The 57,671-nt window shown below is 36.7% G+C and carries 48 protein-coding genes (1 of these 48 running past the window's edge); 36 read left to right on the forward strand and 12 right to left on the reverse strand.

The features are described from left to right. The first annotated feature begins 375 nt into the window (after positions 1-375). The 6 genes from HOO91_10900 (at position 376) to HOO91_10925 (ending at position 8,197) form a co-directional block, all read left to right on the forward strand. Positions 376-1,272, forward strand: coding sequence for an alpha/beta hydrolase (locus HOO91_10900; protein NOU18050.1), 897 nt, complete (start codon positions 376-378; stop codon positions 1,270-1,272). Between the two features lie 154 nt (positions 1,273-1,426). Then, a complete protein-coding gene (locus tag HOO91_10905; GenBank protein NOU18051.1) occupies positions 1,427-1,834 on the forward strand; it encodes a RidA family protein in 408 nt (135 codons plus the stop codon). A 37-nt stretch (positions 1,835-1,871) separates the two neighbouring features. Continuing rightward, the gene (locus tag HOO91_10910; GenBank protein ID NOU18052.1) at positions 1,872-2,291 is read left to right on the forward strand and encodes an SRPBCC domain-containing protein; all 420 of its coding nucleotides are present in this window, start codon (positions 1,872-1,874) and stop codon (positions 2,289-2,291) included. 65 nt (positions 2,292-2,356) lie between these two features. Beyond that, positions 2,357-2,731, forward strand: a complete 375-nt coding sequence (locus tag HOO91_10915; protein ID NOU18053.1) for a hypothetical protein — start codon at positions 2,357-2,359, stop codon at positions 2,729-2,731. A 335-nt stretch (positions 2,732-3,066) separates the two neighbouring features. Continuing rightward, on the forward strand, positions 3,067-6,990 hold the full coding sequence (locus HOO91_10920) for a hypothetical protein (GenBank protein ID NOU18054.1): 3,924 nt from the start codon (positions 3,067-3,069) through the stop codon (positions 6,988-6,990). A gap of 49 nt (positions 6,991-7,039) precedes the next feature. Next, a complete protein-coding gene (locus HOO91_10925) occupies positions 7,040-8,197 on the forward strand; it encodes a hypothetical protein (GenBank protein ID NOU18055.1) in 1,158 nt (385 codons plus the stop codon). Positions 8,198-8,469: 272 nt separating this feature from the next. On the opposite strand, the gene HOO91_10930 is transcribed toward HOO91_10925, so the two are convergent. Further along, positions 8,470-9,336: a sulfotransferase domain-containing protein gene (locus tag HOO91_10930; GenBank protein NOU18056.1), complete on the reverse strand. Its 867-nt coding sequence runs from the start codon at positions 9,334-9,336 to the stop codon at positions 8,470-8,472. A gap of 310 nt (positions 9,337-9,646) precedes the next feature. Continuing rightward, positions 9,647-10,546 (reverse strand): hypothetical protein, encoded by a 900-nt coding sequence (locus HOO91_10935; protein NOU18057.1) that lies wholly within the window; start codon positions 10,544-10,546, stop codon positions 9,647-9,649. 382 nt (positions 10,547-10,928) lie between these two features. Here HOO91_10935 and HOO91_10940 point away from each other — a divergent pair, with 382 nt between their 5' ends. From HOO91_10940 to HOO91_10955, 4 genes are all read left to right on the forward strand, one after another. After that, a complete protein-coding gene (locus HOO91_10940) occupies positions 10,929-12,128 on the forward strand; it encodes a nucleotidyltransferase family protein (GenBank protein ID NOU18058.1) in 1,200 nt (399 codons plus the stop codon). Between the two features lie 175 nt (positions 12,129-12,303). Further along, positions 12,304-13,200 (forward strand): hypothetical protein, encoded by an 897-nt coding sequence (locus HOO91_10945; protein ID NOU18059.1) that lies wholly within the window; start codon positions 12,304-12,306, stop codon positions 13,198-13,200. Positions 13,201-13,203: 3 nt separating this feature from the next. After that, on the forward strand, positions 13,204-13,446 hold the full coding sequence (locus HOO91_10950; GenBank protein NOU18060.1) for a hypothetical protein: 243 nt from the start codon (positions 13,204-13,206) through the stop codon (positions 13,444-13,446). Further along, complete coding sequence (locus HOO91_10955) at positions 13,437-15,173, forward strand: DUF2326 domain-containing protein (protein NOU18061.1); 1,737 nt, start codon at positions 13,437-13,439, stop codon at positions 15,171-15,173. Before HOO91_10950 ends, HOO91_10955 begins: the two co-directional genes overlap by 10 nt. Before the next feature lie 61 nt (positions 15,174-15,234). On the opposite strand, the gene HOO91_10960 is transcribed toward HOO91_10955, so the two are convergent. Then, positions 15,235-15,870 (reverse strand): polysaccharide deacetylase family protein, encoded by a 636-nt coding sequence (locus HOO91_10960; GenBank protein ID NOU18062.1) that lies wholly within the window; start codon positions 15,868-15,870, stop codon positions 15,235-15,237. 1 nt (position 15,871) lies between these two features. Next, on the reverse strand, positions 15,872-18,937 hold the full coding sequence (locus tag HOO91_10965) for a DUF2723 domain-containing protein (GenBank protein NOU18063.1): 3,066 nt from the start codon (positions 18,935-18,937) through the stop codon (positions 15,872-15,874). Positions 18,938-19,069: 132 nt separating this feature from the next. On the opposite strand from HOO91_10965, the gene HOO91_10970 reads away from it, so the two are divergent. Continuing rightward, positions 19,070-20,176, forward strand: a complete 1,107-nt coding sequence (locus HOO91_10970) for a hypothetical protein (protein ID NOU18064.1) — start codon at positions 19,070-19,072, stop codon at positions 20,174-20,176. A 213-nt stretch (positions 20,177-20,389) separates the two neighbouring features. Here HOO91_10970 and HOO91_10975 read toward each other — a convergent pair whose 3' ends face one another. After that, entirely contained in the window at positions 20,390-21,637 is a 1,248-nt protein-coding gene (locus HOO91_10975; protein ID NOU18065.1) for a tetratricopeptide repeat protein, read from the reverse strand. A 310-nt stretch (positions 21,638-21,947) separates the two neighbouring features. Between HOO91_10975 and HOO91_10980 the strand changes: the two genes are divergently transcribed. The 25 genes from HOO91_10980 to HOO91_11100 all read left to right on the forward strand — a co-directional run bounded on the left by HOO91_10980 (position 21,948) and on the right by HOO91_11100 (position 47,902). Next, positions 21,948-23,471 (forward strand): amino acid permease, encoded by a 1,524-nt coding sequence (locus HOO91_10980; GenBank protein ID NOU18066.1) that lies wholly within the window; start codon positions 21,948-21,950, stop codon positions 23,469-23,471. A gap of 168 nt (positions 23,472-23,639) precedes the next feature. After that, the gene (locus tag HOO91_10985) at positions 23,640-24,215 is read left to right on the forward strand and encodes a heterodisulfide reductase subunit C (GenBank protein NOU18067.1); all 576 of its coding nucleotides are present in this window, start codon (positions 23,640-23,642) and stop codon (positions 24,213-24,215) included. Next, complete coding sequence (locus HOO91_10990) at positions 24,212-25,117, forward strand: CoB--CoM heterodisulfide reductase iron-sulfur subunit B family protein (protein NOU18068.1); 906 nt, start codon at positions 24,212-24,214, stop codon at positions 25,115-25,117. Before HOO91_10985 ends, HOO91_10990 begins: the two co-directional genes overlap by 4 nt. A gap of 104 nt (positions 25,118-25,221) precedes the next feature. Next, entirely contained in the window at positions 25,222-25,587 is a 366-nt protein-coding gene (locus tag HOO91_10995) for a four helix bundle protein (GenBank protein ID NOU18069.1), read from the forward strand. 117 nt (positions 25,588-25,704) lie between these two features. Then, entirely contained in the window at positions 25,705-27,708 is a 2,004-nt protein-coding gene (locus tag HOO91_11000) for a CoB--CoM heterodisulfide reductase iron-sulfur subunit A family protein (protein ID NOU18070.1), read from the forward strand. 28 nt (positions 27,709-27,736) lie between these two features. Then, positions 27,737-28,180: a hydrogenase iron-sulfur subunit gene (locus HOO91_11005; protein ID NOU18071.1), complete on the forward strand. Its 444-nt coding sequence runs from the start codon at positions 27,737-27,739 to the stop codon at positions 28,178-28,180. Continuing rightward, on the forward strand, positions 28,180-28,983 hold the full coding sequence (locus HOO91_11010; GenBank protein ID NOU18072.1) for a hypothetical protein: 804 nt from the start codon (positions 28,180-28,182) through the stop codon (positions 28,981-28,983). The genes HOO91_11005 and HOO91_11010 overlap by 1 nt, the downstream gene beginning before the upstream one ends. Positions 28,984-28,986: 3 nt before the next feature. After that, positions 28,987-30,003: a 4Fe-4S dicluster domain-containing protein gene (locus tag HOO91_11015; GenBank protein NOU18073.1), complete on the forward strand. Its 1,017-nt coding sequence runs from the start codon at positions 28,987-28,989 to the stop codon at positions 30,001-30,003. A gap of 85 nt (positions 30,004-30,088) precedes the next feature. Next, positions 30,089-30,925 (forward strand): FAD/NAD(P)-binding protein, encoded by an 837-nt coding sequence (locus HOO91_11020; GenBank protein NOU18074.1) that lies wholly within the window; start codon positions 30,089-30,091, stop codon positions 30,923-30,925. A 174-nt stretch (positions 30,926-31,099) separates the two neighbouring features. Next, entirely contained in the window at positions 31,100-31,450 is a 351-nt protein-coding gene (locus HOO91_11025) for an NADH-quinone oxidoreductase subunit A (GenBank protein ID NOU18075.1), read from the forward strand. Next, positions 31,441-31,983 carry an NADH-quinone oxidoreductase subunit B gene (locus tag HOO91_11030; protein ID NOU18076.1) on the forward strand — a complete coding sequence of 181 codons (543 nt, stop codon included), beginning with the start codon at positions 31,441-31,443 and terminating at the stop codon, positions 31,981-31,983. The genes HOO91_11025 and HOO91_11030 overlap by 10 nt, the downstream gene beginning before the upstream one ends. An 18-nt stretch (positions 31,984-32,001) precedes the next feature. After that, complete coding sequence (locus HOO91_11035; protein NOU18077.1) at positions 32,002-32,451, forward strand: NADH-quinone oxidoreductase subunit C; 450 nt, start codon at positions 32,002-32,004, stop codon at positions 32,449-32,451. A 64-nt stretch (positions 32,452-32,515) separates the two neighbouring features. Beyond that, positions 32,516-33,583, forward strand: a complete 1,068-nt coding sequence (locus tag HOO91_11040) for an NADH-quinone oxidoreductase subunit D (GenBank protein NOU18078.1) — start codon at positions 32,516-32,518, stop codon at positions 33,581-33,583. Between the two features lie 24 nt (positions 33,584-33,607). Then, positions 33,608-34,708, forward strand: a complete 1,101-nt coding sequence (gene nuoH / locus HOO91_11045) for an NADH-quinone oxidoreductase subunit NuoH (GenBank protein NOU18079.1) — start codon at positions 33,608-33,610, stop codon at positions 34,706-34,708. Continuing rightward, positions 34,705-35,184, forward strand: coding sequence for a 4Fe-4S binding protein (locus tag HOO91_11050; protein ID NOU18080.1), 480 nt, complete (start codon positions 34,705-34,707; stop codon positions 35,182-35,184). Before nuoH ends, HOO91_11050 begins: the two co-directional genes overlap by 4 nt. Then, the gene (locus HOO91_11055) at positions 35,184-35,705 is read left to right on the forward strand and encodes an NADH-quinone oxidoreductase subunit J (protein ID NOU18081.1); all 522 of its coding nucleotides are present in this window, start codon (positions 35,184-35,186) and stop codon (positions 35,703-35,705) included. Before HOO91_11050 ends, HOO91_11055 begins: the two co-directional genes overlap by 1 nt. Positions 35,706-35,729: 24 nt before the next feature. Further along, positions 35,730-36,029, forward strand: a complete 300-nt coding sequence (gene nuoK / locus HOO91_11060) for an NADH-quinone oxidoreductase subunit NuoK (GenBank protein NOU18082.1) — start codon at positions 35,730-35,732, stop codon at positions 36,027-36,029. Positions 36,030-36,056: 27 nt separating this feature from the next. Continuing rightward, the gene (nuoL, locus tag HOO91_11065; GenBank protein NOU18083.1) at positions 36,057-37,979 is read left to right on the forward strand and encodes an NADH-quinone oxidoreductase subunit L; all 1,923 of its coding nucleotides are present in this window, start codon (positions 36,057-36,059) and stop codon (positions 37,977-37,979) included. A 55-nt stretch (positions 37,980-38,034) separates the two neighbouring features. Then, on the forward strand, positions 38,035-39,540 hold the full coding sequence (locus HOO91_11070; GenBank protein ID NOU18084.1) for an NADH-quinone oxidoreductase subunit M: 1,506 nt from the start codon (positions 38,035-38,037) through the stop codon (positions 39,538-39,540). A 20-nt stretch (positions 39,541-39,560) separates the two neighbouring features. Next, positions 39,561-40,982 carry an NADH-quinone oxidoreductase subunit N gene (locus tag HOO91_11075; GenBank protein NOU18085.1) on the forward strand — a complete coding sequence of 474 codons (1,422 nt, stop codon included), beginning with the start codon at positions 39,561-39,563 and terminating at the stop codon, positions 40,980-40,982. Positions 40,983-41,279: 297 nt separating this feature from the next. After that, the gene (locus HOO91_11080) at positions 41,280-42,173 is read left to right on the forward strand and encodes a hypothetical protein (protein ID NOU18086.1); all 894 of its coding nucleotides are present in this window, start codon (positions 41,280-41,282) and stop codon (positions 42,171-42,173) included. Positions 42,174-42,387: 214 nt separating this feature from the next. Next, the gene (locus tag HOO91_11085; GenBank protein ID NOU18087.1) at positions 42,388-44,823 is read left to right on the forward strand and encodes a bifunctional SulP family inorganic anion transporter/carbonic anhydrase; all 2,436 of its coding nucleotides are present in this window, start codon (positions 42,388-42,390) and stop codon (positions 44,821-44,823) included. Between the two features lie 638 nt (positions 44,824-45,461). Continuing rightward, positions 45,462-46,961: a S8 family serine peptidase gene (locus tag HOO91_11090; protein NOU18088.1), complete on the forward strand. Its 1,500-nt coding sequence runs from the start codon at positions 45,462-45,464 to the stop codon at positions 46,959-46,961. Between the two features lie 317 nt (positions 46,962-47,278). Next, the gene (locus HOO91_11095) at positions 47,279-47,653 is read left to right on the forward strand and encodes a hypothetical protein (protein NOU18089.1); all 375 of its coding nucleotides are present in this window, start codon (positions 47,279-47,281) and stop codon (positions 47,651-47,653) included. 27 nt (positions 47,654-47,680) lie between these two features. Beyond that, on the forward strand, positions 47,681-47,902 hold the full coding sequence (locus HOO91_11100) for a YdeI/OmpD-associated family protein (protein ID NOU18090.1): 222 nt from the start codon (positions 47,681-47,683) through the stop codon (positions 47,900-47,902). Between the two features lie 190 nt (positions 47,903-48,092). Here HOO91_11100 and HOO91_11105 read toward each other — a convergent pair whose 3' ends face one another. The 7 genes from HOO91_11105 to kbl (HOO91_11135) all read right to left on the reverse strand — a co-directional run. After that, entirely contained in the window at positions 48,093-48,584 is a 492-nt protein-coding gene (locus tag HOO91_11105) for a thioredoxin family protein (GenBank protein ID NOU18091.1), read from the reverse strand. Positions 48,585-48,738: 154 nt separating this feature from the next. Continuing rightward, a complete protein-coding gene (locus tag HOO91_11110; GenBank protein ID NOU18092.1) occupies positions 48,739-49,296 on the reverse strand; it encodes an acetate uptake transporter in 558 nt (185 codons plus the stop codon). A gap of 106 nt (positions 49,297-49,402) precedes the next feature. Next, positions 49,403-50,650: a glycine C-acetyltransferase gene (gene kbl, locus HOO91_11115; GenBank protein NOU18093.1), complete on the reverse strand. Its 1,248-nt coding sequence runs from the start codon at positions 50,648-50,650 to the stop codon at positions 49,403-49,405. Positions 50,651-50,659: 9 nt separating this feature from the next. Beyond that, positions 50,660-50,893: an acyl carrier protein gene (locus HOO91_11120; GenBank protein ID NOU18094.1), complete on the reverse strand. Its 234-nt coding sequence runs from the start codon at positions 50,891-50,893 to the stop codon at positions 50,660-50,662. 193 nt (positions 50,894-51,086) lie between these two features. Beyond that, complete coding sequence (acsA, locus tag HOO91_11125; protein ID NOU18095.1) at positions 51,087-52,790, reverse strand: acetate--CoA ligase; 1,704 nt, start codon at positions 52,788-52,790, stop codon at positions 51,087-51,089. A gap of 255 nt (positions 52,791-53,045) precedes the next feature. Next, positions 53,046-56,522: a M6 family metalloprotease domain-containing protein gene (locus HOO91_11130; GenBank protein NOU18096.1), complete on the reverse strand. Its 3,477-nt coding sequence runs from the start codon at positions 56,520-56,522 to the stop codon at positions 53,046-53,048. Positions 56,523-56,924: 402 nt separating this feature from the next. After that, on the reverse strand, positions 56,925-57,671 hold the 3' portion of the coding sequence (kbl, locus tag HOO91_11135; GenBank protein NOU18097.1) for a glycine C-acetyltransferase. It continues 450 nt past the right edge of the window; the window shows 747 of its 1,197 coding nt (coding positions 451-1,197); the start codon falls outside the window, past its right edge; it ends in the stop codon at positions 56,925-56,927.

The following is a 57,671-nucleotide window of genomic DNA, read 5'->3' on the forward strand; positions in this document are numbered from 1 at the left end:
ATTAACGCCATCCGCTGCAAGCTGGTCAACAGGGTATTTGCTGCGGTCAAGAGGCAGACACCCTTTGTAAAACTTTATGAACATAATTTTGATTAAAAATTTGTTTGTATCTTAGAATTCGATATAAGAAATATGGTAATGTATTCATTTACAGAGACATGTGATTATTTAGTGCTATAATGGAAGGTTGGAACCGAGTTTACGAGTTCGGCGAAGCCAATGATGGAACTGGAGCGAAGCGGAACTCGACGAAGTCAATAATGGATAACACAAGGTTTGATTCTTGCTTATATCTTCCAGTATTCCATTATTCCTATTTTCCATTGTTTCTTATATCGAACTGATGTTAAATCACAACCAATTAAACCAACTACCATGCAAAAACAAATATTAATGGTATTTATGTTTTCTTCTTATTTTTGCTTTGCTCAAGAAAAACCAGTAATTGATAGTATGCAAGTTGAAACCAATAAATTAACTGAAAGAAAAATGAAAGTGTTTAGGGTTGAAAACCTACAATCATACGTAAGATACTTTGATACCGGTTCGGGAACTAAGAATATTGTATTTCTTCATGGACTAGGCTCTTCCTCAATTGTCGATTTTTCAGGCTTATTAACCGATAACCGTTTTAGTAAATATCGATTAATACTTATTGACTTATTAGGTTTTGGGATTAGCGACAAACCCTCAAATTATTCATACGACTTATATCAACAAGCCGATATTGTCTCTAACCTGTTAGATGAACTAAAAATAGAAAAATACTCACTCGTTGGGCATAGTATGGGAGGTGTTATTTCTATAGCGTTAGCCCAGAAAGACAGCAAAAGAATTGAAGACTTAATACTCATGGAGCCCAATTTGGATCCTGGGATTGGTTCTGGTAGCAAGATTATTGCATCTCAAGCTGAAGATACTTATGTAAATAGAGGGCATTATATTTATGCACAGAGTCTTAAATCATTTTGTGATCCCAAATCGAGTTTAGCAATATATTATGGTACTTTTTTACTAAGCACACCTATTGCTATTCATAGAAGCGCTACAAAACTATTAGAAGGTACTAAACCAATCCAAAGAGAAGTGATTAAGGCGTTTACAAAAAACAAATACATTATTGTTGGGGAATTAAGTTTGGGTGAATATCCAAAACAGGAGCTTGAAAAATTAGGGCTTAAAATATCGATTATTTCTAAAGCTGGCCATGCGATGATGCATGATAATCCATTAGATTTTAAGAATAAATTGTATGAAATACTATCAAAGTAAAAAATCAAAATACAATACTTAGTAATGCTAACAACAAGTTACAAAATATGCATTTATGGTATTACGTTTTTCTGATCAATTACTAAACATGAATTTCGATTCGGCATACTAAAACACACACAAGCATTAAGAATACATCTTACAAACTTAAAAAATGACTCAGAAAATTAAGCATATCAATCCCGATGGGCTTATGAAAAACCCTGCATTCTCACAAGTTATTACAACACAGGGAAATGGTAAAACAATTTATATTGGTGGGCAAAATTCTGTTAATGCAAACCGTGAGATTGTTGGTAAAGGCGATATTCAAGCACAAACAGCACAAATAATGCAAAATATTCAGATTGCACTTTCCGATTGCAATGCTTCATTTGATAATATTATAAAACTCAACATCTATATTGTACAAGGACAAAATGCTTACATGGCATTTCAAACATCTCAGGCATTTATGAAAAGTACTTCAAACCCACCTGTGATTACGGTGCTTTTTGTAGCGGGGCTAATGAATCCCGATTTTTTGATAGAAATTGATGCAACCGCATTTATTTCCGAGTAATTTTGAACACTTGGGAACAGCAAAAACAAATCAGAACATGATAAAAAGTATCTCAACAATTAGTCTAAATGCCCCTGTAAATAAAATTTGGGATGCATTAACAAAGCCTGAACTAGTAAAACAATGGCAATATGGTAGCGACTTAATTACCGACTGGAAAGTGGGCAGTGGAATCAGATTCAGATCTGAATGGGAAGGTCAAATATTTGAGCAATGGGGTAAAATATTGGAGGTTACACCTTATAAATTAATTAGATATAGCCTTTTTGCTCCCCGTCCAGACCTTGAAGATATACCTGCAAATAATTTCGTAATGAATTACATTTTGACCGAAGAAAAAAATTCTATCCGCCTCGATATTGTACAAGAAGACAGTAGACCAGGAGCAGTTCAGGAAGCCCCTCAAGGAGAAGAAAATCCAGTAATGGGTGCTTTAAAGGCTTTAATTGAATCCTGATGCTGAAATAAATAATTTTATAGAACCAAGTCGCTATATCAGCTATCTTTGGAAAAACATTCGTTATGGTTCACAACATATCAGGGAAATGGATTTTTAGCGAGGAGTTTGAATGTGGCTTGGATAATGGTTTTGCGTTCTTTATCCAGAATGAGAATAGCATAACTGGTTATCTTGAGTACGAGGAAAAGATTGAGGATGATGAGCCTTTTTTTGTCCATCAGGAGATTTCGGGAACGATACATGGAAACAAGATAAGTTTAAAGGGGCAAAAAGCCTTATCGCCTGATGGTTCTGTAATTATTGATTATAACCTAGACACATTAGAGGGTACGCTAACCCACGAGGGCAAAATTGTAGGGCATAGCTTCGACAGCGAGGATATCTGCGGAGTTTTTGTTCTTGCCAGAGAAACAACGGGATCAGATAGCAAATCATAATTCATACTTAATTATTTTGCAGGGCAAAGGCATAATTCGAAAGGGTTATGCCTTTTATATTTTAATTCATTGTGTATCTAAATAATTCATTATGCCCTTAAATAAAATAATTTGTAATGGTTTGATGTTTAATGCTAAATACGATAATTTTATTCTTATAAACATTTGTATCTTAGGGTAATAATTAACACCCCATTTTGAAGATTTAAACCCCTAAAAAAGAATAATCGCAAAATGCGATAATCTGAAATCTGGGTGTTATTTTGGCATCAGTTATAATTCTAAATATCAATATTATAGCTGATTTCTAGTTATCAACTTAAATAATTTAGGGTATGAAGTTTACAAACCCTTTCCGTGGAGTATCTGGAATTGCGCTGGGCGTATTCTTGCTAATAATCCTATCGTTGAGCATCTATTTTTTTATCAGCATTTATAAAAATGAGCGTGCTCTCCAGCAACGAGGGTTTAATGTGCTTAACGAGTTAAGCAGGGCAATTAAGGAGCAGGATTTAACCCTACAAAGACTAGGGAAGAATTTAATCAGTAAGGAATCTGGGAAGAGAATTATCAAAAAAAACGTTGATAAAATTAGAATCGACAAAATAATTAACTCTTATAAGGATAGTCTTGCCCTACGAAGCAATTTTTTCAGTCGTACCACTATTAGTTCCAATATCTCCGACAATTTATTATCATTTCCTATTACGAATTTACCCGATGTTGGGGGGAAAAAATATTTACAAATCTCATACTCCGCTTTTCTTAATTCCCTGCTGAGAAAAGATCTTTTCTCCCAATATATCCTGATAAAACGGCAATCGGTAAAAAATGAAACACTGGTATTTAACACATTCCCATTTAATATTGAACTAACAGAATGCAGCGTTTACGAATCAATAAACAAATCTGCACCCAAACAATCGCTTGGAAGTATTCAAAGTAACGCCGATTCAATTAATAGCAAATTTCCCGTTCTACAAGCGGGTACAGTTAGGCAAATAAGCATTCAAGGCGAAGAATATGAGATGTTTATTGTACCACTAACGTTCAATAATAAAGAGTACTACCTTGGTGGCTTTATCGAAATTAAAACCTACCTCGGAATGAAGCGTGGGCTAGATTCAACAACAGTTTTTATCTTTATTCTTACGCTGGGTATTATACTCTTTAATTTTCCTCTGATAAAGATATTGTTGATGGGTCCTTTTGAAAGGCTTTCCCGATTCGGCTTATCTCTGGGAGGTATATCGTTTGTAGCAGGTGTAATAATTGCTGTTATTTTAACTACGGATGCCTATATAATTTTCCAATCTAAAAATAATATACATAATAACCTAAAATCCTTAAGCAACTCTATTTCTGATTCTTTTTATAAAGAATCAGAGTCTCTGCTTGAGCAGATGAGTGCTTACGACAGCCTAATTACGCCAACTCAAGGGAGAACAGAAAAAGCTATTCTTTCAAATAGTAAATCAAAATTCTTTCCCCAAAAAACACAAAATTTTAAAACATTTTTTTGGGTCGACTCAACCGATAATCAAATAATGCAGCTCTCCACGCGGGCTAGCGAGGGTTCACTATCGCTCCTATCGGATCGCGAATACGTTAAAAATTACAGCAAATGGTCGTGGGAGCATACCCATAAACATAACACATTGTGCTTGTACAATGTGGAGCCTATATATTCCAATACAACAGGGGAATGGCTGCTGGCTTTTTCAACTGAATCAAAAAATTGGAATAAGAAAGCAAAACTTATGGCCATTACATCGGAAATGTACTCTTTAAAAGATCCCATTATCCCCGATGGATATGAATATTGCTTAGTTGATGGCTCGGGAAAAGTCTGGTTTCATTCTAAAAATACACTTTATATAAAAGAAGATTTTATTGATGCATGTAATCAGAATCAACGATTAGCAACGGCTATTCGTTCAGGTGTTGGCGATTTATTTAAGGCTAAAGTACATGGAAAAACCTATTTCCTAAACGTTTCGGCACTTAAGAATACCCAACTTTACCTAGTAACAATGTGCGACCCCTTTGGAATTAAACTTATTACAGTACAGGCTTGCGGTTTCGCCTTTATTGCCTTGATATCGGTTTTTATTTTTTTAGTACTGCTCTACATCTCTATTAAGGTTGTTGATTATAAAAGTAGTAAACTAGCAGGTAAGAGTTACTTTCTTAGCTGGATAATACTAAATAAGCACAACGAAAGGAAATACAAGGGTCTTATAATCAGTAACATTTTCATAACCCTATGTTTAATAATATTTTCCTTGGGGAACATTTATCAAAATTTTACACCTATACATTCAGTTCTTATTTCTGCAATAATAATTGTATCCAGTTTCTTTTTTGCTTTTTATAATCTAAGGCAGAATAATGATACTGTTAAAAGAAATCTAAATAGGAAAATAATCTATTATTCATTGTTGATATTTACTTTGATGATTATAGATATTCTTGGGTATTTTTTAAATGGAGTGGATATAAACTTCAGTATTATAATTTTAAGTCAACTGTTTTTAATTACAGTCTACCTAATGGTGTTCAACCACCTCGATTTTCTTTTAAAGTTTAACCCATTTAAAAAAATTCATCCCTACACTCCTTTTCTTTTTAGCTGGCTAGTTTTAGCCGCAATAATACCATCATTCCTTATTGTTAAAAAAACATTTAAACATGAATACAGCAACTATGTTACAAACCAACAAATATCCATTGCGCAACAAATAAACGCACGAACCGAAAAAACATATAAATTCTACAACAAATCCTTGCTAGTTACCGACACATCAATTATTAATAAACGATTGCAACAAGGAAGGTACATTTCATTTTTCGAAAACACGTGCTGCAAAACTGATTCAAGGATAATTAAACCAGCTGAAAACTCTGATAAATCGCTAGAGTTGAACATAATTTTTCATTTATACTTCAACAAATTTTTAGGCGAACAAGATAATTTAGTTGTAAACCCACAAGTTATTCCAAGAGTGGAGAAAGGCACGTCCTCATTGAGTTTTAATGCTTTTAACAGTAACGATTCAAGAAAAAAGGAGGAGGCACGATTTATCATCACCTCAACGGCGAATTTTGCCAATTTTCATCCTCTAAAAAAGGAAGGATTTTCTTTAATCTCTTGGTTTTTAGCATTAGTTCTTATTATCACTATTTATTTCTTGCTTAGATACCTTTCCCGAAAACTTTTCCATTTCGATATTCAGGATTATAAGCCCTATAATTTCGATGATTGTCTTAAACTGCTCGATGAAAGCAAATTAAGTGCAACTATCGTAAATATTCACTTCGATGAGAGAGCGTATGCAAAATCTACAGCGGATAAATTTATCAATATTTCAAGTAGCCATATTAAGATTCCAGAATTAAAGGCCAATGAACCGCTCTTCGTTATTGGGTTCGACAGCAATCTAGTGTATTCAAATCTGTTTAAAGCAAAAATTAGCAGGTTAGAAATGCTGTTGGACATTAACCCTCCAATACGAGTTATTGTAATGCTTCACACCGATCCGCAATCGTTAATCGACGAATATGTTGGCTTTTGGAAAATTTCTGACGATGAAAATTATCACCAAATATTAATTCACAGTTTCGAAAAAGTATTTTCTCGTTTACCAGTTTTCCATTGTATGGTGTTTACAGAGCCTAGACCAATGCCCCATTTTGGTGTTTATGAATCAACTGTTCAACAGGAATTGGGTTTTGAGTCGCATCTGATGAACCTTGAGTCAATTGTTTACGAATATTATGATAAGGAACGTCAGAATTGTGGGGATTCCCTGATACTCAAAATTCAAGAATTGGCACAACCCTATTACACACTTCTTTGGAATAGGCTAAGTTTCAGTGAGCGGTTTGTTTTATTCGATTTAGCGCAAGATGGAGTTGTTAATGTGCAGAATGAAAAGATTCTTAAATCATTAATTGGAAAAGGGCTTATAATTTGTGATAATGGGGTTACAATTACCAGCGAAGGGTTTAAGAATTTTATTCTAACAACCGCCGATAAAAAAGACCTGGAAGAGAGAATGAAAAAAATTATTGTTCTGGGTAATTGGCATCGTTTCAAAGGGCCCTTAATCTTTGTTGCTGCAAGTATTTTTGTTTTTCTAATTGCTACACAGCTAAGCTTCCTATCGAATCTTACTACAATTTTAATTTCAGTAGGATCGCTTCTGGGCGTGTTCCTAAAATTCAGCGGTTTATTTGATACAACGGGAGGAAAATAAAAAGCAAGCATTGTTTGAATGTATTATAAAAAATTGTAACACATTGATTATGAAAATAATAAAATTAAACATACTAATTGCCTGCATGGCCATTAGTAGCAATCTCTTCTCACAAATTTCAGGCTTTAGAAAGGACAACCTTCTTCTACCAGAAAAACTAATAATATCGGAACAGGTTGGGTTTGATTCTCTATATCTAGATTCAAAAGATAGCGTTCAAAGGAATTTTCCTTCTATGCCGATATTTGACTTTAAGGCACTTATCGAAATACAAAAGGTAATCGTTGATAAGGTTTTATCTGGCAATTTTAAAGTATTTGATCCTTCTCAATCAGATGAGTTTTTCCCATTTAGCGCATTAGATCAAAATGAACCCTTAGCATTAACCGAAATCCAAAGTAACCTAGGGCAAAGAACCGATACGGTGAGGAAAATTAACGATGATAGTACTATTGATGTGATGGTATCTTACCATGAAATTGAGCCCAAAGAACTATCATCAATTAATTTTATTGAGGGATGGAGTTTAACTGCCAACCCTTTAAGTTTTCACAAGGAAGTTTATGCTTATGAACCTGTTAGAAGATATTTAGACGACTTTTCCGATTTCGATAAATTCCGTTACAGGAAAGTATTTAGGCTATACAACAATCCGAATTATAAGATTGATAAATCAAAACTTAAACTTGCCGCACAAGTTAAGTACGAGCATCTATTTAATTTTGATGGGGCATATCGGAATGATATTTTTAGCGACTTGGTTGCAAAACGATTAAGTCAAAACGACCTAGATTTTCAACTTAGCCAGATATATAGCAATACAATATCACCCTTTTTTAATGGCTTTAACCAGTTCATTTTTATTAAAACCCTACTAGATAATGTATATTCAGGGAATGCAATTGCTTACGATTATTATACTTCCGCTAAGTTAACATCCCAGGAGGCAAAAGGGAGAGTTATTGAACCAAAAATCCTAATAGCTACAAATCCTTTGAGTGGAGAGAATGAAGAGAGAGCTGTTGAGGTAGATTTAACTTCCGAGATAATTTCTGTAGTTTTTATTGAGGAGTGGTATTTTGATGTGGAAACCTTACAACTAGAAAAAAAGGTAGTTGGAATTGCACCAGTGCGATATTTTTACGATTGGGCAAACGGACAAGAGGTTCTTAAACGGCAGGTTCTTTTCACGATTAATTTGCCGTAAAGATCAATATAAGAAATTAATGACTACCTGCCTGATTGTCAAATAATTTCAAAAGATTACGGTACTCTGTACCTATTGTATTCTTATGGTCATGAAATGTCTACAAATATTAAGGTGCTACGCACCCAAGGCTTGAATACATTTCTCATAGCAGCAGAGCCGCATAATATTTGTAGTCCAATTATACAATTCAAGAAAATAAGGTGCATCGCACCGCAATATTAAAATCTACATCAGCAAACAAATATCCTTTTTATTACATTGAGTTCAATTTAAACAGGAAACCCCTTATCATCCAAATACCCAAAACGAATCATCATTTCACGATGATCTTTACAAATACTATCAACTAGTTCAGGGGCTAGTTCTGATCTCCACGAACCGATTTCGCCCTTTCTAAAAAATGAATCTGCCTTGGTGGGTTTTTCACTAAATCCGCTTTGGCTTTCCTGCTTTTGCATCTCCTTAATATCGCTAAAGCGAATAGCTTTTAGAATATCCTCATCGGATGCAACCAAACCTAGAAAATTTACAGCCTTTTTAAATGTTTCAAATGTATTACCCTTCATATCCTCGTACCGAACAACAAGAATGGGAAGTCCAGATTCATCCACCCAACTATGAATATGATCGCTCCACGAGAGTAGGCATTGCCTAAACTGAAGGTGAAATCGATTTGGGTTACTGCTAAATGCAAAGGATTTATCGGATAGAATCTTAGCAATATCCTCGTGCGGTTTGCTAAGATGATTAGAAAAAGAGACAGCAACATCTAACGGGTTTCTAATAAAATAGATAACACATCTTGTAATAGTATCCGAAAACATTGGTTCTCCAGACTTAGTGATTTGCCAAGCATCATGAACCTTTTGGTATTGTAATTCGTTTGATGTTCGGGATATAAATTCATAAACTTGGGGGCGAAGTAAATCGATCTCCTCGGATGTTAATTCGGACGATGAAAGACCTGTTGCCTCATCGAAAAGTTCACGACTACTAGCAATGGGTGTTGTATATAAATTATTAATATCAGCAGGTTGATCGGTTTTATTCAATAGGTTAGTGAGGAAAACCCGAAACCACGTATTCCCTGATTTTGGGTAAGAAGCCAGCCACACTATTTTTTTTAAATCATCCATGCAAGAGATTATTGTAACTACTCCAGTTTATATTTGAGAAACTATTCTCTTTGAAAGTAAAAATTACAAGTTATAGCAATCATTAAAACTTAATCTCGTTAAGCCCTGCTGGGTTCACGCAAAGTCGCAAAGCACGCCAAGGGAGCAAAAACTAAAGGTTTTTTCTCTTTGCATACAAACCGTAGGTTCAATTTGGTATACTCTAATCATAGTATTTCAATTGATTTTAACTGTGTTTCTCTTCCATCTTATCTTCTTTGCGTCTTAGCGACTTGGCGTGATATCTTTTTTATTACCAAATAGTTACAGATTATTTAATATTCTCAAGAATCAGATTTATCATCTCATCAAACATAAATTTTTTTGAAGGACGAATTAGTCGCAAAACATTAACATGCTTTGAAATTGTGGTTAAATATTTAAAATGATTCGCCTGCATCTCCTGTCCTGCTATAAAATTAAATCGATATGTATGATATTTTAGCAGGTTGAACTTCTCAACACCTTTCAAAGATTCAACCTTGAGCTCCCCAAGATTACTAGGAACTATAATAAAGATATTTTTTAGAGGAAGCGGTTCTTCATGAAAGCACTTATCAATTGGAATATTATACTTCTCCACCTGCTTTCGAATTATGACATATTGCGATGATTCATCCCCAAGCTTGGATATTGAATCGGCCCAAAGTTTCATTTGAGGATATCCAGGAACAATAAAAGGTATCTCATTATTTATCAATGATATAACACTCACATCATCCGAAAGGATTGAATATCCTTTTTTGCTTAAGGCTGCTGCAATAGTTGATTTTCCGGCACCCGAATGACCGGAGAATATTACCCCTGAATTATTGATATTCACAGAACTACCATGAAATGGCAACAATCCCCTTTGGTGAATTAGCGCACCAAATGCTGAACCCAATAAGAATAGGCGAACATCGGCAAAATCCACATCGGGCATCAACTCAATGGTTATTTGATTGCCTCCTGTTACATAGTAATTTGCAATTCGGTCAACCTTTAAAAGAAATTCATTGTGCTTGGTTAAAAATCGAACGCCTGTAAACAAAGGATTTTCTAATGTTTTGGGAGTCGTCCCCAACGAAATATTTATATCGGCTTTGCCTATAAATAAAGACAGTTCTGGTAGTTCAATTTCCGATTGAATTGTTAGACCAAACGCTTTATATGTATGGGTGGTTGCCAAAAAATATAAAATATTAGAAGCTATTCAAATCTTTACCGCTTGATTTTTAAAGATTTTCAATGAATCAATGTGGGTTGGATTTCCCTCTTTTTTAAGGGGGAACACAAGGGGGTTAATTAGGAAAATCGCATTAGTACTGAATTTACCTCCCCGGCCCCTCCTTAAAAAAGGAGGGGATGCACTTCACCATACATTGCTCATGAAATGACATTTATAGTATAAACATATATTTTTTTTCCAAGACTTAAACAGTTTCTTAGAATTTATCGTCTGTTCAAGAACAAATGTAAGGAATCTTTTAATATGATTGGAGTTTTAGAATGAATGTGGATATGTGTATACCCCGATTTTTTTACCTTTACCTCTTACTAACCACTTTGGTATGCACATAACTAACCGTTCACAACTAATTTCCTATTTAACGCCTGAGCAAAGGTTGCTGATATCGGTTTGTTCGGCAGAAGAAAGCATAGGCAGGGCGGAGGTTAGGGATTTGTTGGTAAAGCCTTTTAGCTGGGAACGATTGATTCTTCTTAGCGAACGACACAAGTTGCTCCCGATGCTTTTCAAGAATATTCGTGCAGAATCCGTGAATTTTCCCATTGAAACACCATCAATTCTTAAAGAAAAGTTTATAGTTCAAACCCAACACGTTCTAAAACTTGCATCAGAGGGAATTCGGATATCAAACATCTTAAATCGTGAGGGTATTCCGAGTATTCTACTTAAAGGGCCATTCCTATCACAGCAAATTTATAACAATGATGCTCTTAGACCCTCCCGTGATATTGATATTCTTATTCTCCCAGATAATATTGAAAGGGTTAATGAAATCCTTAGAAACGAAGGATATAGAAGGGTTTACCCAGATTTTGAACTTTCAAAAAAGCAAAAAATATTTTATCAGCACTATAAGAATCAATACGCCTACAGAAATCCTCACAATGGTTGTTTAATTGAGATTCACTGGCGGTTATTTTCACAAAAGATCCTCTTCCCTACCCCAACAGAGCAGGTATTTGCCGAAAGGCAGGAATTAAATATGGCGGGTAGTCCTATTCATGTGTTATCGAAAAAACATTGCTTTGAATATCTTTGTTTACACGGCTCATTACATCAGTGGTTTCGGCTTCTTTGGCTTCGCGATATTGCTCAACTCTTAAATGATAAGGAAAACCATCTTGATGAACTACTTATCAATGCAAAGAAAAATGGTAACGAAAGACCCGTTCAGCAAGCAATTATACTATCGAATCTATTTTTTGGAAGTCCAGAACATTCAGCAATCACAAAGTCAAATAATCTGGTAAAAAGCATTACAAATTTTGCTGTAACTGCGGCTATTGGCAGTGAACAAAAGACCCTTTCGCAAAAAATTACCCGCCTGCGAATTCCTTTCTATAAGATGAAATTAAAACGGAACATTAACTATAAACTAAGTTGCTGGTCGATTCTACATCCTAACTTTAACGATTGGAAAAGGGTAAAACTCCCCGATAGTTTATTCTTCTTGTATTTCTTGCTACGACCCTTTATTTGGTTTTATACTTTTTATATTGTGAAGAAAAAGAGGGAAAGTTAAAACGTAATAGTTCAATTTTTGGAATCGTGTAATCATTTGAAAAAATTTGGTTTAGGGTTGGTTAAAATTATTGAATACTTTTAGAAAGTAAAAGCACAAACAAGTTATGCCTCATGCTAAAAAAAACACTCATAACCCCCCAAATTTGGTTAAATGATTTTTGTACTTTTGCCATATGAAAACAGAGGAAAAAACTCTAGTAAGGATATTTTTTGAAAATAAGATAAGACGGTCTGATGGAAATGCTTTTGAAGACTTATTTACTCAGGTTATGAATTATGCTGAACCTGAATTTGAGCAGATCAAACCTTGGGGTAATATTGGAGATAGAAAAAATGATGGTTTCATTAGAAGCAAGGGTATATTCTATCAAGTATTTGCCCCTGAAGATATTAGTAAAAGTTATCCTGATGCTATCGTTAAATTAGAGAAGGATTTTGCAGGATTAGTTTCACAGTGGAATCCTGTAAAAGAATTTTATTTTGTTGTTAATGATAAGTATAAGGGTGTAAATGCTGACGCCAATCAAACAATTGCGAATATCGTAAAAGACAACTCATTAATTAAAGGTAAAATATTAACTGCTAAAGATTTAGAAAGAATCGTTTTTGAATTACCAGACGACCAAATACTTAAAATTGTAAGTTATCTACCTAATTTAGAACAAATAACTAATTTGAATTTCTCAGTTTTAACTCAGGTTGTTGGATATATAATGAAACTTCCAGTTAATCCTATTTCCGGCCGAATTAAATTTCCAGATTGGGATGAAAAAATAATATTTAACAACATTAGCAAAGAAACAAAACAACATTTAGATACCGCATCCTTTAGTCTTGGTGCATTAAATGAATTTTTAGCAAATGAAAACTTTCTTGCTGAAGAGTTACAAAAAAAGCTTATAGGTCTTTATGAAGAATTAAAGCCAAGTTACAATGGCGATTCTTTATTTTGGGAAATAGTAAACAAATGTATGCCTAAGAATGAGCAAGCATTTCTTACACCTATTTTAGCAGTAATGGCTAAATATTTTGAAAGTTGTGATATTTTTGAAGAACCTTTAAAAGAATAGAAAATGATAATGCCTTCTAAACATATTAATTTTTCTCAATCTCTGTTAGGGTTTGGAAGTTACCTGCTTTCGAAACTTGACAAGCCAATGAGTATAGATGATATTTGGAAGATATATCAAGCAGATATATCAAAAGAGTATTACATTGCCAAGCATAGTTTTGACAATTTAATAATGACTTTTATTTTCCTTTATGGAATAAATGCAATTGACCAGAAAAACGGATTAATATACAAATGCAATTAATTTCATTAACCGCAAATAAGGAATCTTTTAGACCTGTCCATTTTAAAAATGAGGTTGGTTTGAATTTTATTGTTGCCATTCAAAAAAATCCAGAATCATCAGATAAAAAGGGAAATACAACAAATGGTGTTGGTAAATCATTAATTATAGCACTTGTGCATTTTTGCTTAGGTTCGAGTAAAAAAGATAGTTTCAAAAAAGAACTATCAGGTTGGTCATTTACACTTACATTTAAGATAGGAGGTAATATATTTAAATCAGAAAGAACAACAGATAAGCAAGATAAAATCGTTTTAAATGGTCAAGAAATTTCAGTTACAAAATTCAAGAATAAGTTTGAGGATTTGTTATTTGATATTCCAGCAGAAACAAGTCAATTAAGCTATAGGTCATTGCTTCCATTTTTTATAAGACCTAGAAAAACTTCTTATAGCGATTACAATAATCCTAATGCGGTTAAAAAAGATTATCAGATTCAAATAACTAATGCTTTATTGTTAGGACTAGATGTTTTGTTAGTTGAAGAAAAATTTAAACTTCGTAAGGAAAAAGAAAGGATTAGAAATTTAGTTAAAGAACTGAATGAAGATGAGTTGCTTAAAGATTTTTTTAATCAAAAGAAAGACGCTACTCTTGAAGGGCAACAAGTAAAAGAGGATATTTTGAAACTTGAGAATGACCTAAAGGCTTTTAAAGTAGCCGATGACTATTACGATATTAACAAAGATGCTGATAAAACTAAGATTGATATTGAAAAGGCAAAGAATAAAATTACACTTCTTGAAAATCAAATTCTTAATATTGAAGAAAGCAGAAAGATTTCTCCAGATATTAAGAGAGAAAATATTGAAAAAATCTACAAAGAGACATCTACTATTTTTAATCAAGAATCATTAAAAACGTTAGAAGATTTAGAAAAATTTTACGAACATTTATCGAGTAATAGAGAAAAGAGACTATTAGATAAAAAGAATGAGTTATTGCGTTCTTTAAACGATCTGCAAACAAATATTGATCAAAAAAAGATTGAACTAGATACAAAACTTAAGTATTTAGACACTCACCATGCTTTAGATATTGTATTAAAACTAAAAGATAAACTAGCGGATTTAAAAGCGAAAGAAGAAAATATTCAACGCTATGATACTTTAATTTCTAAATACCAAAAATCAAAGATTAAGACCGAGAAGGATTTTATTGCTTCTACTGAAAAAACCCAATATTATTTAGATGATGCAAAGGAAGTTATTAAGTCTACTACTGATTTTTTCAGAGAATTATCAAAAAGATTTTATCCTAATGCAACAGCAGGAATAACTGTTAAAAATAATGATGGTGACAATCAAATAAGGTATCATATTGATGCAAAAATATCTGCAGATCGTTCCGATGGCATAGGCAATATAAAAATATTTTGTTACGACATAACTATTTTGCTAAAAGGTTTCGCACATAGAGTAAATTGCATTTTCCATGATAGTAGATTATTAAGTGATACCGACCCCAGACAAATAGCAGAACTCTTTAAAATACTGAATGAATACATAAAAACATCAGGCAAACAATATATTTTATCATTGAATCAGAACCAGTTAGATGAAGTAAAAAAATATCTTAAAGATGATGAGTATAAAACGATTATTCAACAAAATATTTGTTTGGAATTAAAAGATGAACTACCAGAAGATAAACTTTTAGGCATTCAGGTTGACATGGATTACAATTAAAAAAACACGATCCAAAACTCCCACAAGTTTTCAAATTCAGCATTAAACTTCTCGTTGAACTTTAACCTTTAAACGAAAAACTATCCTGTTCTATCCGTTTAAACTTTAATCCCTTTTGCGATATTGCCTCAAGAACACGAGGGAGGGCATATCGAAGGTTTCGTTCTGCTTTTTTAGAATCGTGGAAAACAATTATTGCTCCAGGGTGAAGGTGGTTAACCACATTATTTGTAACCCGCCGTGGTGAAACCCTCCGGCTATAATCCATGCTTAGTACATCCCACATAATTATTTTATACCGATCTCGCAAAATGCGAAATTGTGATGGTTTAATCCTACCGTAAGGGGGTCGATATAGTTTACTGTGAACAAACCCGTTTGCAAAATCAACATCCTGAACGTATTGCCCGGTTTCAGTTGCCCAACCCTTTAAGTGGCTATAGGAGTGGTTTCCGATAGTATGACCCTCGGCAACAACCCGTTCGTAGATTTCAGGGTTCAACTCTATATTCTTTCCCAGCATAAAAAAGGTTGCCTTGGCATCGTAACGCTTAAGCTGATCTAGAACCCACAAAGTAATTTCCTGAGTAGGACCATCATCAAAGGTTAAAAAAACACCATCAGGCTCATCTGGAAAACTCCAGATGAGTGATGGAAACAAGCGTGTCAAAAAGCGCGGGGGACTAAGATTTATCATACTATGACCTATCTAACTTCGATGCAAAAGTGTTGAAAGCCTCTTCAATTTCTTTCTTATGACTTCCCTTCTCGTACTGATTAGCGAGTCTATATAACTCCTGTATAATTGCCATATTGAGTTGGATATCGTTATGAAGTCTACCTATTTGTTCTTTTGAAAGATCCAGGATAAATCTCATCTGATCAGCAGAACTTTTAAGCATAATTTTTGAATAAGCCATCCCTTTATCAACCGCACCGGCTCTATAGTAACCCTCAACTAGCGATAAGGAGAGGTAGTTGAACGGAACATTACTTGGAGGGATAACCTCAATGCATCGATTTAAAACGGTGATTGCGGAATCTTTTTTCCCCTCATCAACTAATGCGTTTGCAAGTCGAGCAAAAATGGTACGATAGTTAGAGATTATTCGTGAATTATTCTCATCGAGGTAAACCTTTGGATTGGCAATACTTCTAAAACGATATTTATTCATGATGTTATCGTACATCAACTTTGTATCCACTTTACCAAAATCATAATCAAGCCTGGGGGATTCTATAGGAACTATCCTATACATCATCCCTTCAAGCTGGAAATAGCCATCGAGGTTTTGGTACGAATCGTTTGAAACGGTTGACCCTATATATAATGGTCGCTCCCAATTATTTGTTGCCAAAAGATCTAGCATCACCAATCCCTCCATAATAACCACATTCTCTTTAATTTTCCAGATCATAGTATCAACAATTTCCTTTGCTTTTTCAGGTCTTACCGTACCTGTTTTGATGACTTTATCTTTATCAACTGGAAGGAAAAGGGATTTAGAAGGAAAGTAACAAATCTTTTCGTTTTCGCCATAAGGTGATGGAACTTGTGAAATTTCATTATCGCTCAGAATAAATGAAATAGCCTGTCTAAGATCAACAGCACCTTTAATTCTATCGGCAACAAGCACAATTTGGCGTTTATTTGAAAAGTATTTATCGCGCGTCATACTTAAAGGAAGAGGATCTGAGGTGTACGCCTTCCTCTTCATCTGGTCTATATACCAATCGCCACGAAGATAATTAAGGTTTGATACCCGAACATCACGTCGAACCCCCTCAACCTCCTGATTGTACCAAAGAGGGAAGGTATCGTTATCACCATATGTGAATAGTACAGCATTGGGAGCACAACCAATAAGCATATTGTAGCCAAAATCTACGGAAGTATATCTACCGGATCTATCATGATCGTCCCAGTTTTCTATCCCCATAGTTAATGGTGCAATCACGCATACAATACCACTACCAACTGCGGCCATGCGCTCATTAGCTACCTTCTTAAGTAATTCATACAAAGCCAATACACCTAAACCAATCCATATTGCAAAGGCATAAAAACTTCCTGCATAGGCGTAATCTCTCTCCCTCGGTTCAAAGGGTTTTTGGTTTAAGTAAACAACTATTGCAATTCCTGTAAGAACAAAAAGAAGAGTGACTACCCAAAAATCTTTCTGATGTTTTCTATAATGGTAAATTAACCCTGCTATGCCTAATATTAATGGAAGTAGATAGTATCTGTTTTTTGCTTTGTTTTGTTTGTAAACATCTGGGAGTTTATCCTGTGATCCAAGTCTAAGATTATCGATTACAGGTATTCCACTAATCCAATTTCCTTTTAAAACATCACCATTTCCCTGAAAATCGTTTTGCCGACCAGCAAAATTCCACATAAAATACCGCCAGTACATGTGACCAAGCTGATAGCTAAAGAAAAAATGGATATTGTCCGTAAATTTTGGAACATATCTGGTCTCCTCTTTCCCTTCGTTATTTGTTATTTGAATTGGAATACCTCTATAATTTGTCCACCTTTTATATGCGCTAACATGGTTTGGCTCATTGCTGAACATCCGAGGGAAAACTGTCATAAATCTTTCATCATAAATGTACTTTACCTTTTTACCAGTAATTACATATTTACCATCTTTGGGGGCATAAGAAGGTGCTCCCTCCTCACTACCAATTATAGGCGCATTAAAAGAATTACCATATAATAATGGGCTATCGCCATACTGTTCACGATTTATGTAGTATAGTAGCGAAAACATATTATCAGGATTATTCTGATCCATTGGTGGTTTAACCGATGAACGAATAACAGTTACAGCATAAGAGCAATAACCCATAAGCATTACTGTTATGCTTATAAGTATTGTATTTGCAATTATTTTCTGATTCTTATGTGTATAATAAATTCCATAAATCAGCAGGCTTAATACTAATATTAGATAGAAAAAAACGCCTGAATTGAAAGGTAATCCAAATCCATTTACAAAAAGAAGTTCGATTTTTGAAGCAATTACTACAAATCCTTTTATTATAATTACAAGTGATGCTAAAAGTAATAAGAACCCAACAAAAAGGGCTTTTATAACACCCCATTTAGTGACTTCATACTTTTTAAAATAGTATACCATTACAATTGCTGGAATTGCCAAAAGGTTTAGTAGGTGTACTCCAATTGATAAGCCCATTAAGTATGCAATAAGAATTATCCAGCGATTAGCAAACGGTTTATCGGCAACATTCTCCCATTTAAGAATTGCCCAAAACACTAATGCTGTAAATAGCGATGAGGATGCATAAACCTCCCCTTCTACTGCTGAAAACCAAAAAGTATCGGAAAATGTATAAACAAGCGACCCTATTAATCCAGTAGCAATAATCAAAATAATATTTGAAGACGTGTAGGATTCATCTTTAACAATAATTTTACGAGCAAGGTGAGTTATTGTCCAAAACAAGAACATTATAGTAAAAGCACTTGCTAAAGCCGACATTGCATTTGCAAAAACGGGTATTAACTCCTTACTTGGAGCAAACATTGTAAAGAATCGGATTATTAGCATAAAAATGGGGCTTCCGGGAGGATGTCCAACCTCAAGTCTATTACCGCTTGCAATAAATTCACCACAATCCCAAAAACTAGCGGTTGGCTCAATGGTTATAAGGTAAACAATGGCTGCTATTGCAAAAGCAAGCCAACCAAATAGGTTGTTGAATTTATTGAATGACTTATTATCAAATGTTTGCATATAAATGATTTTTTTAATGGTTCAAATGTATGATTTTTTTAGATGTAATTTTTTGTTGAGATGTTCGTGATTTTCATTAAATCAATCTAATTTATTTAAAAAAAGTTAATTTTATCCCAAATCTTAAAACAAATGAAGAAACTAAGCATACTGATTATTCTTACAATACTTGCGATATTATCAAATGCACAAGAATTATGGGTTAAATACAATGCTCATCAATCTTTGGATAAGGGTGATACAAGTGTTTTTATTTTAAATCCTTATTCATCAGCCTTTTTTGATGATAAAGAATTTGTTAGCAACACCAAAAAAGGTTATACATACCCAGGATTCTTTATTCAACCTAAAATTGTATTTCAACCCAATAAAAAGGTTAGATTTTCAGCCGGTATCCACACTCTCTATTTTGCTGGTGCTGATAGTACTGAAAAGTTTGTGCCTGTCCTTTCTCTCGAAGTCAAACTGTTGGATAATGTAGAGATGATACTTGGAACTATTCATTCCAAACAGGCGCATTACCTACCTGAGCCTCTTTTTAAACCTGAAAGATTACTAATTTCCCAACCAGAAACGGGGCTTCAATTTCTTACAAATACCGAAAAATTTAAAGGTGATTCATGGACAAACTGGGAACGATATATTAAACAAGGAAGTCCGTTTCAAGAGGTGTTCACCATGGGTTTTTCTGGAATATTTAAACCAAGTACCTTTAAAACAAATACAGGCTTAATACTAAATTTCGCAGGTTTTGGGGTTCATAATGGAGGCCAGATAGATAGCTCGAATTTAGATGTTACAACAATGATTAATCTTGCGGCAGGGTTCTCCTATAGTTTCCCTATTGGCACAAAAAAAACATCTTTGGGTTTCGAAACAATGGGGTTTCTTTCAAGCGATAAATCGCCAAATCCATCAAGCAAATATTTAAACGGAAAGGCTATTTACCCCAAACTATTTATTGAAAGTCCAAATCTAAGAGGAGAAATTGGTTACTGGTATGCCTCACAGTTTGTTAATCCGCGAGGTGAAGAATTGTTTGGCTCCTACTCTTTTGTAAAACCTGAATTTGATTCTAAAATTCGGAATCTCTATACTGCAAAGATTATCTATTCAGTTGAAGTGGCCAAGGGCTTTACTTTAGGCGGTAGATTTGAAACATACTATGATACAAAATCATCCATCCTAGATTGGGCTTTTACATTCCGAATGGTATACGATGGGTTATTCAATCTTTAAATATTAATAATCAAAAAGGATGGCTAAATACCATCCTTTCTATATTCTCTTCAGTTTTAACTTCAATATATACCTAAAAACAATAAACTTTCCCCCAACATTCCTGCGAAAGCAGGAATCCAGTTTTCAGCTTATTATAGATTCCGAGACTTCGCCCGGAATGACAAAGGATTGTGTTTTGCTTATAGGTATTACAGCGGGCATAATAAAGTATTATTGCTTTACTGTCGAAATGCCACAATACATCTGAACCATTTTCTCAGCAGGTTTATAACCAAGTGCCAAAGATTTTTTGAAATCCTCACAGGCTCCTTTTTCATCCTTGGTATTCATCCTTGATACACCGCGATTATAATATGCTTCGGCATATTTTGGATCTTTTGAAATAATAAAATCATAATCTTCTAGGGCTCCTTTGTGATCTTCAAGAATTGCTTTTGAAACTGCTCGGTTGTAGTATGCCTGAGCAAAATTTTTATCAATTTCCACCACTCTCGTGAAATCAACTACAGAGCCTTTGTAATCCTGTTTCAATGCTTTTGCTATACCACGACCATAATATGCTTTAAGGAAGTTGCTGTTGATATCAATTGCTTTATTAAACTCTTTGATGGCATTTGTAAAATCACTCTTTTTAAGAAAAGCTCCACCTTTTACACTATAAGCCTCACTATACTTACCATCAATCTTAATGGCTTTGTTCAAATACTCAATAGCCTCATCTAATTTATTTTGATTTGACATTGATTGCCCAAGATAAAAGAAGATCTCTTTATCATTTTTTTCCTTTTCTGATGCAAGAAGTAAATCCTTCTCTGCACCTACATAATCTTGTATGTTGAATTTAAAAATTCCTCTTTTCTTGTACGCATCAGCATTGGCATTTGAGCCTTCAATCATCTTATCGTAATCGCTAATTGCACCCATAAAATCATTTAGGTGTGAACGTGATTCACCTCGGCTATAGAATGCTTCAATATTCGAACCATCGAGTTCAATACTCCGATTGTAGTCTTTAACCGCTTCATCGAATTGTCCTTGGCTTGCTTTTAGAAGTCCTCTATTGTAAAATGCTTTAGCATTCGAATCATCAAGTTCAATAGCTTTATTAATATCAGCCAAAGATCTGTCAAACTCCTTTAACTTCCGATATGATACCCCACGGTTCAAGTAATACTCTGAAACGGTGGAATTCATTTCAATAGCTTTGCTAAAATCAATAATAGCCTCAGAGTCTTTTGTGAGGCCTGATTTTGCAAGACCCCTGCTATTAAAATAGATGGGTTTATTCTTTAGCCATATTGCTTTATCAATTTTTGCTATTGCCTCCGAATAAAGTGATGAATCCAATAATAATTTACCTTTTAAGTAAGCATTTTCGGCAAACTTTGGACGCAGTAGTTGAAGAACTAATAGAACTAATACAACTACTGAAATGCTAATAATGGTAATTTTCTTCATATTCCTTATTTTTCAGTTCGTTTCGTAATTACTAATTTACAAAATTGGTGTAAATAGATTAAATAAACAGCATTTCGACGATTAAAGTTACATTTTTAGCTAAGAAAAAACAATGTTTGAAAAAGTTATTGTCTATTTTAAACGGAACGGATCTTAATATATCGTATTCAAAATAACATATAAGACCCTTTAAATCGACAAGCAATTTAGTATTGAACGATTTATTATTTGTTTTCCTATAAAATAATTATAACCTTTAAAACCTTATTTTAAAAAATAGATTGTGCATTCAAATTAACCTCACCCTAACATGAAAACACGATTATTTCAAACAAAACCTATTCAACAACTTCTTTCCGAATCCGAAGATAAAGAACATGGGTTTAAAAAAACCTTGGGGCCACTTAACTTAACAACTTTGGGCATTGGTGCTATTATTGGTGCTGGTATTTTTGTATTAACAGGACAGGCAGCCGCAAACTATGCCGGACCTGCTATTGTGTTATCATTCATAATATCTGGCCTAGCATGTGCTTTTGCAGGTTTATGTTACGCCGAGTTTGCATCAATGATTCCTATCTCTGGAAGTGCCTATACCTATGCATATTCAACAATGGGCGAGTTTTTAGCATGGATAATTGGATGGGATTTAATTATTGAATATTTGTTTGCTGCGTCAACAGTAGCAGTAGGTTGGTCGGGTTATGTGGTGAGTTTACTAAATGATATTGGAATACATATTGCGCCGCAATTTGCTGCATCTCCGGGAACACAACTAATACAAGTTCCGGGAATGGGTTGGCAAGCAACCTCAAGTCAGCTAGTTACCTATCTTGCAAATCATAATATTGATGTAAATACCTTACCACATGTTGTTGGAGTACTAAATATCCCAGCAATGATTATTATTGGCTTACTCACTGCCCTACTTGTTATCGGAATAAAAGAATCAGCAAACTTTAACAATATTATGGTAATTGTTAAGGTATGTGTTATTTTACTTTTCATTGGTGTTGGTATTGCATTTATAAAATTAGAAAATTGGCATGATTTTATTCCCAAGAACACAGGAAAATGGGGCGAGTTTGGCATAAGCGGGATATTTAGGGGTGCAGCAGTAATCTTTTTTGCCTATATTGGTTTTGATGCTGTTTCTACAGCAGCACAAGAGGCTAAAAATCCTCAGAGAGATATGCCAAGAGGTATTCTTGGTTCGCTAACCATCTCAACCTTTTTATATATCGCTGTAGCACTTGTACTAACAGGAGTTGTAAGTTATACACTTTTAAATGTTCCAGATCCAGTTGCTGTTGGAGTTAATGCAATGGGAAGTAGCATGGCATGGTTGAAACCAATTGTGAAAATTGCTGCAATTGCCGGATTAACTTCAGTAATTCTAGTTATGCTTTTGGGACAACCAAGAATTTTTTACGCAATGTCTAAGGACGGGTTACTTCCTCCGGTATTCTCGAAAGTACACCCAAAATTCAAGACTCCTTATATTAGTTCTTTAATTACGGGAGCATTCGCTATGGTATTAGCGGGCGTGTTGCCAATTAGTCTTTTAGGTGAACTTGTGTCTATTGGAACACTACTCGCATTTGCAATTGTTTGCGTTGGGATTATTGTACTCCGTAAAACCAGACCTGAACTTCCACGTCCATTTAGAACACCTTGGGTACCATTCCTACCCGCATTGGGAGCTATAATATGCCTTGTACAAATGTTTTCGTTACCTTTAGATACTTGGTTACGATTAATAGGTTGGTTTGCAATAGGTATGATTATTTATTTCACTTACGGAATTAAGAAAAGTAAACTGTTAAAAAAATAACACTAGGATGATATTTATCAGATTTTGATAGGAAAAAAATCCCTTATTTTAAGGGATTTTTTATGACGAATAAAGTGAGGTTCTATTTCATGTTTTTCAGCATAGAAAAAAGAAAATACTAAGACAGAATGTTCTTTATACTTGTACCCTTAATTATATTCCATTACTATGTCAAGTGGAGCACATCATCATGAAGTAGATAACTCTTTAGCGGGTAAAGTTCGGCACAATACCCAAGTGCATGCCCAAAGATGTTATCAATGCGGAAAATGTAGCGCAGGTTGTCCCCTATCAGCCGATATGGATTACCCGCCCAGTTTGGTCCTCAGAATGCTACAAACAGGCGATCCTGTTTTTGAGGATAAAATCCTCAGATCGTACACCATATGGGTATGTCTCAGCTGTGAGATGTGCATACAGCGCTGCCCAATGGAGGTTGATATCCCTGTAATGATGGACTACCTCCGTCAGGAATCTATTCGTCAGAAAAAGGTTAATCCAAAAGCAAAAAATATAGTTTCATTCCATAAATCATTCCTCGATTCAATAAAATATACTGGAAGGTTATTCGAATTTGGATTAGTGGTTGATTATAAGATGAGATCATGGAAGATGTTCCAAGATATTACCTTGATGCCCGGAATGATTTCGAGAGGAAAACTTCATTTTATTCCTGAACGGATTAAAGGGATCAAAAACATTTCGAATATTTTCACAAAGGTTAGCAAGGAGGATAAAAAATGAAGATAGGACTATATCCAGGTTGCTCGCTGAATGGTTCAGCTAGAGATTATAACGAGTCAGTTTTTGCACTTGCCAAAGCATTTGATATTGAATTTGAACAAGTTCCCGATTGGAACTGCTGCGGTGCAACTGCTGCTCACAATATGAACAAGGAACTTTCCTTGGCTCTTCCTGCTCGTATCCTTGCCGCTGCAGAAAAACATGGACTTGCTGATGTTGTAGTTCCTTGCGCTGCATGCTATAGTCGTTTGGCAGTTACTCAGCACGAACTACTTCATGACCCTGTTCTAAGAAATCGTGTAAGCGAAATTATTGGAATGGAGTTCAAGGGTACAACCAATATAATGAACGTAATTCAGTTTGTCGATAAGTTTATTGTTGATAAACTTGAACCCAAGATCAAAAAGAAATTCAACTATAATGTTGCCTGCTATTATGGTTGCTTGATGGTTCGTCCAGCAAAGATTTTAAAGTACGATCGTCCCGAAGATCCACAATCGATGGATAATGTGATGCGGAAGATCGGTGCAAATGCATTGGATTGGGGCTATAAGGTTGAGTGTTGTGGTGCTGGTCTATCTGTTTCAAAAACCGATATGGTTGCAAAGTTATCTGGAAAGATCATTGAGGATGCCACATATCGTGGTGCAGAAGCAATTATCGTTGCTTGCCCAATGTGCCATTCAAATCTCGATATGCGCCGTCCAAGCATCAATAAGTTTTGGAATAATAAATTCACAGTTCCTGTTATCTATATGACTCAGGCAATTGGATTAGCTGTTGGGTTAACTCCAAAGGAAATTGGATTGAAGCGTCATTTTGTGGCTATAAATCTTCCTGAGAAGAAGGAGGAGCCGGTTGTTGAGAAAAAGGTTAAGACGAAAGAAGTTGAGAGTGCATAGCATAAGTACTTAAAGTGAACTAAAGTACTTCGAGTGCCTAGAGTTGAAAGACTCTTCTAACTTTAGGCACTCCAAGTACTCTAGGCACTGTAAATTTGAAAGATATGGATAACAAAGAGTTTAGCAAACAACTTGAGGAAAGAACCAAAAGGTTTGCTATCGAAATTATCAAACTTTCATCTTTACTACCCGAAACGCCTGAGGGTAAAGTAATCAAATACCAGATTACTAAATCGGGAACAAGTGTGGGAGCTAATTATAGGGAAGCAAATCGTTCAAGGAGTAAGGCAGATTTTAAGAATAAAATTAAAATAAGTGAAAGCGAAGCAAGTGAAACAGTTTATTGGTTAGAAATTATTGAACGTTTAAATTGGATTGATAATAAAAAAACTCAATCAATGCTAACAGAAGCCAATGAACTACTTGCGATTTTCACTTCAATTGGAAGTAAGTTAAAAACAAGTACTTAGAGTGCCTAAAGTACTTCAAGTGCCTAGAGTTAAAGACTCTTCTAACTTAAGGCACTCCAAGTACTCGAAGTACTCAAGGCACTTAAAAATAGTAAGAAACATAATAATTCATATAAAATGGCTCGAATAGGAGTTTTTATTTGTCACTGCGGCGAAAACATTAGCGCAACAGTTGATGTAGTAAAAGTTGCTGAGGAAATCAGCAAACTTAAGGGCGTTGCTCATAGTGTCGAGTATAAATATATGTGTTCCGACCCAGGACAAAACTTAGTTATTGAGGCAATAAAGGAGAAGAAACTTACAGGAGTTGTGGTTGCTGCGTGTTCACCACGTATGCACGAACCAACTTTCCGTAAAGCTTGTGAGAATGCTGGCCTTAACCCTTTCCTCTGCGAAATGGCTAACCTTAGGGAGCATTGTTCTTGGGTTCATGAAAGAAATGATACTACCACTGAAAAAGCTATTGATATTGTAAGAACATTGGTGGCAAAGGTTCAGAAGAATGCCGCACTTCAACCAATCAAGGTTCCTGTTACCAAAAAGGCATTAGTGATTGGAGGTGGAGTCGCAGGTATTCAGGCTGCACTTGATATTGCAAACTGTGGTCATAAAGTTATTTTGGTTGAACGCTCACCCTCTATTGGTGGTCACATGGCTCAGCTATCGGAGACTTTCCCAACTCTCGATTGCTCGCAATGTATCTTAACTCCAAGAATGGTTGAGGTTGCTCAGCACCCAAATATCACTCTATATACATACGCTGAAGTTGAAGGTCTAGAAGGGTTTATAGGTAACTTCAAGGTGAAAATTCGTAAAAAATCAAAGAGCCTCGATGAGAAACTTTGTACTGGTTGCGGGTTGTGTACAACAAAATGTCCTAAAAAGAAAATTCCAAGCGAGTTTGAACAAAACTTAGGGTTTCGTCCAGCAATATACGTTCCATTCCCTCAAGCAGTACCCAATAAACCGGTTATAGACAAAGTAAACTGTACCTATTATAATACAGGTAAGTGCAAAGTTTGCGAAATTGTTTGCCCTACAAAGGCAATCCGTTTCGACCAACCTGATGAAATAATCGAGGAATCAATTGGAGCAATTGTACTTGCAACTGGTTTTGAGGTTAAGCGTTCCGATTTCTTCCCAGAATACGGACATGGTAAATATAAAGATGTGATCGATGGTCTTCAATTTGAAAGATTAGCATCAGCATCTGGCCCAACACAAGGTGTTATTCGACGTCCATCGGATGGACAAATTCCAAAACGCATAGCATTTATAGCATGTGCTGGTTCTCGTGACCCTGCAAAGGGAATAGAGTACTGCTCAAGAATCTGCTGTATGTACACCGCAAAACATGCAATGCTTTACAAACACAAGGTTCACGAGGGTGATGCTTACGTATACTATATGGATATTAGGGCAGCAGGTAAGAACTACGAAGAGTTTGTTCGCCGTGCCATTGAAGAAGACCATGTACATTATGTAAGAAGTCGCGTATCGACAATTATTGAGCGTAACGGAAAATATATATTAAAGGTAGCTGATACTCTTCTTGGTGCTCAACCTCAAGAGGTAGAGTTCGATATGGTAGTGCTTGCAACAGCAGGTATTGCTAGTCCAGGTGCAGAAAACTTAGCTCAAACCTTACATGTATCTTACGATCAACATAAGTTCTTTGCTGAGGCACATCCAAAACTTCGTCCTGTGGAGACAAACACCGCAGGTATTTTCTTAGCAGGTGCTTGCCAAACAACAAGGGATATTCCCGATTCAGTTTCAATGGCATCGGGTGCAGCAGTAAAAGTTGCTGGATTGTTCTCACAAACAGAATTAACCCGTGATCCATTAATTGCTCAGGTTAACAGATTAGGCCCACCACTCTATTCAACCTGTGTTGGCTGCTTTATGTGTCAACCAGTTTGCCCATACCAAGCAATCGAGCGAGAAGAGATTAAATCGAGAGATGGTAAAGTAATAAAGGTGCTTGCTAAAATAAACGAGGGATTATGTCAAGGTTGTGGAACTTGTATTGCACTTTGTCGCTCCAAATCTATCGACATTCATGGCTACACCAATCAGCAAGTTTACTCAGAGGTAGTGGCATTATTTAACGAGTTTTAGTAGAAAATATTCAAAATACCATATACAAATGTCTGAATTTGAACCTAAAATAGTTGCTTTCGTATGCAACTGGTGTACATACGCCGGAGCCGATTTAACGGGGACAAGCCGCATCAAGTATGCAGCCAACGTTAAGATTATTCGCTTCCCTTGTACAGGTAGAATCGACTTTATGCTTTTGATGAAAGCCTTTCAGAATGGTGCCGATGGGATTATCGTTTCAGGTTGTCACCCCAACGATTGTCACTATTCCAGTGGAAATTTCCACGCAAAACGCCGCTGGATGGCATTCCGCGAGTTGCTCGATTATATGGGTGTTGATATTGAGCGAATCACTTTCTCTTGGGTATCGGCTGCCGAGGGTGCACGTTGGGCTGAGATTGTAAATACTACTACCGAAAAACTCCGTAAACTCGGACCCTATACAAATTATCAGAATCTTGTTAAATCTGGTATAGAAGAAGAACTATAATGGAAAGTATAAGAAAAAGAGCCAAGGAGTTGCTAGATAGCAAACAGGTTCAAGTAATCATAGGTTACGAAAACGGAACCTCAAATAAAGTTAGAGCATCATTTATTAAAGATTCTGCTCAGGTCGATAAACTCATTTACGATGAGCGTTGCACCCAAAACCTAGCGGTATATCTTGTTAAGCATGAGGTAAAACATCTTGGAAAGATGGGTATTGTTGCTACCATCCCAGTGATGAGAACAATCAATATGCTCATTTCCGAAGAACAGGTTAAGGCTGAAAATATTGTGGTTCTAGGCATAGGTGAGGATGGTAAACTCCTCGATTTTCCCGACCTAACCGTAATGGAAACTTATCTTCAAAAAGCGAATACCGCATTTTCGGCTAAGGATAAGGAGGCGATTGAGAAGTTAAAGAAGATGACTACTCAAGAGAAGTTTGACTACTGGACAAATGCTCTTGAAACCTGCTTCAAATGCTATGCATGTCGTTCGGCTTGCCCTCTTTGCTACTGTACACGTTGTGCTGTTGAATGCAATCAACCTCAATGGATTCCAGTACAGGCAAGTAAAAATGGAAACTATGAATGGCACATGCTAAGAGCAATGCACCTTTCGGGACGTTGTGTAAGTTGTGGTGACTGCGGAAGAGCCTGTCCATTGGATATTCCAGTTCATCTGCTTACCATGCATATGGCTGAAGAATCAAAGAGATTATTTGGGGTTGACTCAGGTCTTTCGATGAAGATGGAGTCAGTTCTATCAAATTACAAACTTGATGATAAAGACAATTTTATTCTCTAAGATATGGAACTTGAAAGGAAACTAATCAAAAAGGCATCGCTTGAAAAACTTTACCAAAAGCTTCAGGCGAATGGCAATAAAATATTCGCTCCAATTATCAAAGATGGTAAAACAGAATTTCACTATAACCCATCATATACCGAGGTTACCTATGATCATATTCAAACAACCCAATCGTTAAAAAATACCGTATTTCCTAAGATAGAGAATCTTGTACGTTTCACAACCGATAGGAATGGTACTGAGGTTACTGAGGTAGATCTAGCAAAAGTTCCAAGCCTTGTCCTTTGGGGTGCTCACCCTTGTGATGCTGCTGGCTTTAACGCCTTGAAGTCGATATTCATGTGGGATTATAAAGATGAGTACTTTAATACCAGAATGAATAAGATGGCGGTTATTAGCCTTAGCTGCTATAAATGTGACGATAACTGTTTTTGTACCTCTGTTGGACTAAATCCAGGCGCAACAAACGGAAGCGATATACTGCTCACCAAACTTAGCACTGGCGATTATCTTGCCGAGATTATCACCAAAAAGGGCAAAGAGATTGTAAATGCTGCCGCAGATCTATTTGAGGCTGCTCCTGCAGAATCAAAAGATGGAAACCTTGCTCAGGTTAAGCAACAATTCTCACACGAAAAGGTAACCAAAAACCTTGCTGGCACTTTCGAACACCCATTCTGGGTTGAAAATTCGCTCCGCTGCATTGGTTGCGGTGCTTGTGCGTTTGTATGCCCTGCTTGTGCTTGTTTCGATATTCAAGATGAAACCAAGGGTAAAACTGGTAAACGACTAAGATGTTGGGATTCATGCGGTTTTGGACTATTTACAATCCATACATCAGGTCATAACCCACGCGAGGTTCAGAGTCAGCGTTGGAGACAGAGGATTATGCATAAATTCTCATATATGCCTGAACGTAACGAATCGCTTGGTTGCATTGGTTGCGGCCGCTGTTCACGTGCTTGCCCTGTGGATATGAATATCCTTGAGCAGCTGGTTAAATTGGAGAATATTTAATTTGAAAATGGTCAGAATTGGTGAGCATTTCCTTTTCAAAATAAAGTTTTAAATAGAAAGACAAACATTCAAAATTATTCGAGATATGTGTCAAAATATCTATAAACCCTACTTAATGGAGGTCGAGAAGATTACCGAAGAAGCACCTGAGGTAAAAACTTTTCGATTAAAATTCAAGAACCCTGAGGATGCTGAAAAGTTCGAGTTTAAGGCTGGGCAGTTTGGTGAGTACTCGGTGATGGGCGAAGGCGAATCAACCTTTTGTATCGCATCAGCACCTACCCGCAAGGGGTATATCGAATGTACATTCCGCAAGGCAGGTAGAGTAACTGGCGCATTGGCAAATCTCGAAGAGGGCGAAACCATTGGTTTCCGTGGTCCTTATGGCAATATCTTCCCAATTGATGAGTGGAAAGGCAAAAACCTACTCTACATCGCTGGTGGTATTGCACTTCCCCCTATGCGTTGCGTGATTTGGAATACACTCGATTTAAGAGAAAACTATAAAGATATTACAATTATATACGGTGCAAGAACGGTAAACGACCTAGTTTATAAGCACGAGTTAAAGGAATGGGGGGAGCGTCCCGATGTGAAGTTGGTAACTACCGTTGACCCAGGGGGTGAAACTCCAAATTGGAAGGGCGAAGTTGGATTTGTTCCAACTGTTCTCGAAAAGGTTGCCCCATCGAGCAAAGATACCATTGCTATTGTTTGTGGCCCTCCAATTATGATCAAATACACGTTCCCTGTTCTCGAAAAGTTAGGTTTTACTGAAGATACTATCTTTACAACGCTTGAAAACAGGATGAAGTGCGGGTTTGGGAAATGCGGTCGTTGCAATGTTGGTAAGTACTTTGTTTGTAAGGATGGACCAGTTTTTACCTATAAACAGCTAAAGGAATTACCTGATGAGTATTAGAATACTCCAATGCTTCAAATAGCAGAGTTCTTTAAAATGTTTTTATTGCTTTTTTAACTGTTTATCAACTAACAGTATATTGTAAAAGTTGACATATATCATCGAGGCGGCTGTTTTAAAATCGATGTGTTATTAATGCTAAATTCTACATTTGCGAATCGTAAAATATAGCCTATGAGCGGCGAATTCTTAATTCTGTTTTTTATTGTAGCGGTTGTACTGGTTGGTGGTGCGATAATTTTTTCAAATTATGTTGCCCCAACTTCAGAGAACCCACAAAAGCACGATCCATATGAGTGCGGTATCCCAACAAAAGGGTTAACATGGTTGCAGTTTAACGTAGGTTACTACCTGTTTGCCATTATCTTTCTAGTGTTCGACGTTGAAATCGTTTTTGTGTTTCCTTGGTCGGTTGTTATGAAAGATCTTGGGATGACCGCTTTTATTGAGATCGTGATATTCTTCTTTGTACTTGTCCTAGGCCTACTATACGCCTGGAAGAAAAAGGCTTTGATATGGGAGTAAAAATTAAATCGATGAAGTACGAAGATTTTGAGGATAACGAAACCCTCGAACTCTTCAAACAATCAGGCGGCAACATCCTTTTCACAACAATCGATAATATAGTTAATTGGGGACGAAGCAATAGCATCTGGCCATTGACCTTCGCAACCAGCTGTTGTGGTATTGAAATGATGGCCACTGGTGCTGCACGTCATGACTTTGCCCGTTTCGGCATAGAGGTTTATCGTGCTAGCCCTCGTCAAGCAGACGTAATTGTTGTTGCAGGAACAATCGTACCAAAGATGGCTCCTGTGCTAAAACGTTTGTACGACCAGATGCCTGATCCAAAGTATGTTATTGCAATGGGAGCATGCGCAGTTTCTGGCGGACCATTTGTTAATTCATACTCCATTGTTAAAGGTGTTGATAAGATTATACCTGTGGATGTTTATGTTCCAGGATGTCCCCCAAGACCTGAAGCATTGCTTTATGGTGTTATGCAGCTCCAGCGCAAGATCAAGACTGAGAGTATGTTTTTAAAAAAAGATAAATAACGATTTCAGCCTGAACTTATGACTAACCAGGAATTGAAAGATAGTATACTAAAGATAGAGCCTACAGCCGTTCTTGATGAGGGGAAACAATGCCTCAATCTTACGGTTGCCGCTGACAAATGGTATAGCCTTGCTCAGCAGCTAAAAGGGAATAAGGAGTTGGCTTTTGACTATCTGTTTAACCTAACGGGTGTTGACTATGGCGATACCCTTGGAGTAGTTTATCATCTTGAATCAACAATGTTTCATCATGTAATCGTTGTTAAGGTTTCGGCTGATAAGCAGAATCCCCAAATCCCAACCATTTGTGATATTTGGAGAACCGCTGAATTCCACGAGAGAGAAGCATTCGATTTTCTTGGAATACAGTTTACTAACCATCCCGATTTGAGAAGAATTTTCCTTGATGAGGAGTGGAAAGGTTATCCGTTACGGAAGGACTACGACCCTTCAGTAAATACTATTTGATCATAGGACTATGGCTGAAGAGATTATTATTCCAGAGGCAGACAATCAGGAGATTTCCATTAACATGGGACCTCAACACCCATCTACTCACGGTGTGTTACGTCTTGTCCTTTCGCTAAAAGGCGAAATGGTTCAAAAAGTTGAACCACATTGCGGTTACATCCATCGTGGTATGGAGAAGATGACCGAAACAATGACCTACCAACAGATCATACATCTTACCGATAGGCTCGATTACCTTTCTGCTCACATGAATAATGCAGCAGTTTGCCTCGCAGTTGAAAAAGCACTTGACATTGAGGTACCCGAAAGAGTAAAGGTTATCCGCACAATTATGGATGAATTAGCCAGAATCGCTTCACATCAACTTTGGTGGTGTTCATTCGGTATGGATCTTGGTGGTTTAACATGTTTCTTCTATGGACTTCGCGACCGCGAAAAAATTCTTGATATTTTTGAGGAGACCACTGGTAGCCGATTAATACAGAGTTACAATTGTCCTGGTGGTTTAATGGCTGATCTCGATCCAAATTTCCAAAAGAAGGTTAAAGATTTTATAAAATACTTCAGAAAAATCCTTCCTGAGTATGATGAGTTGCTTTCAGGCAACATCATTATGATGGAAAGAGCTAAAGGTGTTGGAGTAATGAGCAAGGAACAAGCTATCTCTTTTGGTATGACAGGTCCATCTGGTAGAGGAAGCGGTTTCTCATGCGACGTTCGCAAGCATCACCCTTACCATGCCTACGACAGGGTTAAATTTAACGAGGTTTTACGTACTGAAGGCGATACTTACGCTCGTTATATGGTCCGTTTGGACGAGATGCGTGAATCGATGAATATAATCGAACAACTAATCGATAATATTCCTACTGGTGACGTCGCTGTTAAGATGAAGCCGATTATCAAACTTCCTGAAGGAGAGTACTATCAAAGAGTTGAATCTGCACGTGGCGAGTTTGGTGTTTACATTATAAGCAAAGGCGAAAAAAATCCATATAGGATGAAATTTCGTTCACCAAACTTCTGTAATCTTTCGGCACTTGATACCTTGGCCAGAGGTCAAAAGATTGCAGACTTAGTGGCTATTGGTGGCTCACTCGATTACATTATTCCTGATATTGACAGATAGTAAAACGAATGAATACGATACGATATGTCATTTACTTTTGATTTCTACGACTTTACAAGCTTTACCCAGTGGGTCGATGTTACATTGCGCGGAGCGTGCTCCCCGTTTTGGGCTGTCCTTTGGGAAATGGTTATTGTAGGAGTTTTATTCCTGGCATTCTATGCAGTTGTCGGGTTATATCTGGTTTATGCCGAACGTAAAATTTGTGCATTTATCCAGAACCGTGTTGGTCCCAATAGGGTAGGCCCCTATGGTTTTTTCCAAACCATTGCCGACCTAATTAAACTCCTTATGAAGGAGATTATCTCCATCCGCGAAGCCGACAAATTACTCTTTAACCTAGCACCATTTATTGTAATCATCACTTCATTCTTAGCACTTGCAGCTATTCCTTTTGCAAAAGGGCTACACCCAATCGACCTAAACATTGGAGTCTTTTATGTGATGGCCATTTCGTCGATGGGGGTTGTTGGTATTCTGCTTGCAGGATGGTCGAGTAACAGTAAGTACTCGCTACTTGGTGCAATGCGTAGTGGTGCGCAGATTATCAGCTACGAACTTTCGGTTGGTATGTCGCTTATTGCGATTTGCGTGCTTGCAGGCAGTATGCAACTTTCAACCATTGTAGAAGGACAGAGAGACCTTTGGTTCATTTTTAAAGGACATATTCCTGCTATTACCGCATTCATAGTCTATATGATTGCTGCTACCGCAGAGACAAACCGTGGTCCTTTCGACTTGGCTGAGGCTGAATCAGAGTTAGCAGCAGGTTTCCACACTGAGTACTCAGGGATTAAGTTTGCATTCTTCTTCCTTGCAGAGTACATGAACATGTTTATTGTTGCATCGTTAGCCGCTACCATTTTCTGGGGTGGTTGGATGCCTCTACATATACCAGGTCTCGAAAGCTTTAACCATGTAATGGATTTTATACCTCCTGTTCTATGGTATGTTGGAAAAACCGTTGTAATCATCCTCATTATGATGTGGTTCAAGTGGACTTTCCCACGCTTACGTATCGACCAGCTATTGAACCTTGAGTGGAAGTTTCTGCTTCCAATCAGCTTGGTTAACATTCTAATAATGGCATTTATTGTCTTAATGGGTTGGCAGATTGGATTATGAGAGAAATATTTAACTACTTCAAAACTATATTCTTCGCCCTTAAGTCCCTTTGGACTGGGATGAAGGTAACTAGTGCTTATTTTTTTAAGCCTTGGAAAATTGTAACCCAACAGTATCCTGAGAATCGTAAAAAACTGAAAATGTATGAGCGAACCAAGGGTGAATTGGTTATGCCTCATAACGAAAAGAACGAGCATCAGTGTACCGCTTGCGGAATTTGCCAGATCAATTGCCCTAACGGAACAATTGAGGTAAAATCTGTTACCATCGAAACACCCGATGGAAAGAAGAAAAAAGTACTCGACAAGTATATCTACAACCTTGGAATGTGTACTTTCTGTGGACTATGCGTAAAAGTTTGTCCATCGGATGCAATTGTATTTTCGAACAAGTTCGAACATGCTGTTTTCAACAAGGAAAAACTTGTGAAAACTCTAAATAAAGAAGGTTCAACCTTAAAGAAAGGGGCTGAATAATGGAAATTACCGTACATCAAATCATGTTTGCCCTGTTTTCGGCTATCATATTGGTTTTTTCAGTTTTAACTGTAACCACCCGAAGAATCCTAAGAGCAGCTACTTTTCTTCTCTTAGTACTTGTTTCAACTGCAGGGCTCTACTTTATGCTCAACTACCAGTTTATGGCTGGGGTTCAGCTTACCCTATATGCAGGGGGTATTGTAGTTCTAATCATCTTTTCAATTTTGCTTACCAGCCATATCAGCCAAAAGTTTGAAACTGTAGGTTGGAGAAAAGCATACTTCTCAGCACTTGCATCTATTGCCGGGGCAATTCTTTGTATCACAACAATCCTTCAGCACAAGTTTCAGGCAACAACCGAAGCGGCTAAAGAGATCGATATGAAACTAATTGGGAACAGCTTGCTAAGCACCGACAGAGATGGTTACGTTCTTCCTTTTGAGGTAATCAGTGTGCTGTTGCTTGCCGCAATGATTGGAGCGATTGTAGTTGCTAAACGTAAGAAAACAAAAGAATAAGATATGTTAAACGCAGGTATCCCAATGGAAGCCTTCTTAGTTGTAAGCACCCTGATGTTTTTTGCAGGTGTTTATGGCTTCCTTACACGCCGCAACCTGATAACTATTCTAATGTCGGTTGAGCTAATCCTGAACTCGGTGAATATCAACTTTTTGGTATTTAACCGCTTCCTATTTCCCGATAAACTTCAGGGTCATTTCTTCTCGCTATTTATAATAGCTATCGCCGCAGCCGAGGCTGCTGTTGCAATTGCAATTATTATTAATATTTACAGGCACTTCAACACTATCAATGTTGAAAATGTCGATAAGATGAAATATTAAAATCTGTCATCCCCAAATCCTTAGACTATGTCAGGTTTTTCGTACACAATATTAATTCCGATAATTCCCTTGTTAATGTTCCTATTTTTAGGGCTAACAGGACACAAGATGAAACCCGCTATTGCTGGTATTATCGGTACAACAGGTTTATTCATTTCGACCTTGCTTTCGTATATTACCGCTTACCAGTATTTCTTGGTATCGGGCAAGGTGGATGGTGTATACCAAAAAATTATAGCTTTCAACACGGTTTGGCTTCAGCTAACCGATAAGCTACATATCGATTTGGGTGTGCTACTCGACCCAATTTCGGTGATGATGCTTGTGGTTATTACCACCGTTTCGTTGATGGTACACATCTACAGCAATGGCTACATGAAGGGGGAGCGCGGATTTCAGCGATTCTTTGCATTCCTCGGACTGTTTAGCTTCTCGATGCTAGGATTGGTTTTAGCAACCAATATTTTCCAGATGTATATTTTCTGGGAATTGGTAGGCGTCTCCTCGTTCTTGCTAATCAGCTTTTATTACGATAAACCTAGTGCTGTTGCTGCTGGTAAAAAGGCATTTATTGTTACCCGTTTCGCCGACCTTGGCTTTTTGATTGGTATTTTAATCCTATCATACTTTACCGAAACATTCGATTTTGTAACTCTTACAACCCCTGGTTGTCCTGCAATTGTTCAAGCAGCAGGTATAACTTTTATGGGATTTTCAGTAGTTACTCTTGCATTAGTACTAATATTTATGGGTGGTGCTGGTAAATCGGCAATGTTCCCATTACATATTTGGCTACCCGATGCGATGGAGGGTCCAACCCCAGTTTCAGCGTTGATTCATGCTGCAACCATGGTTGTTGCAGGTGTATACTTGGTAGCACGGTTGTTCCCAATCTTCGCTTTAACATCACCCGATGCATTAACGGTTGTTGCTTACGTTGGAGGATTTACCTCGCTATTTGCAGCGGTGATTGCTTGTACCCAAAATGATATCAAGCGAGTTCTTGCATATTCAACCATGTCGCAAATTGGTTATATGATGCTTGCTCTTGGTGTTTCGGGCTATGGTGGCCACGATGGTCTTGGTTTTATGGCATCGAACTTCCACCTGTTCACACACGCTATGTTCAAGGCCTTACTATTCCTTGGTGCTGGTGCAATAATACATGCTGTACATAGCAATGTTATGACTGAGATGGGTGGTTTGAGAAAGTATCTACCAATTACACACATTACATTCTTAATTGCTTGTTTAACTATTGCTGGAGTTCCATTCCTATCAGCTTTCTTTAGCAAGGATGAGATTCTAACTGCAGCATATCATCACGATAAAGTTTTATTCTTTGTTGAGTATGCAGTTGCTGGGTTAACAGCATTCTATATGTTCCGTTTGTATTTCAACGTATTCTGGGGAGAGGATAGGCATTATCATCATACTCCACACGAAGCGCCGCTGGTTATGACAATACCATTGATGTTTTTGGCAATTGCATCAATATTTGCTGGATATATCCCTTTTAGTCAACTTGTAACCTCTGATGGTGCTGCATTTGAAGCGCATCTTGAAATGCCAATTGCTGCAGCCTCTGTGTTTATTGGATTAGTTGGGATTTTTGTTGCAATGTACATGTATATGAAACCTAAGGGTGCTCCTGAAAAGATGGCGGCAACTTTTAGTCATCTATATAAATGGTCGTACAACAAGTTCTATATGGATGAGGTTTACCTTTTCGTTACAAAGAGGATAATTTTTGCCTACATCTCAGGACCAGTTGCTTGGTTCGATAGACATGTTGTTGATGCTACCATGAACGGATTTGCTTGGGCATCGAACTATGCATCATTTCATATCAGAGATTTACAATCAGGACAATTGCAGAAATACGCATTTGTGTTTATTTCGAGTGTGCTGATATTGGTTCTTTCGTTCGTATATCTTTTCATGAACTAGAAAGAAAATTTACAAGATAGACTGAATACGAAATTAATGATTTAACAGCATAACCATGGATGTACTATCATTACTGGTAATAATACCGACGATTACGATTATCGGGATATTGTTTACAAAGGAGAAGAAGCAAGCTCGCCTTGTATCCGCAATCGGTACAGGAATACAGCTAGTCCTTGCAGGGATTCTTGTTTGGATGTATTTAGCTGAGCGTTCAGGCGGAAATACTGCTCAAATGCTTTTCACTCAGGATTACATGTGGTATCCAAACCTTAATATTCATTACGCAATTGGTGTTGATGGTATTTCGGTAGCCATGATAGCCTTAACTGCAATAGTTCTTTTTGCTGGGGTATTCGCATCATGGGAGGTTGAGTTCCTAAACCGTGAGTTCTTTATTTCGCTCATCCTGCTTTCGTCAGGGGTGTTTGGATTCTTTATCTCACTCGATCTATTTACCATGTTCCTGTTCTACGAACTTGCGGTTATCCCGATGTACCTGCTAATTGGTATTTGGGGTACAGGTCCAAAGGAGTATTCAGCAATGAAACTTACTCTAATGCTTATGGGAGGTTCAGCATTGCTGCTTGTAGGTCTTCTAGGTATTTACATGAATTCAGCACCTGCAGGTCAACCATTAACATTTAACCTAATTGAAATTGCTAAAGTTACCATATCAATTGAGGCTCAACGCCTATTCTTCCCATTAACATTTGTTGGTTTTGGTGTTCTTGGAGCTTTATTCCCTCTACATACTTGGTCACCTGATGGTCACGCTTCAGCGCCTACCGCAGTATCTATGTTACATGCTGGTGTGCTTATGAAACTTGGAGGTTACGGATGTTTCAGAGTAGCAATGTATTTAATGCCCGAAGCAGCTCATGAAATGGCTTGGATATTCATTATCCTGACTACCATTAGCGTTGTTTACGGTGCATACGGTGCAATCGTTCAGAAAGACCTTAAGTATATCAACGCTTACTCGTCAGTTAGTCACTGCGGACTAGTAATTTTCGCTCTATTAATGATGAACAAAACCGCAATGGACGGCGCAATCCTTCAAATGATATCTCACGGTTTGATGACAGCACTCTTCTTCGCATTAATTGGGATGATTTACGGACGTACTCATACTCGTAACATCTACGAAATGGGTGGTTTGATGAGAATCATTCCTTTCCTATCAGTTGTTTATGTTATTGCGGGTCTTGCATCACTTGGTCTTCCAGGCCTTAGCGGTTTCGTTGCTGAGATGACCGTATTTGTTGGTGCTTTCCAACATGCAGATATGTTCCACAGAGTTGCAACAATAGTTGTAACCACATCAATTGTAGTTACAGCAGTATATATATTAAGAGTTGTTGGAATCTTGCTTCTCGGCCCAATTAGGAATGAAGAGTATAATCATTTTAAAGATGCTACATGGTTTGAGAAACTTTCGACCGTTACACTTTTACTAATGATTGCAGCAATTGGTCTTGCACCACTTTGGCTTTCGAACATGATTCAACATAGCCTTGTTCCAATTATTCAAAAATTAGCTATTGCACCAGGGATTTAATGGTTTAATCTATTGATACTATGAATTTAAATAGTTTTCTTTTAATGCGCCACGAGATTGTACTAATTGCAGTTGCGCTTATTATACTGATAGCCGAGATATTCACATCGGATCAGAATAAAGGACGTATCCGTGGATTGGCAGTAATCCTGTTTGCGATAAACACCATTATAGGGTTTTTACCTGCAGAAACTGGATCGTTATTCGGAGGAATGTATACCACAATTCCCCTTCATATAGTTGTAAAAAACATTTTGAACATTGGAACGCTAATTATCCTGATTCAGTCGAATACTTGGCTTAAAACAGAGGAAAATAGCGATAAATTTCCTGAGTTTTACCTTCTACTGATTTCAACATTAGTTGGTATGTTCTATATGATCTCAGCAGGTGATTTCTTGATGTTCTATCTTGGCCTCGAATTAGCAACTATTCCCTTAGCTGCATTAGTGGCTTACGATCGTTACAGAAACAACTCTGCTGAGGGCGGTATTAAATTAATCTTATCATCGGCATTCTCTTCAGGTATTATGCTTTACGGTATTTCGATGATATATGGTATGTACGGTAGCATTTACTTCGATATGCTGAATCCAGCTATGGCCATGAATAGCCTAACAGTTCTAGCATTTATCTTCTTCTTTGCTGGTATGGCTTTCAAGATTTCATTAGTTCCTTTCCATCTATGGGCAGCTGATGTTTACGAGGGTGCACCAGTGAACATTACTTCATACCTATCAGTTATTTCGAAAGGTGCAGCAGTATTTATTCTTACAATAATCCTATTCAAGGTATTCCCAACCATTTCGGATTTGTGGCAAAAGGTTGTTTGGGTGATAGCCGTTATGACTATGACCATTGGTAACCTTTTTGCAATTCGTCAACAGAACTTAAAACGATTCATAGCATTCTCGAGTATATCACAGGCTGGTTTCTTCCTATTAGGTGTAATTGGCGGAAACGAGATGGGTATGACAGCAATCGTTTACTATATGTTAGTTTACATCTTCTCAAACCTTGGCGTTTTTGGTGTTATCGCCGCAATTTCGAACCAATCGGGTAAAGAGAATATGGATGATTACAATGGATTATATCATACCAACCCAATGCTTAGCTTAACAATGATGTTGGCGTTATTCTCATTGGCAGGTATTCCACCTGTTGCTGGGTTCTTCGGAAAGTTCTTCCTATTCACCGCAGCAGCGCAGAAAGGTTTTTATATTCTTGTACTAATTGCAACTATAAACACAATTATATCCTTGTACTACTATCTACTTGTTGTAAAAGCAATGTTCATCAACAAGAGTGAAACTCCTATCCCTTACTTTAAGAGCGATTTTATGACCAAACTTGGTCTCGGTCTTTGTATTGCAGGTCTTATAATTACTGGTTTTGCAAGTGGAGTTTGGGAGATGATAGCAAAGATTAGCTTTGGAATGTAATGCTAATTTGAAAATTAAGTTAGCGAAGATATAGAGCACGGTTCGAAAGGATCGTGCTTTTTTTAATATTACCAACAATTGTTGATATACAAAATACATAAATGGATTTTGCAGTCTTTACAAAATTGTTGCACCTTTGTATTTAACCATTTAGTAATTTTTTAAATATTTGCGATTGAATATATTTTTTGCTTAGTTTTAATGCGTAAAAAAAGTTTAATGCTAAATTATATTCTTCCTTTTAGGGATAAATTTGATTTAATGGGTCTTTCATTAATACTTAATTAAATTGCTATTATGAAAAATTTACTTTTAACAATTCCTTTTGTTTTATTTGGAACTATTGGTTTCTCGCAATCAATTCCTGTAGATAGCCTATATCTTGGACAAACCCTACCGGGAAATACACCAAAGGTTTTTAAATTGGAGGTAACCAAAGGGCTTGTCGCAGCAGAAAGAATTACCATCTCCTCTGATAATAAAGAGATCTACTATGGAGAACTTAATACTTGGCCTCCTACAAATCTGAGGATAAAATGTTACAAATATTTAGACAATAAATGGCAAGGTCCATTTGTTGCATTTGAAGGATTTATTGCACCATCACTATCCGAAAATGATAGTATTATGTACATGCAAAAAAATATAAACAATAACAAAGTAGCTTGTACCTTTTATTCATTAAGAAAAAACAATGGTTGGACAGAGCCGAAAAGGCTTCTTTCTTCTAACCTTGTAACTCATTATTTTCAGAAAACTAGTTTAAATAATTACTATACAGCCTCTGTTTTACCCGGCTCTCCAGATAGCAATAGCGATTTATGCAAATTTGTTATAAATAAATCTGATACAACCATTCAAAGTTTAGGACTGCCAATAAATACATCAGCAACAGAGAATGATTTCTACATTGCTCGTAATGAATCATATATTATCTTTTGTCGATTTAACGAAGGCGCATCAAGCGATCTCTACATTAGTTATAAGAAGACCAGTGGTGATTGGACTTTACCTATAAATCTTGGAGTAGAAGTCAACACACCCAATCCTAATTGGGAGTGTTGCCCCTTTGTAACGAAGGATAATAAGTATCTTTTTTTTATGCGAGGGGGTAATGACATGTCTTCGTATTTTATCTATTGGGTATCAATCGATAAACTTCTCGAAAGTTTAAAGAATACTAATAATTAGATTTCAGTCTGATAGGACAGACATTCTATAAAGTCTTAATTAAGCCCACAGAACACTATTGTTTTGTGGGCTTGTTTGGTTCAAAAATGAGTTTTGCTCATAATTTGTTTATTGCCATCTTATTATGCAGATGGTAATTGTTTTTTTGTTGATTATTTGTTGAATAATCCTATTTTAGCAATATGGCTAATTACACATTTCAACACTTCTGCATATGAATATTCAAGCCTTTTTCAAAGAGAAACTTTCTAAGTATATCCCATCTATTAAATGGCTTTCGGAGTATTCACTTTCAGTTTTTGGTGCTGATGCAGTAGCGGGTATCACTTTGGCGGCTTATGCAATACCTGTATCGTTGGCTTATGCTACGCTTGCTGGGTTGCCTCCTCAGTATGGCGTTTATGGTTATCTGATTGGTGGGCTATTCTACGCAATGCTGGGTACTGGGCGGCATTTGGCCATTGGGCCAACCTCAGCAATCTCAATGCTAATAGGTGTAACGCTTGCCAATCTTTCGGGCGGCGATGTTCAGCGCTGGGTTGATTTGGCATCCCTTTCTGCAATGATATTTGCAGCAATTAGTATCCTTGCATACCTGTTTCGGTTAAGTAGTATTATCAACTTTATAAGCGAAACAGTTCTTGTTGGATTTAAGGCTGGAGCAGCCATTACCATCGGTCTAACGCAGCTTCCTAAACTATTTGGAGTTACCAGCGGAGGTGAGAGTTTCTTTAGTCGTTTAGGAAACCTTGTAACCCAATTGCCAGAAACAAATGCTACTGTTCTAATTTTTGGTCTAGTTGCTATTTTTTTACTTTTTTTTGGTGATAAACTTTTACCCGGAAAACCAGTTGCAATTATCGTAGTTGCCTTATCTGTTCTTGCTATAACATTTACCCCACTTGGCACAATGGATTTCAAAACTGTAGGTATTATACCCAGTGGCTTACCTAAGCTAACTCTTCCAATATTCAACATAACAGATATAGGCAGCATTATTCCTCTTGCATTTGCCTGCTTCCTTCTGGCCTATATCGAAAGTGTATCTGCAGCAAAAGCACTTGCCCAGAAGAATGGCTATGATATCGACCCACGGCAGGAATTGCTTGCCCTTGGTGTTGCTAACCTTGCTAACTCATTAGGTCAGGGATACCCTGTAAGTGGGGGCTTATCTCAATCGGCAGTAAATGAAAAGGCTGGTGCCAAAACCCCTATTGCGCTTGTTGTTGCATCAGTGAGTATTGCTGTGTGTCTTCTTTTCCTTACAGGTATGCTCAAAAATCTTCCTACCGTAATATTGGCGGCAATTGTTCTTATTGCTATTAAGGGCTTGGTAGATATCAAGGAAATGAAGCGATTATTTAAGATTAACCGTTTCGATTTTGCTATTGCAATGACTGCACTTGTTAGCGTAATTGTGTTTGGAATCTTGCAAGGTGTGCTAATTGCCGCACTTTTCTCCCTAATTTTAATTATTCGAAATGTATCAGCCCCCCATGTTGCATTTCTTGGGCGTATTCCAGGTACAAATAGGTATACTGATTTCAAGAGACATCCTGATAATGAGCTTATACCTGGTGTTCTCCTTTTTCGGGTGGAATCTACTTTGGTATATTTCAATGTTTCGAACGTATACCAAACCGTTTGGGCTAAGATTTTGGAGATGCAGCCTGAACTAAAAACAGTAATCTTCGATTTGAGTACTTCGGCCACAATTGACTCAAGCGGGGCTCGATTAATCAAGCGCCTGCATGAGAATTTGGAGGCTAAAGGTATAAAGTTTAAGGTGGCTGAAGCACATTCTGAAGTTCGTGATATTCTAAGGGTTGAGGAGGTTGAACACTTGCTCGGCCATGTCAGCAGACGTGATACACTTCATGATATAGTTGTAACTGCAATTGGTGAGGGAGAACCTGATATTCTGCAAACACCCACTAAACTCAAAAGGCTTCAACCAGAAAAAATAATTTCACATATCATTTTAGGTAATAATTACTTCAAAGAAACCCATCCTAAAGAGTATTTCGAAAGGTTTAAATTTAAGCAAAAACCATATATTACCTTGGTGACCTGCTCTGATTCACGTGTGCCTCTTGCAGCACTTATGCCCGATACTTCAAATAAAGTCTTTTCGATACATAATATTGGCAACCAGATTTTATCCACAGAGGGATCAGTTGATTTTGGTATTTACCACTTGAAAACCCCTCTTTTGCTTTTTCTAGGTCACTCCGATTGTGGGGCGATAAAAGCCTACCTACATGGTTTCGAAGAGGAGTCGTATGGCATTAAGCACGAATTGGACTTTTTACAACCTATTATTAAAGAATACTCAACTGTAAAAGATTTTGAAAAACTACATGCACATGTAATTGAAAAAAACCTCGATTACCAAGTTAACATAGCATATAAAAAGTATAAAGATCTTGTATTGGCGGGTAAGTTAACAATCATGGCTGGATTTTATGATTTTAAAGGTGAATTTGGAAAAGGCATGGGTAATATCATAATCGTAAATGTAAACAAGCAAAAGGGCATAGACGAAATGCGTAGTATGGAAATATTCACGTACTTATCAACTGCTCAAAAGAATTTACACATAGGGAGATTGCCAAATGGATTGTCAGATTCGGCAAAAGAGAAGGAGTAGTCAGTATTATTAATCTTTCGTTAGGCCTTAACCTAAGTGATAATCTTTCATTAAATGTACAAAGTAGATTAATTACTGGTAGAATAAAAAATTTTGAAGTTAATGCGCAAAAACTGACGCTAGACGAACTAAATAATCCAATACAATCATGGTATGGTTGGTTCTAAATTCTGTTTTTAGTCAACCTCTCAATAAATATATTTTTGTCAAGAAACCCAACAGGACAGACCTTTACGACTGCTCTAAAGGCTTAATTTAAACAAAATATCCCATTTTTTGCACTTGATAAAATATGTATTGGAAAATCGACTTTTAAGAACCTTCAAAGAATTTTATTTTGTTTAACTAATATGGGTTACAAATATATATCTATCATAAAAAACGTCTCTATTCTTTAAATTTAAAAATAAGAGTTAACACAATTTGATCAAATTATAGAAATATCACGGATATCCCTTCTTAAATTTAGAATTAATTATTTCTCCACAATTTGCTTTATCTAAGATTCAACGCCTAATCTCTTTTTCATTTTACGAACATTAATAATACGTAATATTGATAAATAGTTACATAAATATTCATTTACTTTTTAATTATTATATTGCAACAATATTACACAAACCAAAAATCTAATGTATATGAAAAAAAAACTATTATTTACGTGTTTACTAATCGTTATATTGGCAAGTTGTACAAAAGACAATCTACCAACAAGCGAAGATAAAGTTCCAACACAAAAACAACCACTAACGGGTGAGCAAATTAATCAAGTAATAGATAAATTTATTACCGAAACTGGTAGTTTCGATTGGAAAAAAGTTGATAATCACACTGTTTGGAGTGCCGCATTGTTAAGTAACAGTATAGTAACTATTGGATACGGTTCAACTCCTTTTGAAACTAAGAGAAGTTCAGAATTAATTGATCTTAAAAATCGTCTGGTGAGCTTAACACTTGAAGAAGAAAAAGTTACTAACCCAAACCTTAAAGGTCAAAATATTGTATTGAATGATGATGCAATACTAAATAATTTCGATATAAAAATCACCAGTTTCGAATCTATTGAGCGTTTGCGAAAAATGCCAGGTGTTAGGTATATTGAGCCTGCAGGATACAATTATCTTGCTTATAAAGGCATGATTAAAAGTGATTCAGGTTGTACCACTTCAGCAGATGCCGTTAATTCAGCTGATTATAGAACAGTTGCCCCCAATTGCCTAGTTTCTTGGGTTTATGACAAACACAATATTCCATCAGCTTGGTCGTATAGCACAGGTGCTGGAGTTGGTGTGGGTCTTATCGATACAGGTCTATCTGCTTATCAAAATATGCTTGGCGCTAATTTTAACGATGGTTATTCAAGTGGTCGTACTCTAACCAAATATGGTGTTTATATTGACTCTATTTGGCCTTGGGTTACTAAGACTGATGGTGTTGACGATAAATGTGGACATGGTACATCAATGGGAGGTAACATTGCTAGCCCACGTAACGATAATTATATGCCTGTTGGTGTAGCATATAACTGCAATCTAGTTGCTTACAGAGCAACCCATGATGTTGTTCTGGAAGGCTACCAAGAGCAAAAAGGTGTTGCCAGAGCTCTAACGGAACTTGGTAATAATTCAAGCGTTAAAATTATTTCAATGTCAATTGGTCATATTTTCTCTGTTGGAAGCATCTCCGATGGTATTAAATATGCTTATTCAAAAGGAAAATTGATTTTTGCAGCAGGAGGAACATCAACAGAATGGACTAATTTTGTAGGCGTTATTTTCCCAGCAAGTATGGCTGAATGTGTTGCCGTTACAGGTATTACCGATGGTTCAGGTTATACTGAATGTGCTGTTTGTCACAAAGGCAGTAAAATTGATTTTACAGTAGTTATGCAACGAGCAGGTGATTCTAATCGTACTTCGGTTGTTGGAGGTTACTATGCAAATACAATTGATTATGTTGGTGGTTCATCCGTTGCAACCTCAACCACAGCTGGTATTGCGGCTTTAGTTTGGGCTCGTTATCCAAGTTGGACACGTACTCAGGTGCTAAATAGACTTATTCAATCCGCACAATTATATCCTAACCGCAATGCAGATTTTGGGTATGGATCAATTGATGCATTAAAAGCAGTACTATAGTGATATAGCAAAATATCTTATTAAAAGGGGCAATCTAAAAAGATTGCCCCTTTTTAATGTCATTAGTTTAAATAATAAAAGCAACTAGTAAGAAAAGGTTTTACTTGAACCTCAGCAAACTTTGCAATTAATTTTAAATAGTTGCATTTTGATGGTTATTATTTAATTTTATTGGGGGGAAATAGAGTTTTTGTTTTGTGTAAAATTTAGCATAAACACCAATTTGCGAGTAAGTTAGTCGTTTTATATTTGTTAGATTAAACGAAATTATGAAAAAGGGAAAGGGATCTTATTAATCAATTTAAAGTTTTAATGCTTTGAAAAACGAGATAGACATTTACATTAGCGGTTTTCCAAAGGAAGTTCAAATCCTTTTGGAACAGGTTCGCACTACCATAAGACAAATTGCACCTGATGCTGAGGAAACTATTAAATATGCCATTCCAACCTTTGTTTTAAATGGAAACTTGGTTCATTTTGCTGCATTTAAAAATCATATTGGTTTTTATCCTGTTCCCAGTGGAATTGAGGCATTCAAAAAAGAACTTTCAATATATAAACAGGGAAAAGGCTCCGTTCAATTTCCTCTAGACCAACCTATACCGGTTGAATTAATTGCTAAAATCGTTAAATTTAGAGTGGCAGAGAATCAAAGAAAAGTAAACTTGAAAACTTCTAAAAAGAAGCATTAATAACACTTATCGTTTTTAACATACAATATGCTATCAAAAGGAGAATATGTTGAAGGAGTACCCTCAGAACTTCAAGGATTACTAGATGAAGACCAGCAGGCTAAAATCTTTTTTGAATCGCTTGCCAAATCATACAAAAAAGGATACTGCGATTGGGTTGGATCTGCAAAACAAGAGGAAACAAGAAAGATCCGTGCAGAAAAAGCCCTTAAGATGCTACAAAATGGTCAAAAAACACTACAGACATAAAGAACACACGACCGATCACATAATTCGCTTTGCTTTGCCACCCTCTATTCGCTCTAGTATGCGTTATAATTTGGACGAAGATTTCAAAATCTATATTCAAGATCCAAGAAACTGTTAAGGTAGGTTGCTCTTCTTTAGACAACTCCTTGGATATCACCTATTCTACAATATAAAGAAATGTTTGGACGTTTTACTTTTCGGGATAGTTCTTTGGATCTAACGCTTTAAAATTCCATCCTTTTAGGAAAGTAAACACCTTTTTAGGATCGTAAACCTTATCCAACTCAAGTAACCCGGAGTCTTGAGTGTGAAGAAGATTACCTTTCCCATCAAGGATAATAAAAACGGGGAATCCAAATCGTTGGGGATTCTGATAGGATTTAAGCACATCCAGATTCTTATTTTCCTTGCTGTAGTTTAATAGGATGTAAACGTAATCAGCCTTTATTAATGAATCTATTTTAGCATCGGTGGTTGCCATTTTATGGAATTTAATGCACCATGAGCACCAGTTGCCTCCAACCTGAACAAGCACATGTTTGCTTTCAGCTTTTGCCTTTGAAATGGCAACCTTAATATCTGCTTTTGCATCGGCATTGGGGTTGTAAACATTTGACTTTTCTTGTGAAAAAACGGTCACAACAGCAAACACTAAAAGGATGGTAAATAGCGATTTTTTCATTTGTTTATGATTTTAATAGTTGTTAATAATATCTCCTTGTGTTTCCTCAAATCCAAATAGTAAGCAAAGTTGAAACATCCTTAAATAAAAAAGGAATGTTTCGCTCTCAATTCAAGAGGAAACATTCCTTTAGATATATTAATTAATTCAGAGTTTAATACGGTAGTACTTTTTTCCCTAGAGTTTCTTCTAAAACTTCTGCCATTGCAAGATAAATGGCTGATGCACCGCATAGAATTCCTTCGTAACCAGCAACTATACCTATACCTGCAGAACCAGTCCAATCACGGATTGCGAGCAAGAAGAATAAAATCCAAAGTGTAAGAAATACGAATTGAAGTGTTTTATTTTTATTAAAAGTTCCAATCCACATAAAGAAAGAGTAAACACCCCAGATAAATAAAAACCATCCCATAAAACCTTCTTCTGTTTTAGTTCCTTTTGCTATTCCAAGGTCTGGGAAAATCCAAATCGCAACAAGGATAATCCAGAAAAACCCGTAGGAAATAAATGCAGTCATTCCAAAAGTATTACCCTTTTTGAACTCAAGAGTACCCGCTATTACTTGTGCAATACCACCAATGAATATTCCCATAGCAAGTAGCATTGCACTTACGGGAAAAAATCCAGCATTATGAATATTTAAAAGAACTGTAGTCATCCCGAAACCCAACAAACCCAGTGGGGCAGGATTGGCCAATTTGTTTTCCATTGAAAAATGTATTAGTTAATTTTGATTTTTAGAATGCGTTATCTTTAAGTCGCAAAGAAAATAAATATTCTTGGTTTCTTGCGGTAACTGTATCCAAAAGACATTACTACATACCGTATCTATCAATAATTTCCTGTTTTGTTTTACCTAAAATTTCATACTTTTTACCAACCTTTTTGAATGCATCCAAAGCCTTTTCTAAATGATGTATTTCATGACCAGCAGATATCTGAGTTCGAATTCTGGCTTGCCCTTGCGGAACAACAGGAAAAAAGAATCCAATAGCATAAATACCCTCTTCAAATAGATCCTTTGAGACATTCTGAGCAAGCTGTGCATTAAAAAGCATTACTGGAACAATAGGAGTATCACCGTCTTTAATAATAAGTCCCGCATCAAGCAAGCCCTTACGCCAAAACACAGTATTTTTCTCAAGTTTATCGCGCCGATCCGTTGAAGCAGATAAAATCTCAAGAACCTTGATTACGCCAGCAACAATTGGAGGTGCTATTGTGTTTGAGAAGAGATAAGGACGCGCTTTTTGACGACACATTTCAATCAATTCTTTACGACCAGAAACACAACCGCCAGATGCGCCTCCCAGCCCCTTACCAAATGTGGTTGTAATAATATCAATCTTACCCATTACTCCGTATTTCTCATGTGTTCCACGACCAGTTTTGCCTATAAATCCGCTTGAATGCGAATCATCAACAAAAAGTAAAGCATCATATTTTTCACACAAAGCAACCATTTCATCAAGTTTTGCTGTATCGCCATCCATTGAGAAAACACCATCAGTGATAACAACTTTTAATCGCTTATCGTTATGCAACTGAAGTTTTTCTTCAAGATGCGCCATATCGGAATGCTTATAGGTATCGTGCAATGCACTGGCTAAGCGAATTCCATCTATAATTGAAGCGTGTACTAGTCTATCGGAGATCATTACATCATCCTTGGTCAGAATTGCTTCAAATACACCGGCATTAGCATCCATACATGATGGAAAAAGGATAGTGTCCTCCGTTCCTAGAAACTCAGTCACCATATTTTCCAACTTTCTATGAATATCCTGCGTTCCGCAAATAAAACGTACTGATGACATGCCATAACCATGCGAATCGAGTCCAGCATGCGCTGCCTTAATTACATCGGGATGGCTAGACATGCCCAAGTAGTTATTAGCACAAATATTAATAGCCTTTTTTAATGAAGCACCAGATGGAAATTCAACCTCAATATCTGCTGATTGTGCAGAGTGGATAAATCTCTCTTGTTTGAAGAGACCAGCATCCTTAATACCTTTAAGGACATCATTATATATCCCTCTGGTTTTATCTGTATATGCCATAATTTCTCCTTATTTAATAAATTCGTTAACTAGTTTAACAATTTTATTTACTGTATCAAACGCTTCGGGAGTTGCCTTATCATCCGGAATAGATATTTTATACTTATTCTCTAAGAAACGTTTAAGAGATACCATTGAAAATGAGTCAACAATACCACCAGAGATTAAAGGGGTATCATAACCAATCTCAGTATCATCTTCAACATACTCTTTTACAACATATTCCCGAATTATTGCTTTCATTTCTTCCATAACTTTATTCTCCTATTATTTTAGTTAATTGTTTGTGCATTTTGGCTGTATTGCAGTAATGCTGTGCATTGGTTTATCGGTTTTCTATTACTCCAACCTTTTAACCAAAAAGAACTTCTTGTCTTTTGTGAAATCCCTGCCTATCGGCAGGCAGGTTTTGTATTCTTAGCGATTAAGTTTTTCTTTAATCGTTTTCGAGAGTTGATGTGTCGCCAATCTCTTCGCCCCATTCCTTTGCATGAAGGATTCGACGCATAATCTTACCGCTTCTAGTCTTAGGAAGCGATTCAACAAATTCAATCTCCTGGGGCATCGCAAGCGGTGATAATTTTTTCCGAACATAATTCATAATCTCCAAATCGAGATCTTTGCTTGCAACAAAACCAGGTTTAAGCGTTACAAAAGCCTTTACAACCTCCATATTAACAAAATCCGGCTTCGAAACCACTGCTGATTCAGCAACAGAGGGGTGTTCAAGTAATGCGGATTCAACCTCAAATGGGCTAACGAGATGGCCTCCTGTGTTTATAACATCATCATCGCGACCTACAAACCAGAAATAGCCTTCGTTATCGATACTTGACCGATCTCCGGGTAGATACCATCCGTTTTTAAATTTTTTATTGTAAGTCTCTTCATTGTTCCAATAGGCACGCATCATTGCAGGCCAACCCGGTTTTATGGCTATTAAACCTATCTTTCCGCTACCTTCAAGTGGTTCATAAGTATCGGGATCAACTACGGTTGCAATTATTCCAGGAAAAGGTTTCCCCATTGAGCCGGGTTTAATTTTCATTTCAGGAAAATTGGTTATCATCATTGACCCTGTTTCTGTTTGCCAATATGTATCGAGGAATGCTTTACCAAAAACTTTTTCCGACCAGATAACAGCCTCAGAGTTTAGTGGTTCCCCAACACTTGCTAGATGGCGTAAACACGATAAATCAAATTTCTTGATTATTTCATCACCAGCCTTCATTAATGAACGGATTGCTGTTGGAGCAGAATACCACATAGTAATTCTATGCTTCTCGATAAACTTATACCACGTCTCAGCAGAGAATCCTGAATCGAGTATACATTGGGTTACCCCATTACTAAATGCACCAATTATTCCATAAGATGTTCCTGTAACCCACCCTGGATCGGCAGTACACCAGTAAATATCATTTTCCTGTAAATCGAGTACCCATTTAGCGGTAAGATATTGTGAAATTAAGGAGTAATGAACGTGTTTAACTCCCTTTGGTTGTCCTGTTGTACCTGATGTGTAGTGAAGAACTGAGGGTGATTCGGCCTTCGTGGGATGAATTTCAAATTTCTCAACCTTTGGTGTATTCTCAAGATCAAATGACAATTCCTTTGGACCAAGTTGCTTACTAGAATCATGATCTACAATGATAATATACTCCAAAAATGGCATCTTATCAATAATCTTTCGAATTTTTGGAGCATGTTTTTTTTGGGTGATAATTACTCTGGTTTGAGCATTCTCAAGTCGAATAAAGAGAGATTCATCACCAAATGCGGAAAATAGGGGTTGTGCAATAGCACCTATTTTAAGAATACCTAAAAATCCAAGATAAAGTTCTGGGATTTTATCCATAAAAAGGCAAACACGATCTTCTGGCTTGATTCCAATATCACGTAAGTATTGACCAATAGTATTAGAGGAAAGTCGAATGTCATTATAAGTATACTTTTTTTCAACACCCCCCATTCCCTCCCAGATAAGGGCTAGTTTATCAGCTTTTCCCATCTGGCAGATACGATCAGTGCAATACCACCCAATGTTTATGGTATTTCCCGGCTTATAATCTAATTCTTTTTCGGAAATACTCCAGTCGAAGGTTTTTACTCTGGAATCATAAGATCCAATGTGCGACATAGTTTTTTGTATTAGAATGTTATAATTTAATAAAGGCAATTGCAATAAAAACCTGTCTATTTCAATTTTCATTCCCTTATCGGCCATCTACATATCAACAACTGCGAAATCCTATGCCGCTTTTCAAATCGCTCGGTTTCAAATATAGATAGATTGCTAATACAAAACAATAGAAGAATTTGGGTTTGATAGAAATTTGCAATAAAAAAACCTGCGAAAAATTCGCAGGTTTTTTTTAATAAATAAGCTTTATAATTATTGCTTAACAACTCTCATTGTATGACGCTTAATGCCATCATTTACAACTAAAATATACACTCCATTTTGGAATTCAGAAAGATCAACCTCATTGGAAGAGCTATTCGAAATATTTGGTTTCGAGTAAATCTTAGCTCCAGTAATTGAGTAAACATCAATTGATCTAATACTTCCTTCACTCTTTATGGTTACTATCCCGGTTGTAGGATTTGGGTAAGCACTAATCATTCCAGATATAGTCTCAACATTCTGCTCAATCAACTGAGGTGCAGCAACTCCAGAGAATGTTAATCTAATGTTAGGACGGTAACTTGTAACAGTTGCAGTACCTGTTGGGGCTGTGTTATCAGCCCTTATATACATGTGTTTGCTTGTTGCAGTGGTGTAACGACAAGCTGGACCTGTACTTGTACCTGCACCGGTTCCGGTGTAGTTAGTCTCAACAAGAACCAGTACATTGTTTGCGGTATAGTTAAATGATGTGGCTAGACTGAATGCCTTCCATGCATTAGCAGTTGTTCCAGCCATAGTACCGTTATAAACTAATGTAGCACCTGAAATTGCTGTTGCCCATGTTGAAGCAGCAATGGTAGTGGCGGTTGTGGTCTTAATGTAAATCTTAACGGGAACGCTGTATGTTAAACTTATTGTTGGGTACCACTCAACCATATTGATTGTTCCTGTTCTACCTATCTCAGCAGCAGTGTAGAGTGATGCGCTCCTCTCGTAGCCATAGTAGCAGCTAAGTGGGTATCCTTGAGTTGCAGTACCGGTACCAATTATTACAGTTGTTCCTGTACCTAATGTTGTGAAAGAAACCTGTGAGCCGTAAGCTGTTCCGTTGGCATTAATTGCATAAGCCCTTACATAGTAAAGAGTACTTGCTGTAAGTCCTGTCATGGTTGAAGTGTATGTTCCTGTTCCTGATCCAGTTACAACTTTGCTGTTTGCAGTTGTTGGATTTGCAGTTATTGCATAGCAAATGCCTCTTTCAGTAACGGTTGCACCACCATCGGCAGTTACATTACCACCACTTACCGCAGAACTTGACGTTATGCTTGAAGCAGCAGTTGTTGTAACGGTTGGGGTTGTTGAACCACCACCACTAGTAATTGAAATGTTATCGATATACCAGTAGTCAATCTGGTATAGGTCACCATCAGCAACAAGAGCAAAATAGGTATTGTTTGAATTCAGGTTGGTTGTTACAGTTACGTTAACAGTAGTAGCAGCAATGTTTGTAGCCGATGTAGCAACAGACCAGCTGGTATTTGTCCAGGTTGATTTATCATTTGAGGTTTGTAGACGTAAAGTAACACCAGCAGCATAAGCATCAAGCATGTGTTTGAAGGAGAATGTTACTTGGCTAACCCCAACGGTGTTAACAGGAGCAGTGATGATTCTGGTTGTGCCTGGGTTAATTTGTTGGTATGTACATTTTAGCTCATAGGCAGCACCACCAGCAGTTGCAGTATTCGACATGCTCCAACGCTCGGTAATACCCGTTCCAGTATTTTGGGTTGTCCATTGGCTTGGTAGGGTTGAGGCTGCAAAATTCTCAGTAACTGGTAGCGTTAATGAAGTTGGATTTGCTGAGGTCGTAAAAGTCATATTGAGACCATAGGTTGTACCAACAGAGTTAACAGCAACTACTCTATAATTATAGGTTGTATTTGCGGTTAAACCAGTTAAAGCGGCAGTAATACTTGTTGGTGTTGCACCAGTTAAAGTATTTGGATTACCGTTAATTGTAGAACCATAACTCGTTGTTAAACCATACTGGAAGGTAATAGTTGTTGTAGCGTTATTTGCTGTAACAGTACCGTTCAAAGTAGCAGTTGTGTTTGAAACAGCAGAAGCGGCAACTGTAGTAGCTGTTGGAGCAGCAGGAGTAACGGAACCACCCATGAAATCAAAAGTGATGGTTTTTGTTGTAGTATTTTCAACAATATTGGTTATTGGTTTTGCAGTAGCAGCACCAGCCCATGATTTCATCCAAGGAGTAGTTGCATCCGTAAATGAAGTTTTTGCACCTGAACCTGGGAATGGACAACCAGCTCCATTAATTGTACCATAAGTAGCTGCTGTTGAACCAGGATTGGTTGTAGCATTTGCACAAACAGGGTACATTTTTTGAGGATACGTTGCATTTATAGCTGTTGTACCAACACTTGCATGAACATGGTATATAATTAGACCATGACCTGGTATGTTAGCATCAAAACCAACTAGCTGGCGGTTCTCCATAATCCAATATTCATTGGTTGTAGCAGAATTAATTTGGTAGAAACTTTGATTAACCTCTGCATGTGTTACAGTAACTACTTGTGCTGAGCTTAGAACTGTTGCGGTAGCCCAACCATAAACCTTAACTTTGGTGTAAGCGTTATGTTGCGCTGGGGTAATCCCGTTATTATTCCATGAACCAGAAGCCATCATATCCCATTTTCCAGTACCATCAAATTGACCACCAGTAGCATAATCAGTGTCATAATAATCTGGTGAACCTAGTACATGTCCAAATTCATGGCAAATTACGCCAATGGCAGTTAATGTTGTTCCTGAACTACCACTTAATTCAGGTGAACAAGAGTATTTGCTAATGGATTTTCCATCTTTTGTAACTGGAGAAGCAAGACTCCAAGCATGTGACCATATAGTATTAGCAGGTGCACCGGCCTCTTCACCGTAACCAGCGAATATAATATAAACACCATCAACCGTTCCATCGCCATCATTATCAAAATCGGCAAAGTTAACCGAGGCATCAGCTGCATTTATGGCCTCAGATACTAAGGCTCTTGGATTAACATCGTAACCGGAAGCATCATTTGCTCCATAATAAGCCATGTTATTTGCAGCAGTATAAGGACCAGCAACGGTAACGGTTAAATTAAATTGGTTATAAGAACTTTCATTATAAAAATCCTTAACACTACCTGTTGCTCCACCAGTAGTATACCCAACCTGATTGAATAGATTGTTAAATTCTGTTTGTGTTTTCGTAAATGCCTTATCGGTATATCCCATAAGGATACAAATCAATTTTCTTGCACCAGTTGTCGGGAATACTTTTTGGCTTTCAGCAGATTTTATTTCAAAGATGCTTTTCATCAATGAAACTTGGCTTTTGCTGTAAAATAAGCCTTTTTGTGCTTTTGCTAAAAAGTTTAACTCATCAGCTTTTCTGGAAGAAATGTCGCTAACGGCAATACCTGAAAGGTTAAGATCTCCGCTTGCATTTAACATTGCATACTCAAAAACGCCTTTACTATTACGTAAAACGGTGTAACCATCGAGGGTTTGAGCCCATTTTACTTTTTCGTCACCTTTAAGAATAACGGTGATGGTTGTTCCATCAGGTTGTTTTACTTGGACTGGGTAGGGATATGCCGACACAGCCAGAGCCTGATTTGTCATTAGTCCTGCAAATAGCATACAGAACATAAAAACAACTTGTAAAGTTTTCTTCATAACATTAATTAGGTTAGGTTAATACATTAATTCAATTGTGCTCAAAATAAATATCTTTATTCACACAAATACATATGTGGGCAATATATGACTTAACAGAAATTATGTCAACATAAAACTTGAATATTTATGCTAATCACAATAGTGTTTGACCAATCTAATTCTATAATATGTGCGTTTTGTTGGTTTTGTAATATGGGTTTAAACAAAATTAAGATTTAATCTATATTATTGTTTATATGTGCTATTATAATTCTTCTTTTTATGTATTTATAATATATATTGCTTTTATGTCCTCCTTTTTGTCGTATTTTAATCATATTTAGATGTTATTTGACTTAACAGAAATAAAAAACCCTTGCTTTTTAGGGCAAGGGTTTTTTATTTTTACCTCTTTAATTATCAAATTGCACCTAGTTTCTTCCCAACCTTTGCGAACTTTTCAACAGCAAATTCAACCTGCTCTTTACTATGAGCGGCACTAATTTGAACTCTAATTCTGGATTTTCCTTTCGGAACAACAGGGTAATAGAACCCTATAACATATATACCCTCTTCGAGTAAAGCATTTGCAAACTCCTGTGAAAGTTTAGCGTCATTAGGAAGATGCCCGAATAAAACAGGAACAATTGAATGAACTCCAGGTACAATTCTAAAACCAGCGTCTGTCATTCCTTTCCTAAATATTTGGGTGTTCTCAAAGAGTTTATCTCGTAGCTCTGTGGTTTCTGACAGCATATTTAAAACCTCAAGGGTTGCACCAGCAATTGAAGGAGCCAAGGAATTAGAAAATAGATATGGCCGGGAACGTTGACGCAGCATCTCAACAATTTCTTTACGACCCGAGATACAACCTCCTGATGCACCTCCAAGTGCTTTCCCAAATGTAGTAGAAATTATATCAACACGTCCAATCGCATTGCAATACTCATGAGTACCTCGACCTGTTTTACCAATAAATCCAGTGGCATGTGAATCATCAACCATTACAAGCGCATCGTACTTATCTGCTAAATCGCATATTTTATCGATTTGTGCAATAGTTCCATCCATGGAAAAAACACCATCGGTAACAATCAGTTTATACCTTGATTCACAAGCATCCTGAAGAACTTCTTCAAGATCGGCCATATCATTATTCTTATACTT

It is taken from the genome of Bacteroidales bacterium, from assembly GCA_013141385.1.
Classification (GTDB): Bacteria; Bacteroidota; Bacteroidia; order Bacteroidales; family Tenuifilaceae; genus UBA8529.

What these genes read in the sequence shown, in the direction of transcription:
- HOO91_10900 (NOU18050.1), top strand. Translation starts at nt 376, where the DNA reads ATGCAAAAACAAATATTAATGGTATTTATGTTTTCTTCTTATTTTTGC.
- HOO91_10905 (NOU18051.1), top strand. Translation starts at nt 1,427, where the DNA reads ATGACTCAGAAAATTAAGCATATCAATCCCGATGGGCTTATGAAAAAC.
- HOO91_10910 (NOU18052.1), top strand. Translation starts at nt 1,872, where the DNA reads ATGATAAAAAGTATCTCAACAATTAGTCTAAATGCCCCTGTAAATAAA.
- HOO91_10915 (NOU18053.1), top strand. Translation starts at nt 2,357, where the DNA reads ATGGTTCACAACATATCAGGGAAATGGATTTTTAGCGAGGAGTTTGAA.
- HOO91_10920 (NOU18054.1), top strand. Translation starts at nt 3,067, where the DNA reads ATGAAGTTTACAAACCCTTTCCGTGGAGTATCTGGAATTGCGCTGGGC.
- HOO91_10925 (NOU18055.1), top strand. Translation starts at nt 7,040, where the DNA reads ATGAAAATAATAAAATTAAACATACTAATTGCCTGCATGGCCATTAGT.
- HOO91_10930 (NOU18056.1), bottom strand. Translation starts at nt 9,336, where the DNA reads ATGGATGATTTAAAAAAAATAGTGTGGCTGGCTTCTTACCCAAAATCA.
- HOO91_10940 (NOU18058.1), top strand. Translation starts at nt 10,929, where the DNA reads ATGCACATAACTAACCGTTCACAACTAATTTCCTATTTAACGCCTGAG.
- HOO91_10945 (NOU18059.1), top strand. Translation starts at nt 12,304, where the DNA reads ATGAAAACAGAGGAAAAAACTCTAGTAAGGATATTTTTTGAAAATAAG.
- HOO91_10950 (NOU18060.1), top strand. Translation starts at nt 13,204, where the DNA reads ATGATAATGCCTTCTAAACATATTAATTTTTCTCAATCTCTGTTAGGG.
- HOO91_10955 (NOU18061.1), top strand. Translation starts at nt 13,437, where the DNA reads ATGCAATTAATTTCATTAACCGCAAATAAGGAATCTTTTAGACCTGTC.
- HOO91_10960 (NOU18062.1), bottom strand. Translation starts at nt 15,870, where the DNA reads ATGATAAATCTTAGTCCCCCGCGCTTTTTGACACGCTTGTTTCCATCA.
- HOO91_10965 (NOU18063.1), bottom strand. Translation starts at nt 18,937, where the DNA reads ATGCAAACATTTGATAATAAGTCATTCAATAAATTCAACAACCTATTT.
- HOO91_10970 (NOU18064.1), top strand. Translation starts at nt 19,070, where the DNA reads ATGAAGAAACTAAGCATACTGATTATTCTTACAATACTTGCGATATTA.
- HOO91_10975 (NOU18065.1), bottom strand. Translation starts at nt 21,637, where the DNA reads ATGAAGAAAATTACCATTATTAGCATTTCAGTAGTTGTATTAGTTCTA.
- HOO91_10980 (NOU18066.1), top strand. Translation starts at nt 21,948, where the DNA reads ATGAAAACACGATTATTTCAAACAAAACCTATTCAACAACTTCTTTCC.
- HOO91_10985 (NOU18067.1), top strand. Translation starts at nt 23,640, where the DNA reads ATGTCAAGTGGAGCACATCATCATGAAGTAGATAACTCTTTAGCGGGT.
- HOO91_10990 (NOU18068.1), top strand. Translation starts at nt 24,212, where the DNA reads ATGAAGATAGGACTATATCCAGGTTGCTCGCTGAATGGTTCAGCTAGA.
- HOO91_10995 (NOU18069.1), top strand. Translation starts at nt 25,222, where the DNA reads ATGGATAACAAAGAGTTTAGCAAACAACTTGAGGAAAGAACCAAAAGG.
- HOO91_11000 (NOU18070.1), top strand. Translation starts at nt 25,705, where the DNA reads ATGGCTCGAATAGGAGTTTTTATTTGTCACTGCGGCGAAAACATTAGC.
- HOO91_11005 (NOU18071.1), top strand. Translation starts at nt 27,737, where the DNA reads ATGTCTGAATTTGAACCTAAAATAGTTGCTTTCGTATGCAACTGGTGT.
- HOO91_11010 (NOU18072.1), top strand. Translation starts at nt 28,180, where the DNA reads ATGGAAAGTATAAGAAAAAGAGCCAAGGAGTTGCTAGATAGCAAACAG.
- HOO91_11015 (NOU18073.1), top strand. Translation starts at nt 28,987, where the DNA reads ATGGAACTTGAAAGGAAACTAATCAAAAAGGCATCGCTTGAAAAACTT.
- HOO91_11020 (NOU18074.1), top strand. Translation starts at nt 30,089, where the DNA reads ATGTGTCAAAATATCTATAAACCCTACTTAATGGAGGTCGAGAAGATT.
- HOO91_11025 (NOU18075.1), top strand. Translation starts at nt 31,100, where the DNA reads ATGAGCGGCGAATTCTTAATTCTGTTTTTTATTGTAGCGGTTGTACTG.
- HOO91_11030 (NOU18076.1), top strand. Translation starts at nt 31,441, where the DNA reads ATGGGAGTAAAAATTAAATCGATGAAGTACGAAGATTTTGAGGATAAC.
- HOO91_11035 (NOU18077.1), top strand. Translation starts at nt 32,002, where the DNA reads ATGACTAACCAGGAATTGAAAGATAGTATACTAAAGATAGAGCCTACA.
- HOO91_11040 (NOU18078.1), top strand. Translation starts at nt 32,516, where the DNA reads ATGGGACCTCAACACCCATCTACTCACGGTGTGTTACGTCTTGTCCTT.
- nuoH (NOU18079.1), top strand. Translation starts at nt 33,608, where the DNA reads ATGTCATTTACTTTTGATTTCTACGACTTTACAAGCTTTACCCAGTGG.
- HOO91_11050 (NOU18080.1), top strand. Translation starts at nt 34,705, where the DNA reads ATGAGAGAAATATTTAACTACTTCAAAACTATATTCTTCGCCCTTAAG.
- HOO91_11055 (NOU18081.1), top strand. Translation starts at nt 35,184, where the DNA reads ATGGAAATTACCGTACATCAAATCATGTTTGCCCTGTTTTCGGCTATC.
- nuoK (NOU18082.1), top strand. Translation starts at nt 35,730, where the DNA reads ATGGAAGCCTTCTTAGTTGTAAGCACCCTGATGTTTTTTGCAGGTGTT.
- nuoL (NOU18083.1), top strand. Translation starts at nt 36,057, where the DNA reads ATGTCAGGTTTTTCGTACACAATATTAATTCCGATAATTCCCTTGTTA.
- HOO91_11070 (NOU18084.1), top strand. Translation starts at nt 38,035, where the DNA reads ATGGATGTACTATCATTACTGGTAATAATACCGACGATTACGATTATC.
- HOO91_11075 (NOU18085.1), top strand. Translation starts at nt 39,561, where the DNA reads ATGAATTTAAATAGTTTTCTTTTAATGCGCCACGAGATTGTACTAATT.
- HOO91_11080 (NOU18086.1), top strand. Translation starts at nt 41,280, where the DNA reads ATGAAAAATTTACTTTTAACAATTCCTTTTGTTTTATTTGGAACTATT.
- HOO91_11085 (NOU18087.1), top strand. Translation starts at nt 42,388, where the DNA reads ATGAATATTCAAGCCTTTTTCAAAGAGAAACTTTCTAAGTATATCCCA.
- HOO91_11090 (NOU18088.1), top strand. Translation starts at nt 45,462, where the DNA reads ATGAAAAAAAAACTATTATTTACGTGTTTACTAATCGTTATATTGGCA.
- HOO91_11100 (NOU18090.1), top strand. Translation starts at nt 47,681, where the DNA reads ATGCTATCAAAAGGAGAATATGTTGAAGGAGTACCCTCAGAACTTCAA.
- HOO91_11105 (NOU18091.1), bottom strand. Translation starts at nt 48,584, where the DNA reads ATGAAAAAATCGCTATTTACCATCCTTTTAGTGTTTGCTGTTGTGACC.
- HOO91_11110 (NOU18092.1), bottom strand. Translation starts at nt 49,296, where the DNA reads ATGGAAAACAAATTGGCCAATCCTGCCCCACTGGGTTTGTTGGGTTTC.
- kbl (NOU18093.1), bottom strand. Translation starts at nt 50,650, where the DNA reads ATGGCATATACAGATAAAACCAGAGGGATATATAATGATGTCCTTAAA.
- HOO91_11120 (NOU18094.1), bottom strand. Translation starts at nt 50,893, where the DNA reads ATGAAAGCAATAATTCGGGAATATGTTGTAAAAGAGTATGTTGAAGAT.
- acsA (NOU18095.1), bottom strand. Translation starts at nt 52,790, where the DNA reads ATGTCGCACATTGGATCTTATGATTCCAGAGTAAAAACCTTCGACTGG.
- HOO91_11130 (NOU18096.1), bottom strand. Translation starts at nt 56,522, where the DNA reads ATGAAGAAAACTTTACAAGTTGTTTTTATGTTCTGTATGCTATTTGCA.